This is a genomic window from Marinomonas shanghaiensis (assembly GCF_003259175.1).
Taxonomy (GTDB): domain Bacteria; phylum Pseudomonadota; class Gammaproteobacteria; order Pseudomonadales; family Marinomonadaceae; genus Marinomonas; species Marinomonas shanghaiensis.
Window position 1 is genome coordinate 1 of the sequence record NZ_QGOK01000026.1, and the last position, 57,529, is coordinate 57,529.

53 protein-coding genes and 1 pseudogene are annotated in these 57,529 nt (G+C 43.7%); 34 read left to right on the plus strand and 20 right to left on the minus strand.

From position 1 onward, the window contains the following. Nucleotides 1-603 precede the first annotated feature (603 nt). From DKT73_RS17560 to DKT73_RS17600, 9 genes are all read left to right on the plus strand, one after another. The gene (locus tag DKT73_RS17560) at nucleotides 604-1,269 is read left to right on the plus strand and encodes a response regulator (protein ID WP_111639877.1); all 666 of its coding nucleotides are present in this window, start codon (nucleotides 604-606) and stop codon (nucleotides 1,267-1,269) included. Further along, nucleotides 1,244-2,647 carry an ATP-binding protein gene (locus DKT73_RS17565; RefSeq protein ID WP_111639819.1) on the plus strand — a complete coding sequence of 468 codons (1,404 nt, stop codon included), beginning with the start codon at nucleotides 1,244-1,246 and terminating at the stop codon, nucleotides 2,645-2,647. The genes DKT73_RS17560 and DKT73_RS17565 overlap by 26 nt, the downstream gene beginning before the upstream one ends. Nucleotides 2,648-3,082: 435 nt before the next feature. Further along, nucleotides 3,083-3,931: an ectoine/hydroxyectoine ABC transporter substrate-binding protein EhuB gene (ehuB, locus tag DKT73_RS17570; RefSeq protein ID WP_111639820.1), complete on the plus strand. Its 849-nt coding sequence runs from the start codon at nucleotides 3,083-3,085 to the stop codon at nucleotides 3,929-3,931. 17 nt (nucleotides 3,932-3,948) lie between these two features. Then, entirely contained in the window at nucleotides 3,949-4,611 is a 663-nt protein-coding gene (gene ehuC, locus DKT73_RS17575; RefSeq protein WP_111639821.1) for an ectoine/hydroxyectoine ABC transporter permease subunit EhuC, read from the plus strand. Continuing rightward, nucleotides 4,608-5,285, plus strand: coding sequence for an ectoine/hydroxyectoine ABC transporter permease subunit EhuD (gene ehuD, locus DKT73_RS17580; protein WP_111639822.1), 678 nt, complete (start codon nucleotides 4,608-4,610; stop codon nucleotides 5,283-5,285). The genes ehuC and ehuD overlap by 4 nt, the downstream gene beginning before the upstream one ends. Beyond that, entirely contained in the window at nucleotides 5,282-6,061 is a 780-nt protein-coding gene (gene ehuA / locus DKT73_RS17585; protein ID WP_111639823.1) for an ectoine/hydroxyectoine ABC transporter ATP-binding protein EhuA, read from the plus strand. Before ehuD ends, ehuA begins: the two co-directional genes overlap by 4 nt. 120 nt (nucleotides 6,062-6,181) lie before the next feature. After that, nucleotides 6,182-6,895, plus strand: a complete 714-nt coding sequence (locus tag DKT73_RS17590) for a ZIP family metal transporter (RefSeq protein WP_111639824.1) — start codon at nucleotides 6,182-6,184, stop codon at nucleotides 6,893-6,895. An 82-nt stretch (nucleotides 6,896-6,977) separates the two neighbouring features. Continuing rightward, complete coding sequence (locus tag DKT73_RS17595; protein ID WP_111639825.1) at nucleotides 6,978-8,159, plus strand: benzoate/H(+) symporter BenE family transporter; 1,182 nt, start codon at nucleotides 6,978-6,980, stop codon at nucleotides 8,157-8,159. A gap of 4 nt (nucleotides 8,160-8,163) precedes the next feature. After that, on the plus strand, nucleotides 8,164-8,784 hold the full coding sequence (locus DKT73_RS17600; protein WP_111639826.1) for a GntR family transcriptional regulator: 621 nt from the start codon (nucleotides 8,164-8,166) through the stop codon (nucleotides 8,782-8,784). Here the strand turns inward: DKT73_RS17600 and DKT73_RS17605 are convergent. From DKT73_RS17605 to nadC, 13 genes and pseudogenes are all read right to left on the minus strand, one after another. After that, the gene (locus DKT73_RS17605; protein WP_111639827.1) at nucleotides 8,763-9,452 is read right to left on the minus strand and encodes a sensor histidine kinase; all 690 of its coding nucleotides are present in this window, start codon (nucleotides 9,450-9,452) and stop codon (nucleotides 8,763-8,765) included. The genes DKT73_RS17600 and DKT73_RS17605 overlap by 22 nt on opposite strands. A 2-nt stretch (nucleotides 9,453-9,454) precedes the next feature. After that, nucleotides 9,455-10,666, minus strand: a complete 1,212-nt coding sequence (locus tag DKT73_RS17610; protein WP_111639828.1) for a response regulator — start codon at nucleotides 10,664-10,666, stop codon at nucleotides 9,455-9,457. Nucleotides 10,667-10,692: 26 nt separating this feature from the next. Then, nucleotides 10,693-10,917, minus strand: a complete 225-nt coding sequence (locus DKT73_RS17615) for a DNA gyrase inhibitor YacG (protein ID WP_111639829.1) — start codon at nucleotides 10,915-10,917, stop codon at nucleotides 10,693-10,695. Beyond that, on the minus strand, nucleotides 10,911-11,522 hold the full coding sequence (gene coaE / locus DKT73_RS17620; protein WP_111639830.1) for a dephospho-CoA kinase: 612 nt from the start codon (nucleotides 11,520-11,522) through the stop codon (nucleotides 10,911-10,913). The genes DKT73_RS17615 and coaE overlap by 7 nt, the downstream gene beginning before the upstream one ends. Before the next feature lie 4 nt (nucleotides 11,523-11,526). Then, a complete protein-coding gene (locus DKT73_RS20350; RefSeq protein ID WP_232827920.1) occupies nucleotides 11,527-11,973 on the minus strand; it encodes a prepilin peptidase in 447 nt (148 codons plus the stop codon). A 3-nt stretch (nucleotides 11,974-11,976) separates the two neighbouring features. After that, nucleotides 11,977-12,312: pseudogene (locus DKT73_RS20515) on the minus strand (prepilin peptidase); the annotation flags it as partial. Then, nucleotides 12,312-13,376 (minus strand): type II secretion system F family protein, encoded by a 1,065-nt coding sequence (locus tag DKT73_RS17630; protein ID WP_111639832.1) that lies wholly within the window; start codon nucleotides 13,374-13,376, stop codon nucleotides 12,312-12,314. The gene DKT73_RS17630 and the pseudogene DKT73_RS20515, both read right to left, overlap by 1 nt. A gap of 1 nt (nucleotide 13,377) precedes the next feature. Then, the gene (locus DKT73_RS17635) at nucleotides 13,378-14,313 is read right to left on the minus strand and encodes a GspE/PulE family protein (RefSeq protein ID WP_111639833.1); all 936 of its coding nucleotides are present in this window, start codon (nucleotides 14,311-14,313) and stop codon (nucleotides 13,378-13,380) included. After that, a complete protein-coding gene (locus DKT73_RS17640) occupies nucleotides 14,310-14,762 on the minus strand; it encodes a pilin (RefSeq protein ID WP_111639834.1) in 453 nt (150 codons plus the stop codon). Before DKT73_RS17640 ends, DKT73_RS17635 begins: the two co-directional genes overlap by 4 nt. Before the next feature lie 70 nt (nucleotides 14,763-14,832). After that, nucleotides 14,833-15,207 (minus strand): hypothetical protein, encoded by a 375-nt coding sequence (locus DKT73_RS17645; protein WP_111639878.1) that lies wholly within the window; start codon nucleotides 15,205-15,207, stop codon nucleotides 14,833-14,835. A 166-nt stretch (nucleotides 15,208-15,373) separates the two neighbouring features. Continuing rightward, nucleotides 15,374-17,473, minus strand: a complete 2,100-nt coding sequence (gene pta / locus DKT73_RS17650; RefSeq protein ID WP_111639835.1) for a phosphate acetyltransferase — start codon at nucleotides 17,471-17,473, stop codon at nucleotides 15,374-15,376. 44 nt (nucleotides 17,474-17,517) lie between these two features. Then, nucleotides 17,518-18,708 (minus strand): acetate/propionate family kinase, encoded by a 1,191-nt coding sequence (locus tag DKT73_RS17655; RefSeq protein WP_111639836.1) that lies wholly within the window; start codon nucleotides 18,706-18,708, stop codon nucleotides 17,518-17,520. After that, on the minus strand, nucleotides 18,705-19,559 hold the full coding sequence (gene nadC / locus DKT73_RS17660) for a carboxylating nicotinate-nucleotide diphosphorylase (protein WP_111639837.1): 855 nt from the start codon (nucleotides 19,557-19,559) through the stop codon (nucleotides 18,705-18,707). Before nadC ends, DKT73_RS17655 begins: the two co-directional genes overlap by 4 nt. 977 nt (nucleotides 19,560-20,536) lie before the next feature. On the opposite strand from nadC, the gene aceE reads away from it, so the two are divergent. Together aceE and aceF are read left to right on the plus strand one after the other, a co-directional pair. Beyond that, on the plus strand, nucleotides 20,537-23,203 hold the full coding sequence (aceE, locus tag DKT73_RS17665; RefSeq protein ID WP_111639838.1) for a pyruvate dehydrogenase (acetyl-transferring), homodimeric type: 2,667 nt from the start codon (nucleotides 20,537-20,539) through the stop codon (nucleotides 23,201-23,203). Nucleotides 23,204-23,299: 96 nt separating this feature from the next. After that, on the plus strand, nucleotides 23,300-25,222 hold the full coding sequence (aceF, locus tag DKT73_RS17670; RefSeq protein ID WP_111639839.1) for a dihydrolipoyllysine-residue acetyltransferase: 1,923 nt from the start codon (nucleotides 23,300-23,302) through the stop codon (nucleotides 25,220-25,222). A gap of 374 nt (nucleotides 25,223-25,596) precedes the next feature. Here aceF and DKT73_RS17675 read toward each other — a convergent pair whose 3' ends face one another. Next, complete coding sequence (locus DKT73_RS17675; protein WP_232827921.1) at nucleotides 25,597-25,968, minus strand: methionine-R-sulfoxide reductase; 372 nt, start codon at nucleotides 25,966-25,968, stop codon at nucleotides 25,597-25,599. A gap of 421 nt (nucleotides 25,969-26,389) precedes the next feature. On the opposite strand from DKT73_RS17675, the gene DKT73_RS17680 reads away from it, so the two are divergent. Next, entirely contained in the window at nucleotides 26,390-26,527 is a 138-nt protein-coding gene (locus DKT73_RS17680; RefSeq protein ID WP_157959205.1) for a hypothetical protein, read from the plus strand. A gap of 68 nt (nucleotides 26,528-26,595) precedes the next feature. On the opposite strand, the gene DKT73_RS17685 is transcribed toward DKT73_RS17680, so the two are convergent. Both DKT73_RS17685 and DKT73_RS17690 read right to left on the minus strand, forming a co-directional pair. Further along, nucleotides 26,596-26,997 carry a GFA family protein gene (locus tag DKT73_RS17685; RefSeq protein ID WP_111639841.1) on the minus strand — a complete coding sequence of 134 codons (402 nt, stop codon included), beginning with the start codon at nucleotides 26,995-26,997 and terminating at the stop codon, nucleotides 26,596-26,598. A 41-nt stretch (nucleotides 26,998-27,038) separates the two neighbouring features. Further along, nucleotides 27,039-27,863 (minus strand): pyridoxamine 5'-phosphate oxidase family protein, encoded by an 825-nt coding sequence (locus DKT73_RS17690; protein WP_111639842.1) that lies wholly within the window; start codon nucleotides 27,861-27,863, stop codon nucleotides 27,039-27,041. Between the two features lie 161 nt (nucleotides 27,864-28,024). Between DKT73_RS17690 and DKT73_RS17695 the strand changes: the two genes are divergently transcribed. Continuing rightward, the gene (locus tag DKT73_RS17695; protein ID WP_111639843.1) at nucleotides 28,025-28,735 is read left to right on the plus strand and encodes a dienelactone hydrolase family protein; all 711 of its coding nucleotides are present in this window, start codon (nucleotides 28,025-28,027) and stop codon (nucleotides 28,733-28,735) included. 59 nt (nucleotides 28,736-28,794) lie between these two features. Here the strand turns inward: DKT73_RS17695 and DKT73_RS17700 are convergent, their stop codons facing one another. Next, nucleotides 28,795-29,898: an ABC transporter ATP-binding protein gene (locus DKT73_RS17700; protein ID WP_111639844.1), complete on the minus strand. Its 1,104-nt coding sequence runs from the start codon at nucleotides 29,896-29,898 to the stop codon at nucleotides 28,795-28,797. A 16-nt stretch (nucleotides 29,899-29,914) separates the two neighbouring features. Next, entirely contained in the window at nucleotides 29,915-30,697 is a 783-nt protein-coding gene (locus DKT73_RS17705) for an IclR family transcriptional regulator (RefSeq protein WP_111639845.1), read from the minus strand. A gap of 203 nt (nucleotides 30,698-30,900) precedes the next feature. On the opposite strand from DKT73_RS17705, the gene DKT73_RS17710 reads away from it, so the two are divergent. The 15 genes from DKT73_RS17710 to DKT73_RS17780 all read left to right on the plus strand — a co-directional run bounded on the left by DKT73_RS17710 (nucleotide 30,901) and on the right by DKT73_RS17780 (nucleotide 48,488). Next, a complete protein-coding gene (locus tag DKT73_RS17710; protein WP_111639846.1) occupies nucleotides 30,901-31,776 on the plus strand; it encodes a carbohydrate ABC transporter permease in 876 nt (291 codons plus the stop codon). Then, nucleotides 31,776-32,627 (plus strand): carbohydrate ABC transporter permease, encoded by an 852-nt coding sequence (locus tag DKT73_RS17715; protein WP_111639847.1) that lies wholly within the window; start codon nucleotides 31,776-31,778, stop codon nucleotides 32,625-32,627. Before DKT73_RS17710 ends, DKT73_RS17715 begins: the two co-directional genes overlap by 1 nt. A 6-nt stretch (nucleotides 32,628-32,633) precedes the next feature. Further along, nucleotides 32,634-34,778, plus strand: a complete 2,145-nt coding sequence (locus tag DKT73_RS17720; protein WP_111639848.1) for an alpha-galactosidase — start codon at nucleotides 32,634-32,636, stop codon at nucleotides 34,776-34,778. Next, nucleotides 34,779-36,515 (plus strand): IlvD/Edd family dehydratase, encoded by a 1,737-nt coding sequence (locus DKT73_RS17725; protein WP_111639849.1) that lies wholly within the window; start codon nucleotides 34,779-34,781, stop codon nucleotides 36,513-36,515. Next, a complete protein-coding gene (locus DKT73_RS17730; protein ID WP_111639850.1) occupies nucleotides 36,515-37,288 on the plus strand; it encodes an SDR family NAD(P)-dependent oxidoreductase in 774 nt (257 codons plus the stop codon). The genes DKT73_RS17725 and DKT73_RS17730 overlap by 1 nt, the downstream gene beginning before the upstream one ends. Next, nucleotides 37,288-38,274, plus strand: a complete 987-nt coding sequence (locus tag DKT73_RS17735; protein ID WP_111639851.1) for a 2-dehydro-3-deoxygalactonokinase — start codon at nucleotides 37,288-37,290, stop codon at nucleotides 38,272-38,274. Before DKT73_RS17730 ends, DKT73_RS17735 begins: the two co-directional genes overlap by 1 nt. Nucleotides 38,275-38,278: 4 nt before the next feature. Beyond that, a complete protein-coding gene (locus tag DKT73_RS17740) occupies nucleotides 38,279-38,914 on the plus strand; it encodes a 2-dehydro-3-deoxy-6-phosphogalactonate aldolase (protein ID WP_111639852.1) in 636 nt (211 codons plus the stop codon). A 40-nt stretch (nucleotides 38,915-38,954) separates the two neighbouring features. Beyond that, nucleotides 38,955-39,833, plus strand: coding sequence for an SMP-30/gluconolactonase/LRE family protein (locus DKT73_RS17745; RefSeq protein WP_111639853.1), 879 nt, complete (start codon nucleotides 38,955-38,957; stop codon nucleotides 39,831-39,833). Nucleotides 39,834-39,836: 3 nt separating this feature from the next. Then, nucleotides 39,837-41,807 carry a beta-galactosidase gene (locus DKT73_RS17750; protein ID WP_111639854.1) on the plus strand — a complete coding sequence of 657 codons (1,971 nt, stop codon included), beginning with the start codon at nucleotides 39,837-39,839 and terminating at the stop codon, nucleotides 41,805-41,807. 116 nt (nucleotides 41,808-41,923) lie between these two features. Next, entirely contained in the window at nucleotides 41,924-43,147 is a 1,224-nt protein-coding gene (locus DKT73_RS17755) for an ABC transporter substrate-binding protein (protein ID WP_111639855.1), read from the plus strand. Nucleotides 43,148-43,389: 242 nt separating this feature from the next. Continuing rightward, on the plus strand, nucleotides 43,390-44,937 hold the full coding sequence (locus DKT73_RS17760) for an ABC transporter substrate-binding protein (RefSeq protein ID WP_111639856.1): 1,548 nt from the start codon (nucleotides 43,390-43,392) through the stop codon (nucleotides 44,935-44,937). Then, nucleotides 44,934-45,869: an ABC transporter permease gene (locus tag DKT73_RS17765; protein ID WP_111639857.1), complete on the plus strand. Its 936-nt coding sequence runs from the start codon at nucleotides 44,934-44,936 to the stop codon at nucleotides 45,867-45,869. Before DKT73_RS17760 ends, DKT73_RS17765 begins: the two co-directional genes overlap by 4 nt. Further along, nucleotides 45,866-46,654 (plus strand): ABC transporter permease, encoded by a 789-nt coding sequence (locus DKT73_RS17770; RefSeq protein WP_111639858.1) that lies wholly within the window; start codon nucleotides 45,866-45,868, stop codon nucleotides 46,652-46,654. The genes DKT73_RS17765 and DKT73_RS17770 overlap by 4 nt, the downstream gene beginning before the upstream one ends. Continuing rightward, nucleotides 46,651-48,039 (plus strand): ABC transporter ATP-binding protein, encoded by a 1,389-nt coding sequence (locus tag DKT73_RS17775; RefSeq protein ID WP_111639859.1) that lies wholly within the window; start codon nucleotides 46,651-46,653, stop codon nucleotides 48,037-48,039. The genes DKT73_RS17770 and DKT73_RS17775 overlap by 4 nt, the downstream gene beginning before the upstream one ends. 197 nt (nucleotides 48,040-48,236) lie before the next feature. Further along, the gene (locus tag DKT73_RS17780) at nucleotides 48,237-48,488 is read left to right on the plus strand and encodes a hypothetical protein (protein WP_111639860.1); all 252 of its coding nucleotides are present in this window, start codon (nucleotides 48,237-48,239) and stop codon (nucleotides 48,486-48,488) included. Between the two features lie 93 nt (nucleotides 48,489-48,581). Here the strand turns inward: DKT73_RS17780 and leuA are convergent, their stop codons facing one another. Continuing rightward, nucleotides 48,582-50,255 carry a 2-isopropylmalate synthase gene (gene leuA, locus DKT73_RS17785; protein ID WP_111639861.1) on the minus strand — a complete coding sequence of 558 codons (1,674 nt, stop codon included), beginning with the start codon at nucleotides 50,253-50,255 and terminating at the stop codon, nucleotides 48,582-48,584. Between the two features lie 194 nt (nucleotides 50,256-50,449). Here leuA and DKT73_RS17790 point away from each other — a divergent pair, with 194 nt between their 5' ends. The 5 genes from DKT73_RS17790 (at nucleotide 50,450) to DKT73_RS20090 (ending at nucleotide 55,426) form a co-directional block, all read left to right on the plus strand. After that, nucleotides 50,450-50,923: an Lrp/AsnC family transcriptional regulator gene (locus DKT73_RS17790; RefSeq protein WP_111639862.1), complete on the plus strand. Its 474-nt coding sequence runs from the start codon at nucleotides 50,450-50,452 to the stop codon at nucleotides 50,921-50,923. A gap of 98 nt (nucleotides 50,924-51,021) precedes the next feature. Then, a complete protein-coding gene (gene ribA / locus DKT73_RS17795; RefSeq protein ID WP_111639863.1) occupies nucleotides 51,022-51,636 on the plus strand; it encodes a GTP cyclohydrolase II in 615 nt (204 codons plus the stop codon). A gap of 196 nt (nucleotides 51,637-51,832) precedes the next feature. Continuing rightward, nucleotides 51,833-52,645: an SEL1-like repeat protein gene (locus tag DKT73_RS17800; RefSeq protein ID WP_111639864.1), complete on the plus strand. Its 813-nt coding sequence runs from the start codon at nucleotides 51,833-51,835 to the stop codon at nucleotides 52,643-52,645. 4 nt (nucleotides 52,646-52,649) lie between these two features. Then, complete coding sequence (locus DKT73_RS17805; RefSeq protein WP_198666655.1) at nucleotides 52,650-54,293, plus strand: lipoprotein N-acyltransferase Lnb domain-containing protein; 1,644 nt, start codon at nucleotides 52,650-52,652, stop codon at nucleotides 54,291-54,293. After that, nucleotides 54,293-55,426: a hypothetical protein gene (locus DKT73_RS20090; RefSeq protein WP_157959206.1), complete on the plus strand. Its 1,134-nt coding sequence runs from the start codon at nucleotides 54,293-54,295 to the stop codon at nucleotides 55,424-55,426. The genes DKT73_RS17805 and DKT73_RS20090 overlap by 1 nt, the downstream gene beginning before the upstream one ends. A 73-nt stretch (nucleotides 55,427-55,499) precedes the next feature. Here DKT73_RS20090 and DKT73_RS17820 read toward each other — a convergent pair whose 3' ends face one another. Next, a complete protein-coding gene (locus DKT73_RS17820; protein ID WP_111639868.1) occupies nucleotides 55,500-56,708 on the minus strand; it encodes a DEAD/DEAH box helicase in 1,209 nt (402 codons plus the stop codon). A 232-nt stretch (nucleotides 56,709-56,940) separates the two neighbouring features. Between DKT73_RS17820 and DKT73_RS17825 the strand changes: the two genes are divergently transcribed. Continuing rightward, a complete protein-coding gene (locus tag DKT73_RS17825) occupies nucleotides 56,941-57,501 on the plus strand; it encodes a DUF1415 domain-containing protein (protein WP_111639869.1) in 561 nt (186 codons plus the stop codon). Nucleotides 57,502-57,529: the final 28 nt, after the last annotated feature.

The following is a 57,529-nucleotide window of genomic DNA, read 5'->3' on the forward strand; positions in this document are numbered from 1 at the left end:
CTTTTTTTCGTTCTCAAAAGGTGAGTTTTGAATACATAACTAGAGGCGTTGAACCACCTGATCCCATCCCGATACCAGAAGTGACTCTTTACATGCCACGGGCGTTCGCCATCGCTGATGGTAGTGTGGGCTTGGTTGAATTGTAGAGCCATGTGATAGTCCCACAAGGGGATAAGCATAGGTCGTTATCAAGATTTAATTAAGAAGGCCCTGATAGCTGAAGCTGTCAGGGTTTTTTTTGCTTAAAATTTACTGTCCCATATGCTCCGCTCAAAGTGTGCGTTTGGTGCTAGTGTTTTTTCTAAGCAATTATTAAGACGCTTAAGTACCAGTGATAATTTTTCCTTAAGGTTCTGTATTTATAGTACTGGAATATAGATATCTTAAGGGGTATTAAATGATGACGGTATTTGAGTTTTGTTGCTGTAGCATCTATTTGTTTATGCGATATCGTGTGTTTTTGTTGAAGTGTTGTGTCATTGCTGCGGCAATTCTACTATTCTTTTCTAATTACGCTCATTTGATCCGTGTCCGTCAAGACGGGGCGCAGTTAAACGGTGTGTATGAGTCTGTCTTGGTCTTTATATGAAGGAAGGTTTAGGTTTGCGAATACTTGTAGTGGAAGATGATGCGTCTTTGGCTGATGGCTTGGTAACCGCATTGAAGCGTGAAGCGTACACAGTAGATTTGCTTCATGATGGTATTCATGCCCTAGAAGCCTTAGTAAATGAAGTGTTTGATTTGGTGATATTGGATTTGGGCTTACCAAGGCTAGATGGATTAGCCGTATTAAAACAAATACGAGCAAATGAAAATGCTGTCCCTGTCTTAATTCTAACAGCTAGAGATGCGTTGGACGACAGAGTGGCTGGATTGGATTTGGGAGCAGATGATTATTTAGTAAAGCCTTTTGATGTAACGGAACTCAAGGCTCGAGCTAGGGCATTATTACGTCGAAGTTATGGACGAGCAATCAGTGAAATTCACTATAAGGGCCTTGTTCTTTATCCTGCTAGTCATAAAGTGAGTTATCAAAATCAGGACATCAACCTTACTCGGCGAGAATATTCTTTGCTGCATGAGCTTGTTAGTCAGCCAGGTCATGTGTTTACACGTGATGTTTTGCAGCAGTTGATGTACGGCTGGGGGGATGATGTGGAAAGTAATGCTTTAGAAGTGCACATTCACCATTTACGAAAGAAATTATTCCCCGATTTAATCCGTACTATACGGGGGATCGGTTATGTTGTTGATCAAGAAGTGGCTTAATAAAAAGATTCTGAGTTCTATCAGAAGAAGAACCTTGTTTTTTGTTATGTGTCTTTTTAGCGTAACCAGTGTGACTATCATGCTGATCGGCTTGTTCTTTGCGAATCATGAAGTAGAAGAATTATTTGATGCTAGGTTGGCCCAACAAGCTCGGCTGTTACTCACTTTGTCGAGCAACATAGAAAAACTTGATTCGAATGTTAGTGCCATATCACCCCTCTTAATTGATGAGGCTAATACTGACTTATCTGTTGGTCATAAGTACGAAAGTAAAATTTTTTATCAAATCTGGCACGCTGACAAGCTAAAAATAGCCTCTGATTCGATGCTTTTATTACAGCAAAAAAACGATATTTATGGTTATGGTAATGCTGTGGCAGATCACTATCAGTGGCGAACCTTCACTTTAAATCAGGTGAAAGGCAATCTTAAGGTGGTGGTTGCTGAGCGGTCTGATGTGAGAGATGAGATAGTGGAGCAGATTGTTTTTCAAACTTTGTTTCCGGAAATATTAGCGTGGCCAATTCTTGCTTTGCTGGTGTGGGCAGCCATTGGTTTTGGTCTTCAGCCGCTCCAGCAACTTGCGCAACGAATTCAAACGATGACACCGAGTAGATTGCAGCCAATTGAATTGTCTTACGCAACAGAAGAGCTGCTTCCCGTTAAAAATGCTTTAAATGGATTGCTGGTAGAGATTGACTCCTTAATGGACAGGGAGAAACGTTGGATAGCAGATGCTGCCCATGAATTACGTACACCATTAAGTATTTTAAGAGTTCATGCTGAGAATGCTGCATCAGCAGAAACTGATGAAGAACGCAATCAGTCTCTAGTACAGTTGACTTTAGGGGTGGATAGATCCACTAGGATTGTCTCTCAGCTACTTGCTTTAGCTCGTCTTGAACACCAAAAAACAGTGATTAAAACAGAAGCAGATGTCTTAGCTGTTAGTCGATCAATGATCGCAGGAATTCTTCCTCTGGCGTGGAAAAAAAATATTGAAATTAGTTTAGAGGTTGATGATAGGAAATCGTGGAATTGTTACGTAGAGCCTAATCATATAGAGATACTATTACAAAATCTTATTAGCAATGCGATAAAATTTTCACCTGAAAAATCGCTGATTCGTGTTGTCTGGAGTCAGTCTGTTAATCAACTTGAATTGACCGTCATCGATATAGGAAAAGGGGTAAACAAAGAAGAAAAACAGAGGCTCAGTGAACGGTTTTTTCGTTCAGGAGAAGTGGATGGAGCTGGTCTTGGCCTATCGATTGTTAAAAATATTGTCGACAAGTACGAGGGCTTTTTGTCCTTTGAAGATACCCTACCTCATGGTTTAACTGTACGTGTAGCATTACCCGTGTTGGTTATAAATTAACGAGATTGGCTAAATAATATATTGATTGACTTACCTAGCCAATTGGACCAATTTCAATTGGCTGAGAACTGTTTTTGCCATTCGCCTGTAAGAGAGGTGGTAATGGCTGGTAAGAGTAACCCCCCAATATTGGCAAAACACTCCCGTGGAAAGCCATCATTGTTTGTTGTGACCTTCTAGCTAGATCGTTCAAATATCCGATATTTTACATTCAAACTCACGTCCTGAGTGTCACTTTTGATGAGGTGTATAGCATAACTTTTACTCTGAGTTTTTATCAGGGTTGCACCCGTTTTTCGTTGAAATAACGCTATTAGATGTGCGATCTAATAATTACAGATCTAAATAATGCTTGATCATTTGCTGCATTTTATTTAGTGTAAAAGGACTTATTGCTATTTTTTAAGCATTTTCTTAAGGAACATGAGGTTTATTATGAAAAAATTATCACAAAAATACGTTATATCTCTAATTAATATTGCGGCGGCTCTCTTCTCTACTGCTGCTGTGGCAAACACGTTAGATAAGATACGCGACGAAGGTACTGTTACGATTGGTGTCGCAAATGAAGTGCCTTATGGCTATACCACCTCGGATGGAAAGCCGGCGGGTGAAGCGCCTAGCATTGCCGTTCATGTTTTGAATAAATTAGGTGTTAATGACGTAAACGTTGTGGTGACAGAATTTGGTTCTTTGATACCTGGTTTACGTGCAGGCCGTTTTGATGTCATCGCGGCTGGTATGTACATTACGCCAAAGCGTTGTGAGCAAATTCTTTTTTCAAACCCAACATACAGTATTGGTGAGGGCTTTTTGGTTCAAAATGGTAATCCAGAAAGCTTAAATGGCTATGATGATATAAAAAATAAGTCAGTCAAATTAGGGGTTATGTCTGGTGCGGTAGAGTACGGTTATGCTCGAGATTTTGGTATAGAAATGAGCAAAATTGTGACATTACCTGATTACCCTTCTGGTGTAGCAGCATTGAAGTCTGGTCGAATTGATGCGCTTGCAGGGACAAGTTTAACTATGGCGTCTTTAGGTCAAAAAGATGATCGTGTTGAGTTGGCTCAGCCATTCAAAACCTTAGTGATTAATGGTGAGACAATTAAGGGGTATGGTGGTTTTGGTTTCCGTCCAGCAGATACGGCTTTGCGCGATGCGTTTAATGATGAAATCGCAAATTTTGTTGATACAGAAGAGCATATTGCCATGGTTGAGCCTTATGGTTTTGGTAAACACACCTCACCTGATGGCATGACAGCAAAAGAATTGTGTCAATAATACTGGGGAAATAACCTATGGAATTTGGAGAAATTGTCTCCGTATTACTCCAGGGAGCCATTGTCACCATTGAAATTGTGGCGATGGCTCTACCTCTAGCGGTCATGATGGCTTTTAGTTTCGGATTGATTCGTCTGTATGCACCAGCTCCTTTTAAACAAATTGCTATTTTTTATATTGAGTTTTTTCGTGGAACTTCGGCACTAATTCAGTTGTATTGGATCTATTTTGTATTGCCTTTTTTTGGTATCACAATTGATGCAATGACAGCCGCAGTAATGGCTTTAGGGTTGAATATTGGTTCTTATGGAACAGAAGTCGTGCGAGGCGCTATTCAAGCCGTTCCAAAAGGGCAGTATGAAGCTTCAATAGCACTTAATTTTACGGCCTCACAACGGCTGTGGCGCATAATTATGCCTCAGGCCCTCGTTAATATGATCCCGCCTTTTGGCAATTTGGCCATTGAGTTAGTAAAAGCCACCTCATTGGTATCCCTCATTACGATTGGCGATTTAACTTTTAAGGCCAAATCTTTGGCAGATACCACCCTACAGGTTGGTGAAATATTTGGTGTTGTCTTGTTGTTTTACTTCGTAATTGCTCAGTGCTTAGTGTTTTTCATCCGACGATTAGAAACACATTTGAGTAAGGGGCTGGGTCGAGGAGGTATTCATTCATGAATGGATTTCAATGGGATTGGGCATTTACTTGGGAAGTGTTGCCGATGATTTTATCGGCAGCAAAAGTCACTTTATTAGCCACATTGTTAGGCAGTATTTTTGCCATTTTCATGGGGTTAGTATTTGCTTTACTGCGTCGTAGCAACAGTCGTGTACTGAGAACCAGTGTTTACTGGATCGTTGAGTTCATTCGGAGTACGCCGTTATTAGTACAAATTTTCTTTTTGTATTACGTAATGCCTGAATTCGGGATCAGTTTATCACCTCTTGCCACAGGCGTGTTTGCCTTGGGGCTTCATTATGGCGCTTACTTATCAGAAGTGTTCCGAAGTGGGATTGATGGTATTGAAAAAGGGCAGTGGGAAGCCGCAAGAGCGTTAAATTTGTCCTTGATAGACACCTATAAAGACATTGTCTTACCTCAGGCTATTCGCCCCATGATTCCCGCCACAGGGAATTATATCATTGCGATGTTTAAAGAAACTCCTCAGCTGTCAGCTATTACGCTCTTGGAGATGCTGCAGATCGCAAAAATTATTGGTTCTGAAAATTTTCGATATTTAGAGCCGTTCACGTTAGTGGGAATTTTGTATCTTGTGTTTAGCGTAGCAGCAGCTTACGGCATCCATCAAGTTGAAAGACGCTTTCCAAAAGAAGGATTTAGTTTGAAATGAATGCGCCAATTATTGAGTTTAAGAATGTTAAAAAGTGCTTTGGCGATACCGTTATTTTCCGTGATTTTAATTTTAAAGTAGAAGAGAACGAAATCGTTTCGATCATTGGGCCAAGTGGTTCTGGTAAAAGTACATTGTTGCGCATCTTGATGACTTTAGAAGGCATTGATGGTGGCTATATTAATGTGGCGGGAGAGTCACTTTGGCATATGCCTTGGCAGGGGCAGTATGTTCCAGCCAATAGTAAGCATTTGCATAAAATGCGACATCATCTTGGTATGGTATTTCAGCATTTTAACTTGTTTCCGCACATGACAGTGAAGCGAAATATCACCGAGGCACCAATGCGTGTCAAAGGTATTTCACGAGAAGAGGCTGAGGCATCGGCTGAAAAACTGCTTAAACTGGTAGGCTTGTCAGATAAGGCGAACAATTATCCGAATGATTTGTCGGGAGGGCAAAAGCAGAGGGTGGGCATTGCTCGTGCTTTAGCTATGAAGCCATCTATACTGTTACTGGATGAGATTACGTCAGCATTGGACCCTGAGCTAGTGGATGAGGTTTTGGACGTTATTCGAAATCTCGTCAAAGAAGATAATTTCACCATGCTACTCGTTACTCATGAGATGTACTTCGCACGTGAAATCAGTGATAGAGTTTGCTTTTTTGATAACGGTGCCATTGTTGAGGAAGGGCCACCAGAAATGATATTTACTCAACCTAAAGAAGAGCGAACGAAAGCGTTTCTAAACGCCTATCTTGGTAACAACAGTTAGCACGCTCTATACGTTGAAAACTCCTCAATAAGGCGCTCATAGGGCGCCTTATTTTATAGCGGTGACAAATGCCCCATTCTCCATTGATAATGGCGTGATATTTTATGGAGTACTCGAGCTATGGCGCCTTTGTATTGCTTACTTTTGTTGACATTATTTGCTGGATTGGCGATGCCTTTTGGGGCTTTAATCGCTTATTTTGAACGTATAACACCCGAATGGCTAGAAACAGAGCTAATGCATGGTATTACCGCTTTTGGTGGTGGTGCGTTGTTATCCGCGATTGCTCTGGTCCTTGTGCCAGAGGGGAGTGCACATTTTTCTACTTGGTGTGCTGCTGTGCTGTTTCTTCTTGGTGGCTTGATGTTTATGTGGTTGGATATTTTTTTATCTCATAAAAAGACGTCAATGAGTCAGCTAGTCGCCATGTTGTCCGATTTTATTCCTGAATCATTGGCTTTAGGAGCTGCATTTGCTTTAGGCGGTACCAATGTGGTGCTACTTGCTGTGTTGATTGCGATGCAAAATTTACCCGAAGGCTTTAATGCGTTTCGAGAGTTAAGGTCATCTTCTGATTATCGTCCTTGGAGCATCATTTTGTGCTTTTTTGTCTTGGCACTGTGTGGTCCTGTGTCTGGAATGATCGCTTATTTTTGGTTGTCTGACTGGCCATCAATTGTGTCAGGGCTGATGTTATTTGCTTCTGGAGGAATTTTATATGCGGTGTTTCAAGATATTGCGCCTCAGGTTGCTTTAGAAAAGCATTGGGCTCCACCTATGGGAGCCGTAATGGGGTTTGCCGTGGGTTTAGTTGGTTACATGCTTACTCAATAATTAGATTTTCAAAAATGTATACAAAAATAGTCTTGATGAAATATAGTTAGCACTCTTTTAGTTTTTCCAAGGAAGTTGAGTTGTGCTTAGAATTTTAAACGACATGAGTTTAAGTGCATTAGTTGCGGGTTTTGTGGCGGTGTTAATTGGCTTTGCAAGCTCGGTTGCCATTGTCTTTCAAGCTGCTCAGGCGGCGGGTGCAGATTCAAGCACAATTATTTCTTGGATTATGGCATTGGGTTTCGGCATGGGGGCGACCTGTTTTTTTCTGTCTCTGTGGTACCGCTCTCCAGTGATAACCGCTTGGTCAACGCCCGGCGCGGCGTTACTTGCCACAAGTTTGGGTAATATTACTTATGCTGAAGCTATTGGCGTATTCGTTTTTGCGGGCGTACTAACATTATTAACGGGCGTATCTGGCTTATTTGATAAAGTAATGCGTTTAGTCCCTTTACCGATTGCATGCGCCATGTTGGCGGGCGTTCTTTTTAAGTTTGGGCTGTCAATTTTCGATGCCATGATGAGTGATGTTTTTCTTGTTGGTATTATGTTACTGACCTATTTGCTCAGTAAGCGTCTAGTTCCGCGTTATGCCGTCTTATTCGTTTTGGTCGCTGGTGTTGCGTTTGTTTTGGCAAGGTCTGATGGATCCCTTGTGTCTAATATTGCTTCTGAAGTGGGTGGTTTGGTTTGGGTGTGGCCGGAATGGAACCTAGGTGCTTTGCTCGGTATCGGTATACCTTTGTACATTGTGACGATGACTTCGCAGAATATTCCAGGTGTTGCTGTCATGCGTAGTAGTGGCTATCAAACCCCTGTGTCGTCTTTAATCAGTTGGACTGGTTTTACATCAATTATACTGGCTCCTTTAGGTGGCTTTGCTTTTAATCTCGCAGCCATTACCGCGGCAATATGCTCTGGTGAAGAGTGCCATAAAGACCCTAAACGTCGTTATATTGCGGGGCTATCTGCTGGTATTTTTTATGGGCTTGCAGGATTAGCGGGCGCATCGGTTGTTACTTTATTTTCAATTTTTCCGGCCACCATGGTGGCGGCTTTAGCAGGAATTGCGCTATTAGGAACCATTGGAATGAATTTGAAAAATGCGATGGCGGATGATGCTAATCGTGAAGCGGCGTTGGTGACTTTTTTGGTGACCGTGTCAGGTGTGTCATTTGGGGGGATTGCATCTGCTTTTTGGGGGATCTTGTTTGGGGCAATCTGTCTTGTAATCGGCAATGTTAAAGTGAAAGCAAAAGGTTGATTGCGTGGATATTAGTGAAAAAATCAAAGATGATATCTTAAACAGCCGATTACCCAAAGGGCAGCCATTGCGCCAAAAAGATTTATCCGTTCGCTATAGTGTTAGCCGAATTCCAGTCAGAGATGCTTTACTGTCATTAAAGGCAGAGGGGTGGCTGGTACCAAATGGTAAGGCTGGCGTGATGATTCCTGACTTAAATTGGCAGGAAGCCGAAGATCTTTCTTTCATGCGGGCCGAGTTAGAATGTCAGTTGTTAAAGTTAGCATTTGATCACATCACACAAAGAGACATTGCCGCGGCAAGGGATTTCCTTGAAGCGCTTAATGAAAAGAATTTAACGCTTATTCATCGTGGTGAATTGAATTGGTGTTTCCACGATAGCCTTTATCGTGCGGCTGATAGGCCAACATTGCACCGTGAAGTAGAGCGTCTAAATCGGCAAGCTGTTCGCTATTTAGGTTTTCAATATGGACCATTGGCTTATCGACAAACGAGTCAACATCAACATGAGGCATTATTAGGATTTGTGGAGTCTAGAAATAAACATGCTGCGCTCGTTTTATTGAGGCAGCATATAGAGGAAGCAGGGGCGTTATTGGCAAATTATTTAAAGGAGATAGAGTGATCTGCAGAGGGTTGTGGTAAATACACACTTAAGTTGGCGCCACCAAGCGTCAAAGAAGACTCTTTTTTTATGAAGCCTTTTACCGTGTCGATCACATGAGCTGTTGCGGATAACTCGGCAAAATACAATCCCAATCCAGTGTTGCCTTCCAGAAAGACATCTTGCTGATCATCACTTTGATTAAAGCCCTTTCCATCGTCTTCAACAGAAATAACAAGAAAATCTGCGTTTTTCGTTGCACTGATACGAATTTTTGTTTTCGCAAATCGTAAAGCATTATAGACAGCTGTACTGACCACAGCCGTCATGAGGCGCTCATCAAATACGCCTGTTAAGGTTGGATCGCAGACATACTCTAATTCCAAGTTTTTGGCTTTTGCTGAAGGGAATAAAGCAAATACTTGGTCGTCAAGAAATTCATCGAGCAAAAAGGTATCAACATGTAGCTCATAGCCATCTGAGGCGAGTTTATAAAGGTATAAATATTCTACCCACTCATCGTTGAGTTTTTTTAGAGATTCTTCAATTGAGATGATTTTCTTTTGGTGAGCGTCATTATTATTAATAGCGTCTTTAAGGCTTTGTAACTGATACAGTAAAGTGCCTACTTGGTTTTTACTTTCATGTATTGCACTGGCTAAGATGGTACTGATGTCGATTTTTTTCATCTTTAGCTTCCAAAAGATTTTGTGAAAATAGCAGTTTGTTGTTTGTTTGGTGGTGTTGCGCTACCAGATTTTACTTCACTAAGCCAAGCCTCGAAAATTTGTTTGGCGGTTGACTTGTCGTTATCAGCGAGGTAAACATCAATTTCATAGCCATAGGTTTTTGCTTTGTTGTCTGGGTCATCAAAAAAAGACTCATGTACTTTTTTGAGAGTGTTTTCAAAATTGTCTTTTTGTCGAGGTAGTAGTGGTCCGCTGTCAGAAATTCTGGCAAGAGACTCTAGATGTTTTAGATAAACCTCAGCTGTGTTGTAACAAGAGTATTTTGCTAAAAAAACCGCTCGTCGATAAGCCATTTCTGCCGCTACATAGTCGTTCAACAAGAGACTGATTTTACCCAACTCCATTTGCCTAAGAATATTTTTCGGGGATTTGCCTACTGCCTCTATCAGCGTTGCTTGTGCCTCTTCGAGCTTGTCATTTTTGACTTGGATTTTTGCAAGCCAATCATAAGCACTGACAAAAAATCGATTATCAAGCATGAGCTGGCGAAAGTTTTGCTCGGCTTTTTCCAGTTCACCCATCAAAAAATAGGTTTTTGCTTTGCCAAACAGAGCCCAAGGCATTTTTCTATTTTTAAGTGTTTTGTTAAAAAGAGATAGGGCTTTTTTGTATTCTTTGATCTCTAAAAGGCTTTCACCTATGATTCTTTCACACTTACCAAGCAGTGAAGGGTGCTTTTTGCTAACGCGTTTCGCAGTGAGTATTGCTTTATCAAAGTCGTTTGCATCCAGCGCCATGTTGACTTCAAGTAATCTTTCTTTCGTTTCTAACAATTTACTTAGTCGTCTTTGTAAGACGGCCTGAGAAAAAGGCTTTGTGATATAGCCATCAGGCTGATATTCAATTGCACCCATGACCATCTCAATAGAGGTTTCGGCTGTTACCATTAAATAGGTTGCTGTGTGTGGTATCAGTTTTGAATGGCGTATTTCTTCTAAAAGTTGTTGGCCATCTTTACCATTGCCGAGATTGTAATCAGATAAAATGACATCAAAAGAATGATTTCGCAGAAGCTCGATTGCAGTTTCTGCTTTCATCGCAATGTCGATTGAGGTGAACCCGAAGTCTGTCAGCATTTTGCGCTGCATGATCCGAGCTTCTGCCATATCCTCAATTAGTAATGCTTTTTTCTTAGAAAAATCTTGTTGTGCCATAAATAATTACATTCCGTGTTTAGCAATTATAAAAAGGATTTATTGGGATCAATGACCAGATCTTCTGAGAAAATTTCATCCTCTTCTGAGGTTTGCTGAGGAATAGCATAAGATTCACTTGCCCATGCACCTAAGTCAATCAGTTTGCATCTAGGGCTGCAAAAAGGTCGATCAACATTCTCTTTAGACCAAGGCGTTTTTGTTTGGCACGTAGGACAGGCAACTAAGGTTGCTGTATTATTGTTTAGCATAGTAATGACTCTAAAATTTTTTGGTGCAATTTTAAGACTTTAGCATTCATATCAGCAATATTGCCAGCGTTTTCCAAGACGAAATCAGCTCTCTTAATGCGTTCGTTATTAGCCAATTGAGTGACAAGAATTTTTTCTGCACTGTCTTGGCTGACATTGTCTCGACTGATGATGCGTTGGATCTGTATTTCTCTTGGAACATCAATCGCAATCACCCATTTGCACAGTGTGTCTTGTTTTGTCTCAAATAATAGAGGATGAACAAGCAGGACGTACCTTGAGGTGGTGGCATTAAGTTGAGCCATTATTTCTTGTCGAATAACAGGATGGGTTAACGCTTCAAGCCATTCTCTTTCTTTGGGTTGATCAAAAATAATCTCCCGCAGTACTTTTCGATTGAGTGTCCCATCATTTAGTAATATGTCGTTGCCATAGCGCAGGTGAATTTTCTTTAAGCAATCGGAGTTTGGTTTCACTACCAGTCTTGCAACATCATCCGCATCAACGCTCTGAATTCCCAGCTCATTAAAATATTTTGTAACCGTGCTTTTGCCAGAACCAATACCGCCAGCAAGACCAATGATAGTAGGGGGACTGTTTGTCATAGGTTTATAAATAAAATACCAAGAGGGCTGAAAAAATTAAAAAAGGACCAAATGCCATCGGTTTAGATCCGTTTCGACTCAATAGCATAGTGTATAGGATTCCACTTAAACTTGCACAAAGTAACAGCGCTGACAGATTAGATAACCCAAGCCATGCGCCAAGGGCAGCGATGAGTTTTGCGTCACCTAACCCGATTCCTTCACATTTTTTTACGACCAGATAAAGTTGTCTTAAAGCATAAATAAGACTAAAACCAATTAGCATGCCTAATACACTGGTGTGTAGGGTGTTGGTTGATAAATGCCATAGAAGGGCGCAAGCGAGTACCAACACAGTGCATTCGTCTGGTAATAATTGGTGTTCGAGATCGATAGCGGCAGACGTGATTAAGCTGCTAATGACAATGGTTTGCAACACAAGCTGGTAGATATCATCAGTAAGCCAGAGCAAGGGAAGGCAGCATGCTAAATGAAGGCTCTCAATTACGGGATAACGGTAACAAATTCGCTTTTTACAAGCGCGACATCTTCCTTTTAGTAATAGGTAGCTCACTATTGGGATTAGGTCCTGCCATACAAGCAACTGATGGCAATGCATGCATTGGGAGCGACGCTTCAAAACGATTTCAGGCTCTTTTGTTGTAAAGGGTAATGAGAGTAAAGCGTGGGCTTCTTTTCTCCATAAGTAATGGTTTTTAACGGGCCATCTTATTGTGAAGGCGGCAGCATAACTACCGAGACTGGAAATCAATAAAACATACAAAAGGCATTCGATGGTGGTCATATTCATCAATGTATTTCAAGTAGTGGTTTGTATAGTGCAATGAGTGTGGAAGTAACAAACCCGCCAGCAATGAGAAGACAAACTGCCGGTATGAGTTTTTCAAGCAGGGTTATATTTTTTTGCCAGCGTTTCTCATGCTCATTTGTGGCAAGAATCAAGGCTCTTTCAATGTTGCCATCCTTTGTCGCAGAATGAAGAGCGATGGTTGATTCATGGGGAAACCAAGTGCTTGGAAAGCTGGATGCATAATTTTTTCCTAGGTGTAGGGTGTAATAAACCTGATAGATTTGCACTTTTGTTTCAGCATGTTGGAAATAATTTGGCATGTGTTTTAGCGCTTCTTGCAAGGTGACACCTGTTTGTCTTGCGCTATTGAGTAGCGAAAAAAGCTTGGTGAGCCGAAAGTTTTGGCTGTATTTTTCAAGCCAAGTACATGCATGGCCCTTGTTAAGGCTGTTGATGACGGTGAGTTGGGCAATGCTACAGACCACATAAATAGCGATGTCACTTACTATTCTCACATAATAATGCTCAACATTAGGTGACTGCATGGCGTGGTTAGCAATGAGTATAATCAGTGCTATTTGAATGATACAAAATGGATAGACAATAGCCTTTAATAGTCTATGTGACCAATCAAGTAGAGAGGTAAGCTGACGGATAGAAATACTTAGGCTTTTTTCGCAGTCTTCTCGACTTCCTTGGGTATTGAGTAATTGACAATAGGGCGCTGCGGCAGGCTTGGTGAGTTTACTCAGGGTATCGTTAAAAAGGCGGCCATTTTCTAGTTCATTCAATAGTGCTTGGCAGTTTGTAGAGAGAATAGTGTGGGAAGAAGAACGTGCAAAATGAGAGATGGCTTGATTCAGTTGTAAGCCTGAGTGCAGCGCATTCTGGAGCTCCTCATAAAAGGTTTTTAGGGATTGATAATCTAGCTTTTTAGGTTTCCATTCCTCGATCGATATTTGCCAAGTGCGACGTCTTATGAAATCAAAGGCGACTTCACACTCAGATAACTCATAGCAGTAATCAATTTTCCCATTTGTGTGCTTAACTTTATACCAAGGCATATTAAGCCTCACTACTTTGAGAAGGGAATGCTTTCCAGAGAGAAGGCGTTGATATTAGGGCATCGTAATCTTTTGGTAAGACCTCACCCCATAGTGGTTGTAAACCATTGAATATGGGGTGCTGAGACGACGATTTATACAGCATAGATTGATGAATGATCAGCTTTAACGAACTCACTAGCGAAAAAAAGTCTACCTGCCAACCGTGACAACGATGTATGGCGTCAAGGGCTGAATTGGTGTGTAGTGTGGCGAGTACCAGGTGCCCGGTGAGTGCTGCGTTAACGGCAAGGTTGGCTGTAATGGCATCACGTACCTCACCAACCATAATGACATCCGGATCCTGCCTTAGAAAGGATTTTAAAAGAGTGGCAGAGTCTAGGCCAATGGCGGAATTTGGTTCACATTGAAATAACCCAGAGATTTCATACTCGACTGGGTCTTCAATGGTAAAAATAGTTTTATTGCCGTTATTTAACGTATCGAGACAGGAATACAGCGAGGTGCTTTTGCCCGCTCCCGTTGCGCCACATACTAGTATCAAGCCGCTTGGGTAGCGAAGGGTCGCGTTTAGCGTGTTGAGAAGAGGCGTTTGTATGCCAATGTCGTTCAGTGCTAAGCGACTTTTCTCTGGTAGCAAGCGCATGGCCACTTTTTCGCCTTTAACGGTGGCGATGATACTGACTCGTACAAAAGTGCTGCGATGTTTTTCTTCGAATAAAAACTGCCCTTCTTGTGTTCGTCTCGTTTCAGATAGGTCTAAATTTGAACGCATTTTGATGCGGTTAATTAAGCTCGTATCCTGAGGTAAGTCGGCTATTTTACGCAGCATACCGTAGCTGCGTTGATAGATTTTTGTCGCAGACTGTGAGTGTTCGATGTGAAGGTCAGTAGCATGCTGGCTGACCGCGGTAGCAATCATTTCTTCTAGCGTCATTGTTCATCTCCCGCCAAACTTTTGCACGGTAAGGGAAGCACATTGGCGGCTAAATCTGAGGTGCAATGCCAGTTTCTATTTGTATCACGTGCGTATTTCAGATACTGATTTTCTGTAATACCTGTGCTGTCATTCAATGTGAGTTGAATGTTTCCCGTTCCTTTGCTTTGATCGTTGACAGTAATCGATTTCACAATCGAGTCTGCATCTAGCGCATGTTTTATTAAGTTAAAATCCGTTTCGCTAGGAAAGCTGCCATGTAGAAGAATAAACTCTTCAATCAATGACTGGTGTTGGGTTGCCAGATTTTGGACTTCGATCAGTTTTGCTTTGGTGATCTGACGTGTGAAAGTGGGAGCCGATAAACTGGCTAAAATAGAAATGATTGCAATGACAACCATTAATTCTAGTAATGTAAAACCACGTATTGTGAGGCGAGAGGGTAGCATTCTTCACTCCTTGAAGGTCATTAGATGTTGGCGTCCTGCCATAGGCTTCAATAATAAGCCGTTTTATAGGTTAAACGATTTGATCAAGAAAGTCTCCTGTCTGTTTTTTTTCTAGATAGCTTGCCATTTTACTGTCTTTATTCGTTGTATTGACGAAGGGGATTATATCGTCTTCGATAAATTCTTCCTCTGATTCTAGTTCAGAATCAGAGCGTCGATTGATTTCATCGTCGTCAATTTTCTTACGATTTCTCTGTGATAAAGCTTGTCCTTGTTCTGATATGGTAATGACAAGATCACTTGATGCCTTAGCGTTGCGGGCATTTAGAGCGGCCATATTGGTGTCTTCATCAGAGCGCAAATCAAACGTTGTGTAGCCAGGCGTGGCTGTACTGGTGACGGTATGGTTAGAAACTGCAATAACGTGAGGAAGGCTGCCAGACATAATGACCACCAAGTTTGTGACATGAATAAATACTAATAGCCATTTAATGGTATGTCTACTTTTTAACCATTTTTTCATTTAAATAATTTGGCTGTGTCGTAATCGCCAAATTAGATGTTAAATTAAAAAGTAGACACCACAAAAGTCGTAAATTTTTTAGTACGGGCTAATCATTTTTAATTTTGCCCGCCTGAATGGCTGTAATCGCGATGGTGTAGACAATGTCATCTACAAGCGCACCGCGTGACAAATCGTTAACGGGTTTGCGTATTCCTTGTAACATTGGTCCGATACTGACCACATCCGCGCTTCGTTGCACGGCTTTATAGGTCGTGTTACCCGTGTTTAAATCTGGAAAAATAAACACGGTTGCTTTGCCTGCCACCTTGCTGTTTGGCGCTTTTTGTTTTGCGACTTTTTCCATAATAGCGGCATCGTATTGCAGAGGGCCATCAATCAATAAATCAGGTCGAAGTTTTTGTGCAATTGCGGTGGCTTCTCTGACTTTGTCCACGTCATTGCCTGTTCCTGATCCGCCTGTACTGTAACTTATCATCGCGACTTTCGGTGTTATGCCAAAGGCCGCGGCAGAATCGGCACTTTGAATGGCGATTTCAGCGAGTTGTTCTGCGGTCGGATCTGGGTTAATGGCGCAGTCACCATACACCAATACTTGATCCGGTAAACACATAAAAAATACCGAAGAGACTAAGCTAGCATTGGGCGATGTTTTGATGATCTGAAGCGCGGGGCGAATGGTATTGGCAGTCGTGTGGACAGCACCAGACACTAGGCCATCTACATCGCCAACTTGCAACATCATAGTACCCAGTACCACGTTATCTTCCAGTTGCTCACGGGCGACAATGTCGGTCAATCCACGGTTCTTTCTGAGCTCAACCATGGGAGCCACATAGCGTTCACGAATACTGTTAGGATCGAGTATTTCTACGCCATGACTTAGTTCAATGCCATTATTTTGTGCAATGCGCAAAATTTCGGTTTCATTGCCCAACAAGGTGCAGCGAGCGATACCACGTTCCGCACAAATAGACGCGGCTTGGATGGTACGAACTTCTTCGCCTTCAGGAAGAATAATGCGTTTATTTAAAGAGCGTGCAAGCTCAATTAAACGGAAGCGAAAAGCGGGTGGGGAGAGCTTTCTTTCTTCTTGGTTCATTGCAAACGAGTTGATCCAGTCGTGATCTATGCATCGGGCGATGTGTTCTTTAACCATGAGCACGCGTTCTTTATCGTCCAATGGAATTTCTTGGTTGAACGATTGCATATTAATGACGGTTTCCCAGCTGTTGGATTCCACCGACAGTACGGGGAGTCCTTTGGCCATCGCTTTACCGCAAAGTGCCATTAGTGACTCGCTTGGTTGATAGCCGCCAGTTAAAACCAGAGCGGCAATTTTAATGTCATTTAAGGCTGCAATGGCGGTAGCCATGATGACGTCAGTACGATCTCCTGGCGTAAACACTAACACTCCAGGGCGTAACGCTTCTAGCATGTTTTCCACACCACGAGCACATAATGTGTAAGACTGAACTCGGCGAGATTCAATTTCGCCCGCATTGACAATACGAGCGCCTAAAAAGTCCGCAACGTCTTTAACTCGAGGATAGGTGAGTTCGTCGGCTTTTGGAATTTGCCCCAGTAAACTGAAATTACGTTTAAAAATCCCTCTCTGGGCAAACAAGTCGCCGTAGGATTTTACACCCAGCGAACCTGGAGTGGTTTTGTTCAAAATACAGCCAATAACGTCATTGGCTTTGATGCCGCCGTAGGAGCCTGCTGCGATTTCAACATGATGCTCTAGTTCATTTACCCGCATATTGTTTGGCGCTGTGACCAATACTAAGCCAGCGTCTAGGGTGCGAGCGATGGCTTTGTTCAGCCTTGTTGCATAAGGGTGGCCAGCAATCTGTGCAAGCCCTTCTACAATAACCGTTGAGTCCGGTTCGACACTTGCTTGAAATCGTCCAACGATTTCTTCCATGAGTTCATCAATATTGTCGTTGTACAGGTAACGTTCGGCTTCATGAAGTGGAATGGGTTCCGCAGGGGTGAGTGTTGAGCCCTGTGCCACCATAGCGGTTGACTTATCTGGCCCCTTATCACCGGGTTGAGGCTGTGCAATAGGTTTGAAAAAGCTGGCTTTTAAGCCTTGCTGTTCCAATGCGCGAACAAGCCCGACAGAGACAGACGTTAATCCAACGCCTGGGCCAGTAGGAACGGTCATTAATACATTTATTGACATTGTTGATGAATCCTAAATTAGTCCATTATGGGAGAACGTCTTGATCAGTGCGAAATCAAACTTATGGTATCCAAGGCAATCATTAGTTCCTCGTTCGTAGGGATAATCCACACCTTAGTTGCGCTCGTGGCCGAGTTAATACTGGTTGTTCCACCACGAGGGGCGTTTTCATTTAATGTGGAGTCTATACGGATATTAAGAGCTTTCAAATGATCACAAATAACGTGGCGTAAATAAGAGGAATTTTCTCCGATTCCCCCCGTAAAGACCAAGTGATCAATACTTTCCAAAGTGGTTGCCATACTGGCTAAGTGTTTAGCTGTTCGCACGGCAAACATATCTAAAGCCAGCTTCGCTCTTTGGTCTCCAGACGCCATCGCCTCTTCAAGCGTTCGACAGTCGTTAGATATTTCCGATACGCCGAGCAAACCACTTTTTTTATTCAATACATCAAGAGCGGCATCGGCTGAAATGTTTTCTGCTTGGCTGATAAAAGACAGCAGGCTAGGGTCTATGCTGCCTGACCGAGTGCCCATCATTAAGCCTTCTAAGGGGGTGATACCCATACTGGTGTCAACTGATAAACCTTTACTAATAGCACAAACACTGGCGCCATTGCCTAGGTGTGCTACGAGCACACCTTGCTGATCACTCCTTGCTACGAGTTGTGCCAAGCGTTGACTGATATAACGGTAGCTTGTGCCATGAAACCCGTATTTACGGAAATGATGTTGTCGATAAAAGTGCATTGGGATAGGGTACAAATACTGTTCAGCGGCCAGAGTCTGATGGAAAGCGGTATCAAAAACGGCAACTTGAGGTAAACCTGGGAAAAGCTCGAAGGCAATCTCTATGCCTTTTATATGCGCTGGATTATGAAGAGGGGCAAATTGAGCGCATTCTTTTATGCCATTGAGTACATTACTATCTATCAGGACGGATTGACTAAAGGTTTCTCCGCCATGCACAACGCGATGACCTATTCCGGCTAAGGCGCGAGCGATGGCTGGATGATCACTAAGCCAATCTTTAATATGAGCGACCGCACTTTTATGGCTGCCATCTTCGAGTAGCATGCTCTTTTTTTCGCCTTCAAATTTAAAGGTAATACTGCTTTCTTCAGTTCCCAATCTATCCGCAATCCCTTCAACTAAGGTATCTTGTCCAGCATTAGAAAGAATGGCAAATTTCAGGGAAGAGCTGCCGCAGTTAATGACTAAAATACTATCTTTCATAATGATTCCTGAGATACGCGCATAGAAAGGTCTATGGCTTGAACATGCTTTGTTAGAGCGCCAATGGACACAAAATCAACACCGGTAGCGGCCACTTGCAGGAGGCGTTGTTGGTCCATGTTTCCTGATGCTTCAAACTTTACTTGTCCTCTGTAGTTTTTGACAGCAACCGTCATATCTTCGTATGAAAAGTTATCTAGCATAATAATGTCTGCACCCGCTGACACTGCCATGGCAACTTCTTCAAGGTTTTCGGTTTCGACTTCAATGGTTTTGCCCGGTGCTATTTTTTGCGCCATGGAAACCGCATTGGCGATAGAACCCGCGGCCATAATATGATTCTCTTTTATTAAAAATGCATCATATAATCCCATGCGGTGATTTTTACCTCCCCCGACGGTAACCGCATATTTTTGTGCTTCTCTCATGCCTGGCAATGTCTTGCGAGTATCAAGGATAGTCAGTTGTGTGCCCTTAACAATGTCGCAATATTGACGAGTTACGCTGGCCGTATAAGACAGTGTTTGTAAAAAATTTAATGCCGTCCGTTCGCCTGTCAAAATGGTTCTTGCGTGGCCTTTTAGGGTTAGAAAAGGTTGGTTTGGTTTAATCAGATCGCCTTCTTTGTTATGCCAATCAAGGATCACCTTGTCACCTAACTGAAAAAAGACCTCATTTACCCAAGCTTGACCGCACAAAACGGCTTCTTCTCGGCTGATGACGGTTGCTATTATGTATTGATCATCTGGAATAAGTTGGGCTGTTATGTCACCTGTGCCCACATCTTCCTTTAATGCAAAAGCTACTTGCGATTGCATGTGTTCTACCAGTTGTGAAGTCGAAAGGGTCATGTCTTGTCCTAAATAAGCCACTCAAATAAAGCCATTATTGTAGCCTGATATCCTTGATGCGTCAGTGTTGTTTTTGATGTTCAGGGCGTTAGATTTCTTGATTTGTAACAAATTTTAACGGATAAAATGTTTTTAGCGTATCGTCGGCTGGCGGGTATTCTGTATGGTCTTTATTTTTTGTCGTGGTGTCTTACGTAATAAAGGCTCAGGATATGCTTAAGTAAAGACATCGCTTTGAGGTGTATTATTCTTGTCTTTAAGTGATATCGAATAACGTTTTTCTCTGACTTTGACGAAATCTGTTGTTAGTCAACAGCGAAAAGAATTCGAGATTCACAGTATTTATAGGCTTCATGATTTTTGTGAATTTTGGTGTGGTGTAGCGCTCTTTAGCACGATAACGTGGTCTTTTTGTCAGTTTTTAGATAGGATTCGGTCTGTAAAAAAGATTCAAAAGCCTTTCGGACGCCTCAATCTTTATGGAGGTGGCTAGGCGATCTCTTGAATAGGTGTTAATCTTACGCCCGAATTAGACTCTTTGTGCTTATGCAAAAGCTCGGTGCAAGGTAAAATTTTTGTAAAACACGGCCAATAAATGCTAGGTTGAAGCGGTGTTATACGTATGTACTGTACTAGTAGATAAACAGTTTTGAATTTTTATGTGCATCTAGTAAGGCTATCTTGCATGTGAAAACTTAATGTTGGGTTTGATGAACCAAACCCAAAATGGAAGCGAACCGACTAGATTTACTGGTGGTCGATGCAATGGAAATAATCTTAAAACAATAATAATTGCCATTGGAACGGATAAAAACGACGCTTTAAACGCAAAATAAATAGGGTGTCGTTTTATCCTAGGTCGGCTGGGGCTTACATATAAGCTCTGATGGTTCGTTTAAGTAGCCTCCAAGGCTTAAATACACATAATGTCCTTGGTGGGTTAAGTATCTGTTCTAATAGCGGGAGTTATTAACACGATGACTGAGCAGCATATTCTCGAAGACATCGATCCAATTGAAACCAAAGAGTGGGTCGATGCGCTTGAGTCTGTCCTTCGCGAAGAAGGTCCTGATCGCGCGCAATACATTTTAAATCGTTTGACAAATGAAGCTTCAAAAGCTGGTACGTCAATGCCGTCGTCTATTACGACGCCTTACCGAAACACAATTGCTCCTGAAAATCAGAAGCCATTGCCCGGTGATGTGTTCATGGAACGTCGTATTCGTTCTATTATTCGTTGGAACGCATTGGCTATGGTAATGAAGGCAAACCGTGTTGACTCAACACTTGGTGGCCACATTACGAGTTTTTCTTCAGCAGCAACGCTTTATGATATCGGCTTTAACCACTTTTTCCGTGGCACAAGCGAAAAACAAGAAGCGGATATGGTTTTTTTCCAAGGCCATATTTCACCTGGTATCTACGCACGCTCTTACATTGAAGGGCGCTTGACGGATGAGCAGCTTGATAACTTCCGCCGCGAAGTCGATGGCAAAGGTATTTCTTCTTACCCACACCCTTGGTTGATGCCTGACTACTGGCAGTTCCCAACAGTGTCTATGGGATTAGGGCCTCTTCAGGCAATTTACCAAGCACATGTTATGAAATACCAGCATAGCCGTGGTTTGATTGACCAAGGTGATCGCAAGGTATGGGCATTCTTAGGTGATGGCGAGTGTGATGAGCCAGAATCATTAGGTGCTATTGCTCTCGCTGGGCGCGAAAAACTGGATAACCTAATTTTTGTTATTAACTGTAACTTACAGCGCCTTGACGGTCCTGTTCGTGGCAATAGCAAAATTGTTCAAGAACTTGAAGGCGTATTCCGTGGCGCTGGTTGGAATGTCATCAAATGTTTGTGGGGCCGTCACTGGGACCCATTATTCGAAAAAGATGACAAGGGTTTGCTGATCAAACGTATGAATGAAGTATGCGATGGCGAGCTTCAGAACTACAAAGCTAATGGCGGCGCTTACACCCGCGAGCATTTCTTCGGTAAGTACCCAGAATTGCTTGAAATGGTTAAAGACATGACGGATGAAGAAATCATGAATCTTAACCGCGGTGGTCATGACCCTTATAAGGTTTATGCCGCTTACGCTGAGGCCACGTCTCATAAAGGCCAGCCGACTGTCATTCTTGCTCAAACCGTTAAAGGTTACGGCATGTTTAAAGCGGCTGAAGCGCAAAATACTGCGCACCAGACGAAAAAACTGGATGAAGAGTCATTGGCTCAATTCCGTGACAAGTTTGGTATTCCTATTAGTGACGAAGAGCTGAAAGATTTACCTTACTACCGTCCAGCGGAAGACAGTCCAGAAATGCAATATTTGCGTTCTCGTCGCAAAGAGTTGCATGGCGATTTCCCTGTACGTCGTCGTGATTGTGAAGCACTTGAAGTACCTTCTTTGGAGGCGTTTAAGTCTCAGATCGCAGGAACAAACGGTCGTGAAATATCGACTACTATGGCGTTTGTGCGTGCATTAAACGTCATGGTTAAAGATAAAAATATCGGTGAGCGCGTTGTACCGATTGTTGCGGATGAAGCGCGTACTTTCGGTATGGAAGGTATGTTCCGTCAGCTGGGTATTTATACTTCTGAAGGTCAGCGCTACACGCCGCATGACCATACTCAGATCATGTATTACAAAGAATCTGCAGACGGTCAAATTTTGCAAGAAGGCATTAACGAGCCAGGCGCATTTTCTGCGTGGTTGGCGTTAGCGACTTCTTACAGTAACAGCAATCTTCCAATGATTCCTGTGTACATTTACTACTCAATGTTTGGTTTCCAACGTGTTGGTGACTTGGCTTGGGCGGCAGGTGATTCCCAGGCACGTGGTTTCTTGATTGGTGCAACAGCGGGTCGTACCACACTTAATGGTGAAGGTTTGCAGCATGAAGATGGTCATTCACATATTCTTGCTGGCACTATTCCTAACTGTGTGTCATATGATCCAACTTATTCATACGAAGTCGCTGTTATCATGCAAGACGGTCTGCGCCGTATGTATAAAGAAAAAGAGAGCGTGTTCTATTACTTAACCGTAATGAATGAGAACTACACACACGAAGATATGCCTGAAGGTGTTGAAGAAGGCATTATCAAGGGTATGTATAAGCTTAAATCTCATGCTAAGAAAGCCAACAAGAAACAAGTTCAATTACTTGGTTCTGGTGTCATTCTTCGTGAAGTGGAAGCGGCTGCAGAAATTCTCTTCAATGATTACGGTGTTAACTCTGATGTATGGAGTGTCACGTCTTTCAACGAACTACGCCGTGAAGGTTTAGATGTGAGTCGTTGGAATATGCTTCACCCAGAGTCTGAGCCTCGCGTATCTCATGTTGAATCATGCTTGAATGGCAACGGTCCAGTTATTGCTTCTACCGATCATATTAAATTGTTCGCAGATCAAATTCGACCATTCGTAAAAGGCACATACAATGTGCTTGGTACAGATGGTTTTGGCCGCAGTGATACTCGTGCTCAATTGCGTCACTTCTTTGAAGTGAACCGTTATTGGGTAGTGGTTTCTGCCTTGAATGCACTGGCGAAAGACGGTGTGATTGATGCATCTGTAGTTAGTGGAGCAATTGCTAAGTTTGGTTTAGATCCTGAGAAGCCAAACCCTGTCACTTGCTAATTACCTGACAAGCTAGGTATCTGGCTTAGTGTATTTTTCTACCTAAGCCAGATAAGTTTTTAAGTTTGATGCGTCTATAAGACAAAGGAGATTTCTGTGAGTACTGAAATCATTCGAGTACCGGATATTGGTGGTGCGACTGATGTCGAGATTATCGAGATCAGTATTAAGGTTGGTGACATTATCGAAGTAGACCAATCTATTATTGTTTTAGAAACAGATAAGGCTTCCATGGATGTTCCATCTTCTATGGCTGGTAAAGTAAAAAGCATTTCTGTGAAAGAAGGCGATAAGGTTTCTGAAGGCGATGAACTTCTTGTTATAGAGGTTGAAGGGGCAGAAACGACAGCGCCTGAGCCAAAAGCAGAAGCATCTGCGCAGGTAAAATCTGCTGATAAGGCGACAACGGCATCTTCTTCTGCTGAAGAGAAAGTGTCCGTGCCTGATATTGGTGGTGCAACGGATGTAGAAGTGATTGAAGTTTGTGTGTCTGAAGGCGATATGGTCGAAGAGGGTGACTCTTTAATCGTATTGGAAACGGATAAGGCTTCTATGGATATCCCTTCTCCGTTTACGGGTAAGATAGGCAAAATTGCGATCAAAGTAGGTGATACTGTTTCTGAGGGTGCTGACATCCTTGTGATAACAACAGAATCATCCGCTCCTGTTGCGTCTGAAGAGAAATCGGAAGCACCAAAAGCGTCAGCTCCAGCCCCAGCTGCACCTGCTTCTGGTGGCGTTGAGTCTGTTAAAGTGCCTGATATTGGTGGTGCTGAAGGCGTTGAGGTTATCGAAGTTGCGGTAGCGGCTGGTGATAAGGTGAAAGAGGGCGACTCCATTATCGTTCTTGAAACTGACAAAGCGTCGATGGAAATACCAGCTCCGAAATCTGGAACAGTCAAGTCCGTTTCTATTAAGGTCGGTGACAAGGTTTCTGAAGGTGATCTAGTTCTTGAGCTTGAAGTAGAAGGCGGTTCTGCACCAGCTGCGCCAGTTGCTGAAAAAGCCGTTGAAAAAGCGACGCCAGCAGCGGCTGAAGAGCCTAAAGTAAGCTCAGCAAAAGCAGCGCCTGCAGCGGATCAATCTGCTGTATTATCTGAGCCTTCGAAAAAGGTTCATGCGGGTCCTGCTGTCCGTATGCTTGCTCGTGAGCTTGGTGTTGATCTATCTCTTGTTCGCCCTACAGGTCCTCGTGGTCGCATTATAAAAGAAGATTTGCATGCTTATGTGAAAGCGGCTGTTCAGAAGGCTGTATCGGCTCCTGCTGCTGTTGCAACAGGTTCTGGTCTTCCTACTGTGCCTGATCAAGACTTTAGCAAGTTCGGCGATGTCGAAATTGTTAAGATGAGCAAGATCCAGCGTCTAACGGCTCAGAACATGGTTCGCAATGCGCTTGTTGTGCCTCAAGTGACCCAGTTCGACAAAGCGGATATTTCTGATCTTGAAGAGTTCCGCAAAGGCTTGAAAGGCGAAATGGAAAAACAAGGTGTGAAATTGACACCACTTCCATTCCTTATTAAAGCAGTGGCTCAGGCTATGGTGGCTAATCCTAGCTTCAATGTGTCGTTGATGGCTGATGGCGAAACGTATGTCCAGAAGCATTATGTACATATTGGTATTGCGGTCGATTCACCTGCTGGCTTAGTTGTGCCTGTTCTGCGTGATGCAGATAAAAAATCTGTTGTGCAGATTGCCAAAGAAGCAAGCGAGTTGATCAAAAAAGCGCTTGATAAGCAGCTTAAACCTGCAGATATGCAAGGTGGCTGTTTTACTATTTCTAGTTTGGGTGCAATCGGCGGTACTGGCTTTACGCCTATCGTTAACTGCCCTGAAGTGGGTATTCTTGGTGTCTCTAAAGCGGATATCGAGCCACGCTGGAATGGTAAAGAATTCGAGCCTCGTACCATGTTGCCATTGTGCTTGTCTTATGACCACAGAGCGGTTAACGGTGGTGATGCGGGTCGATTCATGACCTTCTTGAACTCATTACTGAGCGATGTACGTCGTCTGTCTCTTTAAATGAGACAGTTTGGTCTGTACTAAGACAGGAAATCACCATCAGGAAGAGCGTCTCTCTGCTTACTGCTGGTGGTTACCTTCTAGTAAACAAAAAAAACTCATTACTATTAATTTAGTAATGAGGTTTTTTCGTTTTCATTGTCTTAGAGGCAATTATGCACAGGATCAGGCTAACGCCGTTTTAGTGTTTTAGATAAATGGTCGGAAAAGTTACAGCGATCAAAAATAAATTGATATCTTTTATCTTGAGTAATTGACCTAGGCAACATAGCGATAGGTCAATTGGTATCAGAGTTGAGTTATAAGCACTTGAACGATAGGTAAGAAATACAAGGATTGCGTTTGCCTATAACCTTTTACTTCCAAGTCAGTAATCAACCTTGGCTTACGAATTTCATTGAGATGGAGTTGACGCAGTGGCGAATGTTATTCTCTGTCAATCTTTCTCCTTCAAACACATGGCCTAGATGGCCGTCACAATTGGCGCAGACGATTTCAATACGACGGCCATCTGCGTCTGGCACACGTTTAACTGCATTGGGAATTTCGTCGTCGAAGCTAGGCCAACCACAGTGAGAAAGAAACTTGTGTTCAGACGTATAAAGTGGTGCATCACATTGACGACAAAGATATAGTCCGCCTTCCATTGTGTCGGTGTATTCGCCTGTAAATGGCCGTTCTGTGCCTTTATCAAGGATGACTCTTGCTTCTTCTGGCGTCAGTTTGTTGTAGGTTTTGTTCATCATAACATCACTCTCTTGCCGCTCACTAAAAGGGACTTGGTTTGCGTAAATTATGGCATGTCATATCTCAGTAGACTAAGACAATAATATGCACGATGAGTTCGAGTCTTTTCGTATGGGCAGTATAGAGAGAATATTGGACTTGTGAAACAGGGTGTTAGCACTTGATCTTAGTGTCTAAAACGGGCCGTTTGATGGGGGCAGAGAATGTTTTTGCTATAGGGTTATAATGTAAATTTAGCAAATAGCCACTATAGATGGTAAGAATATATAATCTATTTTATTTGCTTTTACCAAATCGGATATTCCCTGCTAAGCTTAACGTTCCTGTTTGATTGGCCTGAAAATGGAGGGCTGTCTGATGTATCTACACACTACACAAACTATAACACTACCAAGTACTTTCTTTATTTCGGAGTCAGTCATGGCTAGCCATTATTCTCTAAGTGATGAATATGATGAGAATGATGATTTCTATGATGAAGCAGACGACGATGAGTCATATTATGGCGATTCAGATGACAGTGATGATGACTTCTGGGATGACTCAAACGACGATTAATCGCAGCCAATGATCAAAAAAGGGAAGTTGAACTTATCGACTTCCCTTTTTTATTACAAGCGTACAAATTACAGAGAAGGGCGTTCTTGATATTGTGGGATGTCATCACAAATCTCATACCATTCCGCTTTAGAGCCGACAAAGATGTGTGATGAGGGCTTGCTCTCTATTTTTGTATCTAAGGTGCCGATACGAAGACGAAGTAGTTCTGGCATATTGGGGCGTCGGCTATAAAGTGGTGACGCACATAGCTTGCAAAAAACACGAAAAACACCAGGAGTCGATTCGTATTCAGCCAGAAGCTCTTTGCCTTTTAAAATCGTGAAGGCAGTGGTTGGAATAGCCGCATTGGCGGCAAACGCTGAGCCGTTGGCTTTACGACATTTTTGACAATGACACTGCATGATGTCGCCCAATTCGCCTTTTATTTCGTATTGCACGCCATTGCATAAACAGCTTCCAGATAACATGGTTTTCTCCTTGGTTGAGGGATGCTTTCCCCGTTTTCTAATTAATAGTTACGCTTTGGGCAAACGACTTTTGTCGCTTTAAGATGATACATTGTGACTTCTGGGTGGCTAAAAAAGCCCATTTCCCAAGGATTTTTCTGGATAAAGAGTTCTTGAATTTGTTGGAAAACTGGATTGCTTTTGGGGATTTCATAAACATCACTTTTGATGATGCTGTAGTTCCACTCGATGGCTTCTTCAAACGTAAAGGTGGCTCGGCCATCAATTGCAAAGTAGCACTGGTTATTACGACTTAACAGTTTCGCTTTAAACGTACTTGGGAAGGTAATAAAGAAAATATCGTCGTCAACAGAGGATAAGAATGCCATTACAGTAGAATGCGGTTGTTGTTTGGCGTAAGTCATTAAGACGCCAATTTTATTATCGTTATCTCTGTCGTCAATTTCGGGCGCAATAGTAAGCGGACTGTGTGGCAGATCAACAGCAGGCCTATTGTCGCTCGGATGTTCGTAGTCATCTGTCATGAAAGATTTAATGATGCTGGCACCGTAGTAAACTTCGTATTCAATGGCCGTTAGTTGTGCTTTTTTGCCCGATGTTGAGGCCACGATACCTTTGAAAGAGGAACGATACACTTTTAAATCAGCATCGTACTCAGATACGCCGGTACGATTGTCTAAATGTACGGTAACTTTTTGGTTGGCTTTGAGTTGATGTCCATTGGGAAAGAAAAGCGCCAAGGACGTGTCAGATAGAATGTGTACACCGCAAATATAAACATCCATTTCGTTCTCTAGAGCGCCATAAGTGCCTGCTACGCCGAGTACTTGCTTACCAATGAGATCACTTAAAGCCAGTTGCGTCATTACTTCATCCTTATCATGCTGTTTTGAGCTTATCAATGTTTGTAGTCGATTAGCAAAAAGTGTATCAGAAAGTGGTGAAAATAAGCATGGAGATTGATTTCATTGTATTTTGCTGGTTACACTGATTAGACATTATTCATGAAATCTTTAAGGGGTTGCCAGTGAGCCAGACATTTGAATCGATATTCAACGACAATGTGAAACGAGTGCATTACCAAGTAGATGGTTTGAGTTCGGAGAAAAGTCATATCCAGGTAGTGATTTGGCCAACCTTTTCTGGATTGACAGATTTTGAAAAAGGCATTGCTGACCGTATTGCATCATTAGGTTTTTCAGCAACCGCGCTGGATTTGTATGGTATCGATCAGAATCCAGTCGAGATGGATGAAAAAATGGCGAAGATGGGGGCGTTGCTTGCTGAAGCTGATCCTTTACATAGGCTTTTGAATGAGCTGACACAATCAGCTTGTGATGCTATTCATGGCAAAACCATTGTCCATGTTGGTTTTTGTTTAGGTGGTCGATTGGCGTTGGAAGCAGGTCTGCATCTTGAAAATAGTGCTGGAGCGGTGAGTTTTCATGGGTTGATGAGTTTTTTCCGTGCCCAGTCTGCCGAAAAAGCCAACACCAAAGCAAAAATATTAGTGTTGAATGGCTATGATGATCACTTAGTGACAAATGAAGATGCTCAGGAAGCGAAACGTTATTGGAAGAGTCTAGCGATGGATTTTCAGTTTATGGATTTCAGTAATACGGTTCATTCTTTTATGTTACCAAGTGCGAACAACCCAGAACATGGAAGCCAATATAACCCACAGACGGCGCAACGTGGTTATCGCTACTTAGCGAATTTCCTAGAAGAGTTTATTTAAATTGAAAGCCTTATTTACCAAAATCCCCGCATAAAGCGTTTTACGCGGGGATCATGACGTTAGCGTGCAGGTACTGGTCTATCAACCAATGCGTCGCCATCACGATTAAATAAGTAGCAATCTGCTTTTTTGAGCCCGATTTCTATGGTCTCACCATGGCGGGTTAGGTTGGCACCATTGACTTCAATGGTCAGTTTGTGTCCTTTGAATTGTCCGTACAAATAGGTTAGGCCGCCAAGATGTTCGGCGACGTCGATGTCGATTTTCAATACGATGTCTGCGTCTTGGGTGTTTTCTTTGACGTGTTCTGGGCGGATGCCGAGCTTAACACTCTCGTTAACGGATACTTTTGTGCCATCCACTTCTAGTTCGATCTTTTGGCCTGCAATGTCTATAACCGCAACGTCTTTGTTATCTATGCTGAGAATTTTGCCGTCTAAGAAATTCATTTTTGGCGAGCCAATAAACCCTGCTACAAATTCGTTGGCTGGATTGTGGTACAGCTCTAAAGGTGAGCCCACTTGTTCCACATTACCCGCACGTAAAACAACGATTTTGTCAGCTAACGTCATGGCTTCGACTTGATCGTGAGTCACATAAATCATGGTGGCTTTTAGACGGTTATGTAATTGAGCGATTTGAATGCGCATATCAACGCGAAGTTCGGCGTCCAAGTTGGAAAGCGGCTCATCAAAAAGAAATACTTCTGGTTGGCGCACGATAGCACGGCCGATAGCCACACGCTGACGCTGACCACCGGACAGTTGTTTAGGCTTTCGATCCAGTAATTCGTTTAGTTGCAGAATGTTGGCAGCATTACTAACTTGTGCTTTGATTTTGTCGGGTGCGACACCGTTCATACGCAAGCCAAAGCTCATGTTTTCTTCCACTGTCATGTGTGGATAAAGCGCGTAGGATTGAAATACCATGGCAACACCGCGATCGGCTGGCGCGACATTGTTCATATTGATGCCATTGATCTCTAATTTACCATCGGTGATATCTTCTAAGCCGGCAATTAAGCGCAGTAGTGTGGATTTACCGCAACCAGATGGGCCTACAAAGACTACAAACTCACCATCTTCTAGATCTAAATTGACGCCATGAATGGTTTCAATGTCTTGAAACCGTTTGATGACGTTTGTTAGTTTTATCGTCGCCATAATGGACTTTCCTTTGTTAGTTAGAGGCCATAGCCCCCATTCGGGTGGATACTTTCTTACAGGCGTCTTTGACCAATGTTTGAAAGTGTTGGAAGCGCGCGTCGTCTACACGGAATTTAGGTGCGGTAATACTTAGCGCGGCAATAGGTTCGTTTCTGTGGTTTAAAATCACCGAAGCGGCGCATTGAATGCCTTCTTCATGCTCTTCTAAATCGAGTGAGATTTTACTCTCACGAATCTTTATTAAGTCGTTTCGCAGCATCGCTTCGTTTATCAGAGTGGTGTCAGTGTGTTTTACGAAGCTTTGTTCTTGAATGGCAGCGGCTAATTGCTCTTCATTGAGAAACGCCATCATGGCTTTACCGACGCCAGTGCAATAGGCGGGTCCTTTTTTTCCGACGGCAGAAAATAAGCGCAAGCTTTTTTGACTTTCTAGTTTGTCGATGTAAATGACATCGCCACGATCCAGAACGGCAAGATGGATGGTTTCTCCGGTTTCATCCCAGAGCAATTTCATTTGATCCGCGGCAATGTCACGCACGTCAATTTTTGACCAAGCCTGATGGGCTAACTCAAGTAAGCCATAACCCGGATGGTAGAGTTGCGTTGCTTCATCGAAACGAATCAATCCCTTTTCAGAGAGGGATGTCAGAGTTCGATGGGCAGTCGCCTTGGGTAAATCGGTTTTATCAACCAATTCAGCAAAGCGAAGCGGTATTGGCGTCATGCAAACTTCTTGCAATAGGCTAAGTGCTTTGTCTAATGACGAGCCTCCGCTCTTATTGTCTTGCTCTGTCATGGTTAGGCTTCCTTAATGTCTATTTTTATAATTTTCTAAGGTCTATTTAGCCTCAAAAAAGAGGCCTGAAAAAATGTTCTAAATTGAGTATTGCAAAAAATGGAACTTTATTCCATTATTTTATTAGACGAGTTGCTTGAAGCTAAATTTAGGTAGCAAGTAGGGCGGTTTATAAATTAATAAAAATAAGAGGTATGTGCGCCATGCAGAAGTTGCATAGCAAGCAACAGCAATGGATGCCGGTTTTGTTCTTAGCGCCAGCAGTCATTTTGTTTGTGGTCTACGTTATTTTTCCTATTCTTCAAAGTATTTGGTTGAGTTTTTATGAATGGGATGGAATAGGTGAAAAAACCTTCGTCGGTTTTCGTAATTACATAGAACTCTTTGACGATTATCAGTTTTGGGTGGCGTTAAAAAACAATCTATATTGGATGGTTTTTTTCATGTTGGCGCCACCAATCGGATTGGGTATTGCGCTCTTTCTTAATCAAAAAATCATGGGCATACGTTTAGTTAAGTCTATGTTTTTCTTTCCTTTCGTTATTTCGCAAGTAGTTGTCGGCTTAGTTTTTTCTTGGTTTTATGATCCATCATTTGGGCTTTTTAATAAGGCGCTTGGCCTATTTGGAATGGAACCTGTGGCGGTGTTATCGGACGAAAATTGGGTGACATTCGGCATCATAGTAGCAGGGCTTTGGCCGCAAATTGCTTATTGTATGATCCTGTACCTTACAGGTTTGAATAATCTTAATCCCGACCAAATTGAAGCAGCGCGTTTAGACGGTGCTCATGGTTGGAAAATGCTGCGCCATGTGATTTTGCCGCAATTGCGTCCCGCTACCTTTATCGCTGTGGTGGTGACTGTGATTGGTGCGTTACGCAGTTTTGACTTGGTGGCAACCATGACCAGTGGCGGACCATTTGGCACGTCGAGCGTCCTTGCTTACTTCATGTACGAGCAATCTATCTTTAACTATCGTGCTGGTTATGGGGCGGCGATAGCGACTGTGTTGTTCTTGATTATGGATATTTATATCGCCTACTTCTTGTGGCGTATGCTGAAGAGTGAGAAAGCCTAATGTTTCCAACGCCTATTGAAAAAAGATCGTTGCCTTTTAATTTGAGCTACCGCGTAGCGGTATGGATCGCTTTGATACTGTGGTTGCTGCCATTGGTTGCGGTGATGTTAACGTCCGCCAGATCGACTGCGGACATAAATGCCGGTAATTACTGGGGGATCCCTTCTGAATGGATGCTGTTCGAAAACTATGCCCTAGTGTTTACAGAAACGCCTATGGTGCGGTATTTACTCAACTCTATTCTGATTACCTTACCGGCCGTTTTGGGTGCCGTAGCCCTCTCTACGCTTGCGGGTTATGCCTTAGCGAAGTTTAAATTTAGGGGCAACATCGCGCTGTTTGCTGCCTTTATCGCCGGTAATTTTGTGCCTTTTCAGATTCTAATGATTCCAGTACGTGATTTAACGATCGGTATGGGATTGTATGACACCGCGTCTGGCTTGATTCTTTTTCATATTGCTTTTCAAACCGGTTTTTGCACCTTGTTCATGCGTAACTTTATTGTCGGTTTGCCTGATGAGCTGATTGAAGCGGCGCGTGTCGAAGGTGTCAGTGAGTGGCAGATTTTTTGGCACATTGTGTTGCCATTGGTCCGTCCTGCGTTAGCGGCTTTGTCCGTATTGATCTTTACCTTTATATGGAACGATTACTTTTGGGCTTTGGTTTTGGTGCAAAGCGATGAAGTGCGTCCGATTACCGCGGGTATCAGTGCCTTAAAAGGTCAATGGATGGCATCTTGGCAGTTGATTGCGGCAGGTTCTGTTATTGCCGCTTTACCGCCGGTTATTTTGTTTTTTGCCATGCAGCGCCATTTTATTGCGGGCTTAACTTTGGGTGCAACAAAAGGGTAATTGATCATGTCTGATGTTAAAAATGTGTCTTTTTATCGCCAAGATCAGCATAACAAAACCTTGGTGATCGCTTGTCCTCAACAGGGCGCCCCTGAGTTGCTGTATTTTGGTGAAGCTTTACCAAAAGCGACCGATTTAAACCGTGTCTATTTATCGCAACAAGCGGGGATACCGCAAGGCATGATGGATAAACCCACCCCCATGTCGCTGATTCCTGAAGCGGGCCGCGGTTGGTTGCAAACGCCTGGCGTTGAAGCCTGTGCCGCAGACCGTCCAGCTTGGGCGATGTGCTGGACATTGCTGGCGGTGGACGAGCAGCGTGTCGGCTTTGTGATTCGTTTGGAAGACAAGGTCGCTCAATTATCCGTTATTTTGGACATTGGTTTACTGCCGTCTGGTGTGTTGCGCCAACAATTGACGCTGACTAATGAGGGTCAAGCTGATGTTATGGTGCAGCGCTTAGCCTGTACCTTGCCTGTGGCAGGCCATTTTACTGAACGAATGGGCTTCTACGGTCGTTGGTGTCAGGAGTTTCAACAAGAGCGTAGCGTTTGGCAATCGACTTGGTTACAAGAAAACCGTAATGGCCGCAATTCTCAAGCGAACTTTCCGGCCGTGATGGTGGGCGAGCAAGGCTTTGCTGAACAGCAAGGTGAGTTGCTCGGGGCGCATTTGGCTTGGAGTGGCAATCACCGATTAAAAGCCGACTATACCGCCGAAGGTCATCGCTATTTGCAAGCCGAAGTCTTGTATTTGCCGGGTGAGATTGTTCTGGCCAATAATGAATCGATCACGACGCCAGAATTCTTAGCCGCATACAGTGCGTCTGGTTTAAACGACATGAGTCAGCAATTTCATCAAGAAGCACGTCATCGTCTGAAGTTCACTAAGCCGCGTCCTGTGCATCTCAATACCTGGGAAGCGTTTTACTTTGATCATGATATGACCAAATTGAAGGCGCTGGCGAAAGCCGCCGCCGACGTGGGCGTCGAACGCTATATCCTAGATGATGGGTGGTTCCGTGGTCGTCATCATGACAAGGCGGCATTGGGTGATTGGTTTGTCGATGAAACCAAATACCCTGATGGTTTAATGCCCTTGATCCGTTATGTGAAAGACGATCTTGGAATGGAATTTGGCTTGTGGTTTGAACCTGAAATGGTCAATCCAGATTCTGATTTATTTCGTGCTCACCCTGATTGGGCGTTGCAATTGCCTCAATACACTCCCGCTTTGGCGCGTCATCAGTTGGTATTGAATTTAGCGAAACCAGACGCTTATCAATACATCCGCGAGCGTTTGTTTGCACTGTTTACCGAATATCCGATTGACTATGTGAAATGGGATATGAACCGTGATTACACTCAGCCAAGCGGGGACATTGCGCCACAAGCCCATGCTCAAGTAGACGCTTTGTATCGATTATTGAGCGAGCTCAATCAGGCTTTTCCAGCCATGGAAATCGAGAGTTGTTCGTCGGGTGGCGCGCGAGTGGATTTTGGTATCTTAAATTTCACCAAACGTTTCTGGGCGTCGGATTGCAACGATGCCTTGGAACGTCAGACGATCCAGCGAGGCTTTAGCTATTTCTTGCCACCTGAAGTAATGGGATCTCACATTGGCCCAGATAAAAGCCATACCACCAGCCGTACCCATGATGTGGCATTCCGAGCAGGTACCGCGATGCTGGGTCATTTAGGAATTGAATGGAACCTGTTAGAAGCCAATGAGGCGCAAAAGACAATCATTGCCAATTGGCTATCTCACTACAAACAGTATCGAGCGGTGTTGCATGAAGGTAATAACTGGCGTTTACCCAGTGCTGATGGTTGCGCCCAAACTCAATGGGCATTAAGCCAAGATCGCCTTCAAGGCTTGGCTGTTTACAGCCAACTAGCCATGCCAAGACAAGCGCAAACCTTGCCTGTTCGCCTACCTAATTTATTACCAGATCAGCTCTATCGAGTGGACATTCTGGAACACAGCCCATTGCCAGGTCATCTGATGAAAGCCTTGCCTGTGTGGTGGAAAAAAGACCTTATATTAAACGGTGCGAGTTTGAGTCAAGTTGGGCTGCAACTGCCTATTTTTGATCCTGAATCCCTTGTATTGATAGCGATTCAAGCTGTACCTGAAGCGGAGAAACATTGAATGAGCGACAGCAATAACAAAGATAAAAAACCATTACGCAGTCAGCAATGGTACGGCAAATTAGACAAAGACGGTTTTATACACCGCAGCTGGATGAAAAACCAAGGCTTGCCAGATCACAGTTTTGATGGCCGTCCTATCATTGGTATTTGTAACTCTTGGAGCGAATTAACCCCATGTAATTCGCATCTTCGTGAATTAGCCGAGTACGTAAAACGTGGCGTGTGGGAAGCGGGCGGTGTGCCGCTGGAGTTTCCTGTAATGTCGTTGGGTGAAACCCAAATGAAGCCGACGGCCATGTTGTTTCGTAATTTGATGAGCATGGACGTGGAAGAATCCATGCGTGCTTATGGTATGGATGGCGTTGTTTTACTCGGTGGCTGTGACAAAACCACACCAGCGCAATTAATGGGCGCTTGTTCCGTGGACTTGCCGACGATTGTTGTGTCTTCTGGGCCAATGCTCAATGGCAAATACCGTGGCAAGGATATTGGTTCTGGTACGGACGTATGGAAATTCAGTGAAGCCGTACGTGGCGGAAAAATGAGCTTGGATGCTTTTATGCGCGCGGAATCGGGTATGTCCCGTTCTCGTGGCACCTGTATGACCATGGGCACAGCGTCGACCATGTCCTGTTTAATTGAAGCCTTGGGGATGTCGTTACCAGAAAACGGCACTTTGCCAGCAGTCGATGCCCGTCGTCAGGCGTTGGCGCACATGACCGGCGCGCGCATTGTTGAGATGGTCAAAGAAGATCTAAAACCCTCGGATATTTTGACCAAGACAGCGTTTGAAAACGCCATTCGTGCCAATGCGGCTATTGGTGGATCTACAAATGCGGTCGTGCATTTGTTGGCGATTGCGGGTCGTGTTGGTGTGGATTTGACATTAGACGATTGGGATCGCATTGGCGCGGAAGTTCCTTGTTTGGTCGATTTGATGCCTTCGGGTCGCTTTTTAATGGAAGACTTCCACTACGCAGGTGGCTTTCCGGCCTTGATTCAACGTTTGAGTCATGTGTTTGATATGAATGCCAACACAGTGTGTGGCGCTACCTTGGGTGAGATTACTGAAGGCGCAGAGTGCTTCAACGAAGAAGTGATTCGTCCTCTTGATAAACCATTACGAGCCAAAGCCGGTATTGCGGTGTTGCGCGGTAACTTATCGCCACTTGGCGCGATTATCAAGCCGAGCGCGGCTACGCCAGCCCTGCTGCAACACACAGGTAAAGCTGTGGTGTTTGAAAACATCGAAGACTATAAAGCGCGCATTGATACACCTGAGCTAGAAGTCGACAAGGATTCTATTCTTGTGCTGAAAGGCTGTGGGCCAAAAGGTTATCCGGGCATGCCAGAAGTGGGCAACATGGCGTTGCCCAGTAAGTTGCTTGCACAAGGCATTACCGACATGGTTCGCATCAGTGATGCTCGAATGAGCGGTACGGCATTCGGTACTGTGGTTCTGCACGTTGCGCCGGAATCTACTGTCGGTGGGCCATTGGCTTTGGTGCAAAACGGCGATGAAATCACCCTCGATGTGGAAGGGCGAGGTTTGCATTTGCATGTTTCTGATGAAGAAATGGCGCGTCGTAAAGCCGCGTGGCAACCAGAAGAAAGCAATTATCACCGTGGCTATGCCAAATTGTATATTGATCATGTCATGCAAGCAGATCAGGGAGCCGATCTGGACTTCCTTGTTGGTAACAGTGGATCAAAAGTGAGCAGGGAGTCCCATTAATGACACATAATAAAAATAAGACGGTTTTTCCAAGTTTGGCTGGTCGTCACGCCTTGGTCAGTGGCGGAGCGTCGGGTATCGGCGAGGCCTTGGTTCGAGCGTTAGCGCAGCAAGGTTGTTTGGTCAGTTTTTTCGATATTGATCAAACAGCGGGTGATGGCCTTGCCAAAGAGCTGAATGAGCAAGGCTTGAAAGCGCATTTTAATCGGGTTGATTTGACGGAAATAGAGACGCTTCAAGCCATGATTAACGAGCGCATGGCGGATTGGGGGGCGATTCGTATTCTAGTGAACAACGCGGCTAACGATCATCGTCATACTTTACAAGACATGACGTCTGATGCGTTTGATCAATGCATGTCGGTGAATCTAAAACATCATTTTTTTGCCGCTCAAACCGTCGCACCCGCGATGGCTGCAGCGGGTGGCGGTAGCATTATTAATATGAGTTCTAACTCTTGGATGTTGGGACTGGCTGGTTATCCGGGTTACGTAACGGCAAAAGCGGGTATTTCAGGTCTAACAAAAGGTTTGGCTCGAGAGCTTGGCGGACAGAAAATTCGCGTCAATACCGTGTTACCGGGCTGGGTGATGACGGAAAAACAAAAACGTTTGTGGTTAACGCCAGAAGCGGAAGCTGAGCTAATGACGCAGCAAGCGCTGAAAGAAAAAATTGAACCAGAAGATGTGGCGGATTTGGTGTTGTTCTTAGGCGCTGATGATAGCCGCATGATCTCGGGGCAGAGTTTGGTGGTGGACGGAGGGCGTTTGTAATGACCTCATTCAATCCTGTTTCGCAACCTGCTGGTGGCCAAGCGAGCTTTATTGCTGTTGATTGGGGAACCACGAATTTACGTGCCTTTTTGATGAATCAGGATGGTCATATTCAAGCCCAGCGCGACAGTGACCGAGGCATGTTAAAGCTCGGTTCTGCTGAGTTTGAAAGTGTCTTATCGGATTTGTTGGGAGATTGGCTTACGCCGGATCTACCCATTTATATGGCGGGTATGGTGGGCAGTCGCGGTGGTTGGCAAGAAGTGCCTTATCTGCGATGCCCAATTCGCTTAGATGAGTTGTCAGAGCACCTTTTTTGGTTGTCCACAAACATGCCAAACAAGGTAGCAATAGTACCTGGCCTTAGGGGTGACGGTGTATCTGGGCTTATTGATGTCATGCGCGGCGAAGAAACGCAATTGCTGGGCGCGCTTGATTGGTTAGAAGAGCAAGGCCGCACCGATGAGTCGCCCATATTTTGCTTACCGGGAACCCATTGCAAATGGGCGCAAATCACTGAAGGCAAGGTAACGCAGTTTTCTACCTCAATTACGGGGGAGTTATTTGCTCGTTTGAATGACGAATCCAGTTTGGTAAAAGGCTTGCCTAAATCCGATCTGCTGAATGAAGACGCCTTTAAAAAAGGCGTCTTAGCGAGCCAACAAACAGGCGGGATTTTGCACCATCTATTCAGCGCACGCAGTCGTTTCGTATGTGGTGAGCTGGTAGCAGATGAGGTACGAGATTACTTATCTGGTGTGGTGATTGGTCATGATGTGAACGATATTTTATCGGCATTGACTATGCCAACGAGCCCTGTATTGATTATTGGTAGCCAAGCATTGAGTACACGCTATGGATTGGCTCTGTCTTCATTGAGCGTAAGTTCTGAATTCTTAGCCGCCAACGAAGCCAGTATTCGTGGTTTAAAACGCTTGGCGAATCGTCAAGCTAGGTCGGAAATGAATCCGACAACAGGAGCCTAATGACATGAAATATTCTTTTGATGCATTGATGCACGAGTTCCCTATGGTCGCTATCCTTCGAGGCATTAAGCCTGACGAGGTGGCTGAGCATGCTCAGGTTCTGATTGGTGCGGGTTTTCGCTTGATCGAAGTGCCGCTTAATTCCCCTGATGCCTTTACCAGTATTCGTACGTTACAAGAAAAATTTGGTGACCAAGTATTGATTGGTGCTGGCACGGTGTTGACCATGGGGCAATTGACGGAATTGGTTGATACCGGGGCGAAATTAATGGTTTGCCCACATACCGATGTCGAGCTGATTAAAGCCGCGAAAGTCGCGGGGTTATACGCTATGCCAGGCTTCTTTACTGCGAGTGAGGCATTCGCAGCACTGCATGCCGGCGCAGATGCAGTAAAACTGTTTCCAGCTGAAGCGCTGCCAACGATCAATGTGGTAAAAGCCTTAGGTGCTGTTATTCCTGCAGAGACTTGGCTGTGTCCCGTTGGTGGTGTAACGCCTGACAACGTGGCGGATTATTTAAATGTGGGTGCTCGTGGTTTTGGCCTAGGGTCTGCGTTGTATAAAAAAGGCCAGTCAGTCGAGACGACGAAAACCAATGCTGAAGCCTTTATGAACGCTTGGAAGGCTTACAAAAAATAGTTCTCTTTAAGCAAGCAAGAGACGAGGGAGAATAAAAATAATGAAACAAATTAGTACTCAACGCCATCAGTTGGCTGAAGGGCCTTTTTGGAGTCAATCTGAGCAAGCTTTGTATTGGGTCGATATTCCGGCTTGCCAAGTATGGTGTTGGCATCAAACCTCTAATGAATACCAGCACTGGACACTGCCCCAGAAAGTGTCTGCTGTATTCACCACGCAGAGCGACCGTTTATTAGTGACGTTAGCGGATTCTGTCGCTTATTTAAACAAAACGACGGGGGAATTAGAGCACCTGTGTGATTTGGATACCGACATTGCGGGCAATCGCAGTAACGATGCGAAGTGTGATCCCCATGGTAATTTATGGGTAGGGACAATGGACGATGCCGAAGAAAAGGCGTCAGGTCGTTTATGGAAGGTCACGCCAGAAGGCAAAAAGACCTTGATGCTGGAAGGGATTGGCATTTCCAATACTTTGGCATGGGATGAATCTCGTGGACGCTTTTATTTTGGTGACTCCATGACACGTAAAGTGCACGCCTTTCCTTATCCAGAGTTTTATGACGTGCGCAGCCAAAAACCGTTTTTTGAAGTGAAAGAAGGCATTGGTGCGGACGGTTCTTGTATCGACTCCGAAGACTGCATTTGGAACGCCAATTGGAATGGTGCTCGTGTTGTGCGTTACAACCCAGAAGGTGAAGTGCTGCAGACGATTGAATTGCCGTTCTCTAAGCCAACCAGCTGTGTGTTTGGTGGCCCAGACGGCAACACGCTATTTATTACTTCCGCCAGCGTGGATACCAGTGATGATGAGTTGATCGCTAAGCCTTTATCTGGACATGTGATTGCCATCGATTTAAAACAAGCATTAGGGCTGGATGTTACTGGTGCGCCAAGTCAGCCTTTTGCAGGAGCATAGAATATGAAATTAGGTGTATGTTATTACCCAGAACATTGGCCAAAAAGCCGTTGGGTGGACGATGCTCAGCATATGCAGCGTATTGGCATTGAATATGTCCGAATAGGAGAATTCAGCTGGAGTACGATTGAACCCACTCCGGGGGAATTGCATTGGGAATGGTTAGCAGAATCGTTGGATATTTTGCATGCCCATGGTTTGAAAGTCATTTTAGGAACGCCAACCGCCACGCCACCTAAGTGGTTGGTGGATCGTCATCCGTCTATGTTGGCAAAAGACGAGCAAGGCCGAGTGCGTCACTTTGGCTCGCGTCGCCATTATACCTTCGCTAGCCTTGAATATCGTGAAGAATGTCGTCGTATCGTTACCTTGATGGCAGAGCGTTTTGGACAGCACCCCGCCGTGGCGGCTTGGCAGACTGATAACGAATATGGCTGCCATAACACCATTTTAAGCTACGCCGAGGCGGATTTAGCGGCGTTTCGAATTTGGCTGACGGAAAAATACGGCACGATCGAGGTGTTGAATAAAGCCTGGGGGAACGTGTTTTGGAGCATGGATTACCGATCTTTTGATGAGATTGAATTGCCAAATTTGACCGTAACGGAAGCCAATCCATCTCATCGCTTAGATTTCCAGCGCTGTTGCTCAGACCAAGTAGTGGCTTTTAACAAGCTACAAGTGGATATCTTGCGTGAGCATTCTGCAGGGCGTGATTTGGTTCATAACTATATGGGCTTTTTTACGGCATTTGATCATCATAAAGTCGGTCAAGATTTGGATGTCGCCAGTTGGGACACTTATCCGCTGGGCTTTTTGGATCAAGAAGCGATTTATACGCCAGAAGAAAAGCATCAATATTTGCGTGTTGGGCACCCTGACTTTGGCGCTTTCCATCATGATTTATACCGTGGCTGCGGCAAAGGTAGATTATGGATTATGGAGCAACAGCCAGGGCCGGTAAATTGGGCGCCACACAATCCAACACCTGCAGACGGTGCTGTACGCTTGTGGACGTGGGAGGCTTTTTCTCATGGTGCAGAGTTAGTCTCTTATTTCCGATGGCGTCAGGCGCCGTTTGGACAAGAACAAATGCACGCGGGCTTGCTTCGTCCAGATGCTCAGGAAGCGGAAGCCGCAAAAGAAGCACAGCTGGTTGCAGAAGAGGTGAAACAGTTATCGGCTTCACTTGGCCTGGATGCCGATGAGCTAATGTCACTTCCTAGTGCTGGAAAAGTGGCTCTGATGTTTGACTACGATGCGTGTTGGTCATTGGATATTCAGCCTCAATCACGTGCCTATCATTATTTATTTTGGTGTTATCGCGTTTATGAAGCGCTACGTGAACTTGGTTTGTCCGTGGATATTATTCCTAGCAGTGGAGCATTAGATACCTATGATTTACTTGTGTTGCCCTCACAGGCGCATATATCCGCTGAATTACATGATCGACTGAGCGCATATCAAGGGGTATTGCTCGCAGGGCCAAGAACAGGCAGTAAAACAGAAACTTACCAAATTCCTGAGAATCTTGCGCCTGGCCCATTGGCCAGTCTCTTGCCGTTGACGGTTGAACGTGTTGATGCGTTACCTGAGCACATTCAGCCAGCCGTTTCTGGTCGTTGGGGGGCGGGGCATTTAAAACATTGGCATGAACAAATTAGCACGGTGTTACCTTGCCTGTTAAAAGATGCGGGTGGCAATCCTGTTTTAATGGGCGAAGGTCGTCATTACTATCTTGGCTCTTGTGTTGATAATGGGGTGTTAAAAAGCAGCCTAGGAAAATTGGCGGACATAGCGGGTTTGTCGACAGAGCATCTGCCAAAAGGGATACGCGTCCGAGAGCGAGGCAATGTGATTTTTGTCTTCAACTATGGAACGAATCCTGTGTTTTATGCACCCGAAAAGGCGCATTTATTGATCGGTCAGCAGATGATAGAAGCCGCTGGTGTCGCCATTTGGCAAAAAAAATAAAAATAAAATGGAACTAAGTTTCTTTTATTGTATTTTTTGCGGTTGAAAATCAATCAAACTTGATCAATACTGAAACCTAGTTCCAATTAATAAAAAGAAAAAGAGGGCCTGTTAAAATGAAAAAATTGCAATCCTTGTTAGTAGGGGCAATGGCACTGGGTGCTGTCTCTATGGTAAACGCGGGAACCTTGGTGATTAACTCCGACCAAGCTGATCCAGCACCTAAAAAAGCCTTTGCTGAGATTATTCAAAAATTTGAAAATGAAAATCCAGACGTCACCGTAAAATACAATTTATACGATAAAGAAGGCTACAAAACGGCCATTCGTAATTGGTTAGCGACGACGCCGCCAGATATAGTGTTTTGGTATGCTGGTAATCGTATGAAAGCCTTTGTTGATCGTGGCTTGTTTGAAGATGTGAGCGATATTTGGGACCAACAAGAATTAAAGAAAAACATGGCTTCTGCTGCACCAGCCATGACCATCAATAATAAACAGTGGGGGATTCCTTACACTTATTATCAATGGGGTATCTACTACCGTAAAGATATTTTCGACAAGCTAGGTTTGTCAGAACCAAAAACGTGGGATGAATTTCTAGCGGTTAACGAAACGCTCAAATCAAATGATATTGCACCGATTGCCATTGGTACTAAGTACTTATGGACGGCGGCAGGTTGGTTTGACTATATGAACCTGCGTACCAATGGTTTGGATTTTCATATTGACTTGATGGATGGCAAGATTCCATACACGGACCCTCGAGTACGCAAAACTTTTGAGAACTGGAAAGTATTGATTGATAAGGGCTACTTTTTAGAAAATCATGCCTCTTATTCTTGGCAAGAAGCACAACCATTTATGTACAACGGTAAGGCCGCTATGTATCTCATTGGGAATTTCATTGTGCCAAACTTCCCGAAAGAGCTTGATGGCAAAATGGGGTTCTTCCAATTTCCACAAATAGATCCTGCTGTTGGTATGGCAGAAGATGCACCTATGGATACGATCCACATTCCAGCGAAAGCGGCTAACAAAGAGGATGCCCGTAAATTCTTAGCGTTTATGGCACGTGCCGATAATCAAACCTTAGTTAATGAGGCACTATTGCAGATTCCTCCTCATGCTAAAGCCAAAGCGCCGGATGACTTTTTCTTAAATAAAGGCGTCGAAATGCTCAACAATGCATCCGGAACGGCACAGTTTTATGACCGTGATACCGATCCAAGCATGGCGCAAGAAGGCATGAAAGGTTTCCAAGAGTTCATGGTGAAGCCTGATCGTCTAGACGCTATTTTGCAACGACTAGAAGGCGTGAGAAAACGCGTTTTTAAATAATCTATGAGGCTGCTTACTTAAAAAGAGTAAGTAAAAAATTGCTTGTTAGAATCGAAAGCCAGTTCAATGATGTTGAGCTGGCTTTTTTTTACTTTGCTATCAAGAAGGAAAGGCTCTAATAACAATTAGTTAAATAAATTTTTTATTTTTAATGTTAGTTATTCTCAAATGATTGTCAGATCTATTTAATATGTTATATCATAACTTTTTATTTCTTTGTGGATAATATGGATATGATGGTAATGCCTTCTTTAAAGCGAATAATCTCTTGTGTGTTAGTTGCCAGTACTTTATCGGGTGTGGTTGCTTTTGCGCAACCAACTCAATCAAATACCTTGTCGATCAGCGCTGCGTTTGAATTTACCAGTTTGGATCCTTCTAAAAATGGCTTTGTTTTTAGTCGAATGCAGATTTTGGAAACCTTATTGGATGTGGATGCTGATGGATTATTGATTCCTGCGCTGGCCGATCGTTGGGAGGTGAGTCAGGACGCAAAAACTTGGACTTTTCATTTACGAGAGGGTGTGCATTTTCATGATGGCCCTTTAATGGATGCGGACGCTGTGGTGAATAGCCTTTCTTTTGCGCAAGCAAAACATGGCGCCTTAAGTAACGCTCCCATTGACAGCATTAAGGCGTTAGACAAAAACACGGTCGTTATTCAATTATCTCGACCTTACACCTTATTAGGTGCGGTATTGGCAAATTATGCTAATGGTATTTTTTCGCCAGCCGCTTATGGAAAAGATGGCGAAGTACTGGCTTTGTCTGCGACAGGGCCTTATCAGCTCTATCAGTTCGCCCCACCACATAAGTTAGTCGTAGAAAAATTTGACGATTACTGGGGAAAGAAAGCCAGCATTCCTTATGCTAGCTATTTAACAGGGCATCGTGCGGAAAGCCGTGTGTTGCAAGCACGCAGTGGTCAAGTGGATATTGTGTTTGGGTTGGATCCTGCTAGTTTGCCGTCTTTGAAGCGTTTACCCAGTTTGGATCTATATTCTAATGCGATTCCTCGCACTATAGTTTTAAAAGTAAACAGTGGTCATCCGTTCTTAAAAGAGATTAGTGCTCGCCAAGCTTTGAGCCTAGCGATTAATCGCAAAGGTATTGCGAACGGTATTTTACGTACGCCAAATTCAGAGGCCGAGCAGCTCATGCCAGCTTCTCTGTCTAATTGGCATCTTGATGGGGTTTCCATGCGTCGTGGTGCCCAGGAAGCCAGCGCAGAAGATTTATTAGCCTCGTTAGGTTGGAAGAAAAATGCCAAAGGCCAGCTTGAGCGAGATGGAAAAGTGTTTGAGCTGACGCTGATAACCTATGCTGATCGTCCAGAGTTGACCACAGTTGCAACGGCCATACAAGCTCAATGGCAAGCCATTGGCGTTACGACAAAGGTTGAAGTAACAAACTCCAGCGCCATTCCAATGGGCCATCAGGATGGTTCTTTAGAGGTGGCTCTGATTGCACGTAATTATGGTTTTATCGCAGATCCGCTTGGGGTGATGTTGTCAGACTTTGGCTCTAATGGCGGTGGTGATTGGGGCGCTATGAATTGGAATAATTCAGAAATAAGTCAGCTATTGATGTCTCTTGAAAGTGTGTCAGACCCTAAAGAATATAAAAACATTGCTCAGCGAAGTGCGCAGTTAATTTATGATGAGCGCCCGGTGATTCCCGTCACGTTTTATGTGCAACAAACGTCTGTTAATAAACGTGTGAAGGGATTTCGATTCGATCCTTTTGAGCGTAGCTTTCTCTTGAACGAAATGGAGTTTGTTAAACCATGAAGGCAATGCTGTTAAAAAGAGCGCTGCAGTTAGTGACAGTAGTTTGGGGGGTTGGCACCTTAACGTTTGTCCTAATGCGTTCTCTGCCTGGGGACATGGCTTATCGCATTGCGGCAAGCCGTTATGGCCAAGACAATGTGAATTCTGACGCTGCCGCGTTGGTGCGTCAGGAATTGAATCTAGACCAAAGTGCTTTTGTAGCGTATTGGCATTGGCTATTGGATTTGTTGCAATTCAATTTGGGTCATTCTTTGGTCAGTGGTTTGCCTGTTATTGATGCCATCCAGCATATGCTTGGGCATTCTTTATTGTTGGCTTTGTCCGGTTTATTGATCTCGATATTGATTGCGGTACCGATAGGGTTGTTCTGCGCATGGCGTGGCAACCCACTTGATTCTGTCTTTATGGGCTTGTCTAGCGTGATACGGGCCACGCCTGTGTTTGTGCTAGGTGTGTTGTTTATTCTGTTATTTGCTTTGCATTGGAATTGGTTTCCTGTAGCAGGTTTTGGCACGCCAGCACACTTGGTTTTGCCCGCATTGACATTGGCGTTAAGTTTGGCCGCTGTCTCGAACAGAGTGGTGAGAGATTCCGCTAAACAAACCTTTCAAGCGGCTTTTTACCAATTTTCTAAGGTAAAAGGCTTATCGGCATGGCAGACTTTTAAGCGCCATGGTGCGCGCAATATTGCTGTGCCTGTGGTGGCGTTTTTCGGTATTCAATTAGTAAGTATGATCGAAGGGATTGTCATGATTGAGTCGTTGTTTTCTTGGCCGGGTATTGGTCATGGTTTGGCTCATGCTATTTTTGCTCGTGATATTCCTGTGATTCAGGGGGCGGCATTGGTGATGGGGATGTTGTTTGTGGCTTTGAATACCTTGGTGGATATCTTGTGTCTATGGATTGATCCAAGAGGAGCGAGAGAAGCATGAAAAAGACATTGAGAGCATCTCAGTTGGTTGGCTTAGGATTATTGATCGGTTTGTTGGCTTTTTCTGTGCTTGGAATGGCATTTTCCCCCTACAGTATTTCTCAGCAAGATTTGAATGCGGTTCTTGACGCTCCTTCTTCTGCGCATTGGCTTGGTACGGATCATTTTGGTCGCAGTATGTTAACGCGTATGGCTTATGCGGTTGGTTTGTCTTTTGCTCTGGGAGTGTTATGTGTTGTGACATCGTCTTTACTTGGAACGGCGCTAGGGGTTTGGGCCGTTTGGGGTGGGAAGAGGGTCGATCATGTGCTTGGCATGATGGTGAATATTTTGTTGGCGTTGCCAGGGTTAGTCGTCGTATTGCTATTCGCAGCGATTGTGCCAGGCTCCTTTTGGATTTTGTATTTGGCAATTTCATTAGTGCAATGGGTAGAGTACTTCCGAGTGGTTCGTGCGATCACACAAAATGTCATTCAAAGTCCAGCTAGACAGTCTTCTGAGATGATGGGCTTTAGTCGTTGGTACCAATTTAAGCGTCATATTTGGCCGGCCATTGCGCCTTCGGTTTTTACCTTGGCTGCTTTTGGTGGTGCGAATGCCATTTTAACCATGGCGTCATTGGGTTTTGTGTATGTGGGTATTCAGCCACCGTTAGCCGAACTAGGGTTGATGACGGTTGAGTTGTTTCCATTTTACAGCGATGCCCCTTGGCTATTGGCTCAACCTTTAGTCGTTATTGCCTTGATGGTGTTTGGATTTCATTTGTTGGCAGGGAAACGAGTATGAGTGTATTGCTAAAACTAACCAATGTGGCGGTGTATGTTGGTGACACTTGTTTGCTGGAACCTATTTCGTTGGAGTTAAGACAAGGCCAACCTTTGACGATTCTCGGGCAGACTGGGTCAGGTAAAAGCTTGCTTGCTCAAGCCATTATGGGGTTATTGCCTGACACTTTATCCTTTCAAGGTGAGGTTGAGGTATTTGGTAATGTCTTATCTCTCGAAGAGCGTCAGGCTTTGTGGGGGCGAGACTTGGTGATGTTACCGCAAGAACCATGGCATGCTTTAGATCCCTTGATGAAAGGCATTTATCAGGTGTCAGAGGTATATCAGTATGTGCAGGGTAAACCTAATCATGAAGCCCTTGCCCGTGCAAAACAGGATCTTGATGATGTCGGTTTGGCTGATAGTGCCCACAAACGACCCGGTCAATTGTCGGGTGGCATGGCGCAACGCTTGGCCATTTCGGCGGCAACAGCAGGCGGGGCAAATGTCATTTTAGCGGATGAACCAACAAAAGGTTTAGATGTGTCTCGTCGTGACGGAATTGTGCGTTTATTGCAGTCTCGTTCCATAGCGGGCAGTTTACTGACCATTACGCATGATGTGGCTATTGCTCGCCAGTTAGGTGGCACGCTTTTGGTGATGAAACAGGGGCGATTGGTTGAGCAAGGTGATGCCCTAGAAGTGCTTGATAATCCGCAGGACAGTTATACTCGGGAATTGATCGCAGCGGAACCTAAGTCTTGGACGGAAAAGCCTCTTTCGTCCGTCGATACATCGGCAGAAACCGTGCTGCTGGCAGAGAATCTTGCTATTAAGCGTGGTGGGCGAACCTTGTTTGAGGATTTGTCTTTTTCAATCAAGAAGGGCGAAGTGGTTGGCGTTGTGGGTGATAGTGGCTGTGGTAAGTCCTCTTTGGGCGATGCCTTACTGTCAATGTTGCCCGTATCGGCTGGTAACATTACCCGTTTCAATAACACAGCGAAACCCTATCAGTGGTTAAAATTGTATCAAGATCCGCCGTCGGCTTTTACCGCTAGTGTGTCATTGGGTACCTTATTAGAGGATTTGGTGCGCTTACATAACATTCCGCGAGAACGAATTTCGCCTTTGATGACGCGTTTAAACCTACCAGATGCCATTTTACAGCGCAACTGCTTAAACGTGTCAGGGGGGGAGTTGCAGCGTTTTGCTATTTTACGAGCCTTGCTTTTGGATCCTGTGTTTTTATTTGCTGATGAGCCGACGTCACGCTTAGATCCAATCACCGCCAAAGACGTAACAAGCTTGTTAGTGACGCTGGCGAGGGAGACTGGGTGTGCGGTGTTGATGGTGAGCCATGATCCTGATCTGGTTCGTAAGACGTGCGATCAAGTGATTGCTCTTTAGTGTCTGCGCTTTAGATAAGGTGGGCAGTGGGCTTTTTGATGCAAACTATGCAAAAGCACAGCAGAAAACAGGCTTTCTGTTTTACTTTTGTATTCCCTGTGGTTTAATTTTCTTATATACACTTCTAAGAGATCTTTGCATGACGGCAGGCATTGTTGATGTCGCCTTGTAAAGGTCTCTCTTATTTAGGAAATATTATGTCTTTAAAAACGTCTCTTTCTGTTGCTTTTTTTAGTAGTGTCGTTGCTTTTGCATCGAGCAATGCTTTGGCGTTTGAAGATTATTGTACGCCCAAGTTAGATGCTTATCTGAGTAATGTGCAGAAAACCGTAGACTCTAAGTACGTCAGTCAACGCCAAAAAGACGTTGCACAAAAAATCCTAGACAGAGTGAAGGCGAATAGAAACGATACTGGAGATTGTGTGTTGGTCGATAAGCTTCTGCCTTGATGTCTTTTGTTGAACATAATGAAGCAAAAAAAACCGAAAATCTTGAGGATTTTCGGTTTTTTTTTTGCTTAGTACTTAAACGGTAATACGTAATTAAGCGACAGCGACATCTTTGTTTTCAGCAACTTTTTGGTTAACGGTCGCTAATAGTGCCTGAATCGACGCGGAAACAATGTCATTGTCAATCGCTACGCCGTTAAAACGATCACCGTCAATGTTTGCTTGAACATAAGCGATGGCTTGAGAATCGCTGCCAACGGTCAAGGCGTGCTCTTGATATTGAATGATATCGACTCGCATGTTGAAGTGCTTGCCTAATGCTTCACTAAAAGCAGACAAGGCGCCATTCCCATTTCCTGTAATTTTCACTTTAGCACTGTTGCTAATCAATTCTGCATTGACGGTATCAACATCGTCCTTGGTAAGATCGTATTTGCCCAATTTATAAGGCGCGCTGCCCGTCATAAAGCTTGTCTCAAACAAGTTTCTCATGGACTCAGCATCGACAACCCCGCCGTCTTTTTCAGCAAAACGTTGTACTACTGGGCTGAATTCAACTTGCAACCATCGAGGCAAAGCCAAGCCATATTCTTGCTCAAGAGTATAAGCCACGCCACCTTTACCTGATTGACTGTTGACGCGAATGACTTCTTGGTAACTGCGACCCACATCACGAGGGTCAATTGGCAAGTAGGCCACGTCCCAAGGTTTATCGTCGGTTTGATTTGCCAAACACTTCTTAATTGCGTCTTGATGAGAGCCAGAGAAGGCGGTGAACACCAATTCGCCTGCGTATGGATGACGCGGGTGAACTTGTAACAAGGTGCAGGCTTGAACCACACTTATGATGCGGTCCATGTCGCCCAACGCCAACTCTGGATCAATTCCTTGGCTGTACATGTTCATCGCCATGGTGACGATGTCCATGTTGCCTGTGCGCTCACCGTTACCAAGCAAGGTGCCTTCGATGCGGTCTGCGCCAGCCATAATGCCTAATTCTGCCGCTGCAACGCCACAACCACGGTCATTGTGTGTGTGCAAGCTAATAAACATGCAGTCGCGATTTTTTACATGGCGACAAAAATATTCAATTTGATCTGCATAACGGTTTGGTGTTGATACTTCAACAGTAGCAGGCAAATTGATGATAATTTTATTGTCTGGGGTGGGTTGCCAAACATCAGCAACAGCATCGACGACTTCAATGGCGTAATCGATTTCCGTGCCCGTAAAACTTTCAGGAGAATACTGGAACACCCATTCTGTTTCGGGGTGCTTTTCAGCATGTTCTTTGACACACTTTGCGCCGTTTACGGCAATTTGCTTGATGCCTTCCATGTCCATACGGAACACTTGTTCACGTTGTGTCGTAGACGTTGAATTATAAACGTGGACAATGGCCTTTTTGGCTCCTTTCAAAGACTCGTAAGTGCGAGCAATTAACTCAGGGCGCGCTTGGGTCAATACTTGGATGTAGACGTCGTCAGGTACTTGATCTTCTTCGATCAACCAACGGACAAAGTCAAAATCTAATTGAGAGGCAGCAGGGAAGCCAACTTCGATCTCTTTAAAGCCTACATCGACTAATAGAGCAAAGAACTGTTTCTTTTGTTCCACTGTCATGGGTTCAACCAATGCCTGGTTGCCATCACGAAGATCAACACTGGACCAAATTGGCGCTTTGGTAATCGTTTTGTCTGGCCAGGTGCGATTGGCGATGGCGACCGGTTTGAATGGCGTGTACTTAGTATGATCAAAAGATGTCATGATCTTTCCCTTCTATCTCTATTGGAGCTGGTAAGCTCTGGTTGTTATTGTCTTCACTTGGTTAAGTGACTCTCTATGGTTTCTATCATAACGAATTTTATTGAGTAAAAGATTGCGTTTTTTATAGATAAAATAAATTAAATGGCATTATATTGCGTAAATTAAATAGAAATGAGTGAATTGGAGCTTAGATAATGCGGTTTGATAAGATTGATCTGAATATTTTGCGAGAATTGCAGCAAGATTCTAGCTTAACGAATCAGGAACTTGCAGATAGAGTTGGGCTGTCAGCCTCTCCTTGTTTACGCCGAGTAAAGGCATTAGAAGACAGTGGTGTGATAGACCGCAGTGTGACGTTATTAAATCAAAATAAGCTGGGATTGAAACTAACGGCCTTTATTCAGATAAGTATGGATCGTCACACGCCAGATCGCTTTGAGGTTTTTGAGTCGACATTAGAGTCCTATCCAGAAGTAAAGTCCTGCAATCTGGTGACAGGGCAATCAGCAGACTATTTGATAGAAGTGGTGGTAGAAGACATGGACCGTTATCAAGAGTTTCTACTGGGCAGGTTAACGCGCATACCTGGCGTGACAGGTGTGCATTCAAGCTTTTTGCTGCGCAGAATCATAAATCGTACCTCATTACCGCTCGATCACTTGCTTTAGCAGGTTATTTCCTTATTTAGTATTGATATTTTTGCTTTTGACCAAATTAATGGGCGTTATACTGACAGTGTAAAAAAGTCCCTAATAGAGAAGTAGTTATGAGCGATTTGACAATTAAACGTCGAGTGATGATTCCCGTCAGGGCGGGCGACGTGATGGCCGAATTCATTTCCTTTAACGGTGATGATTCTGGCAAAGAACATATAGGGATATTTTTTGAAGGTAAGCCATCAGGCGACAGCGAATATGTTCCTCTGGTACGACTTCACTCTGAATGTTTGACGGGCGACGTGTTTGGATCGGGACGTTGTGATTGTGGTGAGCAGTTAGATGAAGCCATTGATCGTATCAATGAAGAGGGTGGCTATATCCTTTATTTGCGTCAAGAGGGCCGAGGTATTGGTTTGTATGCCAAGCTGGAAGCTTATGCTTTACAAGATCAGGGTTATGATACATATCAAGCGAATGAAATGTTGCATTTACCCGATGATGGACGTGATTTTGGCATTGCCGCAAAAATGCTACACGCTCTTGGTGTCACCAAAGTTCGATTGTTGACAAATAACCCAGACAAAGCTCAGCAACTCGTTGAACATGGTATTGACGTTGTTGAACTGGTGCCAACGAAAGTACATGTTAATCAACATAATCGATCTTATCTTGAAACCAAAGCCAAGCGAAAAATGCACACACTCAAGTTTGATCCTGAGTAGGCGTGAAAGATTGAAAATCACATTGACCATAAAAAAGGCGCAAATAAAGCGCCTTTTTTATGACTTAATGGTGGTTTTTTCTGTATTGTTTAATTTATTTTGACAATTTATTGACGAATCCTTTCGTTTGGTAAAAAATGACGTTATAAAGTTTATGCCCAAGATAGATATATCGACCTAATATAGAAGGTACGCTATGAAAAAGATGTTACGCATATTTTGTCTGATTTTACCTTCTACAGTATTTGCTGACGATGCATTGATTGGTGTGTATTGTCTTGAGAACACGAATGGAGCTAGGGTATATCTGAATAATGATCTTATATTTGAATGTGTAGATTTTAAACGTGAACCCATAGTTGTTGCAGAGGGAACTCACACTTTAAAGGCTGTATTGCCGATTAGTGAAGAGCAAGAAAAGGTATTCTCTGCAGTAGTTGATGCAAAAGCAAATCTTCCTACTCGAATTAGAATAAGTCTGCCTATCGCTACGTTAACTGCTTACGGTGTTGAAATGCAAAAGCAGAGAGCTCAAGCAGAGGAACAACGTTTGGCTCAATCTAAAGCACGACAGAAAGAGGCAGATGCTAAGTCTGACCTTCAAAAAGCAGAATCTGGTGATCTAGAAGCAATGAATCGTGTTGCTAAACGTTACACCTCGGGTGACGGTTTAGTACAAGATAATCTACAGGCTACTTTATGGGCTGATCGATATCAGGCTGCCGTTCAGCAAAAAAATAGACAAGCAAAGATTCAGTCTTTACAGCAACAATTAGATGTTAATCCTTATTTTTACTGGTTAAAAAATACACCTGATGCCCTTTCGGAATCTGGTTCTTTGTCGTCTCTTATTATTACTGCATTACCTAGTATTACCCTGTTTGACCTCGTTTCTTCTCCTTCTGTGTATTCCACTAGAAAAAATATTCAAGAACAAATTGACGCATTAGAAACCCATGCAGTGCGTTGGGCTAAACCAGATTCAATGATTGCAAAATCGTTTAAATGATATCATGAATCGCTTTGCTCTTCTTGTCGTGATGCTTGCAATGTTACAAGGATGTGCATATAAAACGGCGGAAAAAAAAGCGGTTTTGGTGAGTGATTGCGAGATTTTCCAGTCTCAATCTTTTATGAAAAAAGTACCTGTGCTTGTCCAATTAGCCGATAGTCATAGGGACTTATGTCATGCATTGCAGCAGTTTTCGTTATCTTCTGGTTTATCTGAGAGCGAGCTTGAATGGCTATCGGCGGATGAACGATTTACTGTGTTGCAAGCTTTGGTATCCAATAGTCATCAGCATCCTGAAAATCATTTTGCGGATTCTCTTTGGCATTATGTTAACGAAGATAATTTTGTGTGTCGTCAACCTGTTTATGCGGCATATTTTGCTGATCGATATGGTGCGCAGCTAAATTATGAATCTTGTCCCAAAATGGTTCCTTTCTATTTGCTCGATACGCATCTAGGTGGCCATTTGGTTCAAATTTCTCCAGACAATGTGCGTGAAATACATGTTACTTTCGCATCTGAAGGCGATTCTTTTGCATCATCTTTTGGTCATGTTTCTATTCGTTTAGTCGTCTGCCCAGATGCCTCTTCAACAATCGATGCGTGTCAAAAAAATCTTTTTAATCATATTTTTCTAGGCTACGTTGCTCGTATAGATGAGTTTTCCATGAATCCTTTAAAAGGTGTGTTTGGTGGCTATGATGCTCATTTAGCGGGCGCGACGTTTATGGAAACATATCGTTCTAATACTCTAGTATCCGATCGTAATGTTTTTTCTTTACCGCTTGTTTTATCCCAATCTCAGGTTGAGCAGATTGTTCGTGAACTGTCTGAGATACATTGGCGTTTTCGTGGTGAATATCGCTTTTTTACCAACAATTGTGCAACGCTTTTGCAAGATATGCTCAATTTAGTGTTCACTCCTGAGGGTTCAACAACGCCGGACTTTACTTTTATGCGTCCAGATCGTTTTTTTAATGCGTTAAAAAATAGCAGCATGGTAAGGGCTGAGGTGCTGAGTTCACTTGATGAAGCTGAATCAAACGGGTATTTTTTTTCAAGTAACGCAAATTATTATCAACAGGCTTTTTTGTCTCTCACCAAAAGTGTCCAAACATACCCATTTCCCTCATTAAACGCATATGCTCGAACACCAGCACCAAATCGTTTATTGGCTTTATTGTCCAATGACGATGTCTATTTTCAATTAACTCAGAACGATAATTTTGTAGAGGCTCAAGTTTTAATAGAAGAAAGGCAGCTGATTAAAACACAATATAATTTAATAAAGACAGTGGCCAAATTAATTGATGAAACGCAATTATTGACTCGCCTTAAAAATGCGATCCAGCTCTTAGATAAACCTGAAGATAGGCGCTTGTTGCAGAGGTGTTATGTATATCCTCTGATGCAGGTAGAGGCCGACATTCCAAGATTTGCAGGAATTCCGTATGGTTTAGAACTTGGTGAGTTTGATAATGATGATAAAGTTGAGTGTCAAAGTTTAGAAGCGCATAAAGTTATGTCTTTAGTTGTGCATAGGTTGTTGCCCAAAAATCACGCATTGTTAAATCAAGTTGCTGTTTTGGAGCAGGAGCTTGAGCAGACTTTTGATAACATTGAAACATTAAAGGAGCTTCTCTAATGAGTCGTTTAGTATGGGTGTTGATTTGTCTGTTTGTCAGTGTGTCGAGTATGCTGAAAGCGGAGTCTAATAACGAAGCAAAGTTAAAAATGTTAGATCAGCTAGAGAAGTTGGAACAACTGGATCAGATGGACTTCGAGGATGCGATTGATAATATTTACCAATGTTCACAAAGGAATGATTTTTTTTGCGCTGATCAACAGATAAATAGAGCAAAGTCATTGCTGTTTGATGAAATAGCTAAACAGCGTTTAGCGGATGCTGTTGGCTATCGTAAGCAGCAAGAAATTTTTTATGGAGAAGAAAAAAAATTAGCAGAACAACGTCAATTAGTTTCAGAATGTTCAAATAGTTGTGCGATACCAGGTGAGTATGAGCGTTGTGTGGCGGGTACGCTGAGACCGTTATACTGCAATGAGCCGAGGCGTGAAGAGCCTGTTTATACGCAGTCTGAATCACCTAGTACTATGCAACTGTTAGGGTCTGCTTTACAGCATTTTAATACGCAATTACAAACTGACATGACTCGCCAACAGGCCGAGCTTCAGCAGCAACTAAAGCTTGCCGAACAGCAAAGGCTCTATCGTGATGAGCAGCAAAAAAAACAGCAACAGCAGCAGCGTGAGCTCCAGCAAAAGCAGCAACAGGCACTTGCTCAACTTCAGCAACAAGAAGAGCGATTGCGTCGTCAGGCTGACATCAAGCGTCAGGAAGAAGTGGCTAGGAAACAACGTGAAGAAGAGCAAAGGCTAGCTCAACAAAAACGTACACAAGAAATTCAGGCACAGCGTCTGCTAAAAGAGCGTGAACAAGCTGAAAAAGTGCGTCAAGAAATGGTCTATTTAAACAGTCTTGCATCTGGTACACGATTAGGTGGTAAAGATTGCTTTGGTGAAAATCATGTATTAGGTAGCTTGCCTAATATCCAGCCTAAGATGGTGTCCTGTGTTGATGTGAAATTTACTATTCAGTGTCCTAGCAGTCCTGTAGTCGAGCACCAAGGGGTGATGAAAAATATGATAGGCACCATAGCGGGCTGTTTTGGAGATACTACAAGAGTTCCCGATACCATAAGTTGCCCTGCCGATAAATTTATTGTGCAAGTCACATCGGCAGAGCGATGTACATTTTAATGCTATGGCGAAAGTTAAGATAAAAAAGGCGCAAATAAAGCGCCTTTTTTATGACTATAGTGCTGAACCAGCTTTATTTTTTACTTGGCGCTGGTTTCTTCTTTTTACTTTTCTTGCTACTAGGTGAGCGTGCTTTGGTTTTAGGTTCTAGACCTTCGATGCGTCCAAATTTGATGTTGGCTTGCATGAATCGTTGAATTTTTTCGATCATAGGCAAGTCATTGATGTCGATTAAGGAAATGCAATCGCCCGGTTCGCCTTCTCGAGAAGCGCGTCCTGCTCGGTGGATATAAGAATCGGCTTTACGTGGTAAGCGAAGGTTAACAACGGTGTTGATTTCGGGTAGGTCGATCCCGCGTGATGCAACATCGGTTGCGACCAAGACTTGCAAGCGGCCACGTTTCATTTGTTTCATGTGCTCACTGCGGTCACCTTGTTTCATTTCACCGTGCAAACCATCACACATTAAGCCCATTTTGCGAATTCGTTGCACCCAAACATCGACATGCTCACGGTTAGATACAAACAGTACTGCTTGTTGAACACGATCTTGGGTGAGCAGATGTTTCAATACGGCTTCTTTGTGCTCTTCGCTGTCAACGCGATACGCGATTTGACGAATTTGGCTAGGAACAGTGCGAGATGACTCACCTAGGCGAATTTGTTGTGTTTCGCTGTTTAGCAATGCGCTGGCAAAACGCCCCATTTTTTCGCCTTCTAATGTGGCGGAAAACATCAGCGTTTGGTGTTCTTGTGGTAATTCTTTGGCAATATGATTGATAGCGCTAACAAACCCCATGTCTAGCATGCGGTCAGCTTCGTCGATAACAAAGTAAGTCACATCGGTGAGATCGAGCCAGCGTTTTTCATCCAACTCGACCAATCGACCTGGTGTGGCCACAAGGATGTCGCATGGTTCGCTTAATTGTTGTTGTTGCATGCCGTAGGGTGTGCCACCAATAATCAGGTGTGACTGGATGCGTGTGTGTTTGGTTAGTTGTTCAACGACATTAAAAATTTGACGTGCAAGCTCTCGGCTTGGGGCCAATATCAGTACCTTTGGTGCTGTGGTGGATTGTTCATCACGGTCAAGAATATGCTGAATAGCTGGTGCGCAGAAGGCAATGGTTTTGCCTGTGCCTGTAGGGGCGGTGGCAAGAAGGTCTGAACCATCTAGAGCAATTGGAATGGCTTGTTCTTGGATCTCTGTTGGGGTTTCGAAGCCAAGATCACTAATGGCTTGTTCTATGGTGGCATCCAAATCTAATTCAGCAAATGACATGTAAACTCTCTGTAGCGGGATAAATGGCAAGACCACTTATGAATTTCATAAATTACTTATGGTTATCATAATAAATATGGGCCTATAGCCACTATAATGGACTGTATTGTTTGTCATGATACCTTGTTTTTTGAGGTTTCGAAATCGAAACCTCAAAAGGTCTGTGGGATAAGTTAGACCCTTTGTGTGGTTTGTTCTAAAATACAAGCAAATATTGATAAGAAGACAGGTTATGTTGTTATCGGATGAGTTAGTCACCACTCAAACCATGAAGTGGGTTAAAGACTTTATTGTGGCGTTAAATGTTTGTCCTTTTGCTAAACGTGAAGTGGAGAAGCAAAGTGTTCGTTGTGTGGTGTTGCGTTCAAAGAAAATGGATGTGGCCTTAGAAGAGCTGATGGCTGAAGTGCAATGGTTAGATGAACATCCAGAGACCGAAACAACGCTGTTGATTTTTCCTACTCTATTTAAAGACTTTCACCGTTACCTAGATTTTGTGGAAACGGCAGAAAATCTCATGTTTGATCAAGGTTGTGAGGGTGTTTATCAGTTAGCGACTTTTCATCCTGATTATTGTTTTTCTGGCGCCGAACCCGATGATGTTTCCAACTATACTAATCGTTCACCTTACCCTATGTTGCACTTGCTGAGGGAGGCGAGTGTGGATAAAGCGATTGAGTTTTTCGGCGATACATCGGAAATACCAAATCGCAATATTGAAAAAATGGAAGAGATTGGGAAGTCTAAGTTAGACGATATATTTGCAACCTGTATGAAAGCAGATAACGACTGATTAGAGATTTAAAATTATCTGTATTGCG

What these genes read in the sequence shown, in the direction of transcription:
- DKT73_RS17805 (WP_198666655.1), top strand. Translation starts at nt 52,650, where the DNA reads ATGAATCGCTTTGCTCTTCTTGTCGTGATGCTTGCAATGTTACAAGGA.
- DKT73_RS17675 (WP_232827921.1), bottom strand. Translation starts at nt 25,968, where the DNA reads ATGATGAACAAAACCTACAACAAACTGACGCCAGAAGAAGCAAGAGTC.
- DKT73_RS17610 (WP_111639828.1), bottom strand. Translation starts at nt 10,666, where the DNA reads ATGGCACAACAAGATTTTTCTAAGAAAAAAGCATTACTAATTGAGGAT.
- ehuC (WP_111639821.1), top strand. Translation starts at nt 3,949, where the DNA reads ATGGAATTTGGAGAAATTGTCTCCGTATTACTCCAGGGAGCCATTGTC.
- DKT73_RS17725 (WP_111639849.1), top strand. Translation starts at nt 34,779, where the DNA reads ATGAGCGACAGCAATAACAAAGATAAAAAACCATTACGCAGTCAGCAA.
- DKT73_RS17645 (WP_111639878.1), bottom strand. Translation starts at nt 15,207, where the DNA reads ATGTCTGGCAGCCTTCCTCACGTTATTGCAGTTTCTAACCATACCGTC.
- DKT73_RS17765 (WP_111639857.1), top strand. Translation starts at nt 44,934, where the DNA reads ATGAAGGCAATGCTGTTAAAAAGAGCGCTGCAGTTAGTGACAGTAGTT.
- DKT73_RS17750 (WP_111639854.1), top strand. Translation starts at nt 39,837, where the DNA reads ATGAAATTAGGTGTATGTTATTACCCAGAACATTGGCCAAAAAGCCGT.
- DKT73_RS17605 (WP_111639827.1), bottom strand. Translation starts at nt 9,452, where the DNA reads ATGAAAAAAATCGACATCAGTACCATCTTAGCCAGTGCAATACATGAA.
- DKT73_RS17760 (WP_111639856.1), top strand. Translation starts at nt 43,390, where the DNA reads ATGCCTTCTTTAAAGCGAATAATCTCTTGTGTGTTAGTTGCCAGTACT.
- ribA (WP_111639863.1), top strand. Translation starts at nt 51,022, where the DNA reads ATGAGCGATTTGACAATTAAACGTCGAGTGATGATTCCCGTCAGGGCG.
- DKT73_RS17680 (WP_157959205.1), top strand. Translation starts at nt 26,390, where the DNA reads ATGGCTAGCCATTATTCTCTAAGTGATGAATATGATGAGAATGATGAT.
- DKT73_RS17630 (WP_111639832.1), bottom strand. Translation starts at nt 13,376, where the DNA reads ATGCCTTGGTATAAAGTTAAGCACACAAATGGGAAAATTGATTACTGC.
- DKT73_RS17685 (WP_111639841.1), bottom strand. Translation starts at nt 26,997, where the DNA reads ATGTTATCTGGAAGCTGTTTATGCAATGGCGTGCAATACGAAATAAAA.
- DKT73_RS17720 (WP_111639848.1), top strand. Translation starts at nt 32,634, where the DNA reads ATGTCTGATGTTAAAAATGTGTCTTTTTATCGCCAAGATCAGCATAAC.
- DKT73_RS17755 (WP_111639855.1), top strand. Translation starts at nt 41,924, where the DNA reads ATGAAAAAATTGCAATCCTTGTTAGTAGGGGCAATGGCACTGGGTGCT.
- ehuD (WP_111639822.1), top strand. Translation starts at nt 4,608, where the DNA reads ATGAATGGATTTCAATGGGATTGGGCATTTACTTGGGAAGTGTTGCCG.
- DKT73_RS17700 (WP_111639844.1), bottom strand. Translation starts at nt 29,898, where the DNA reads ATGGCGACGATAAAACTAACAAACGTCATCAAACGGTTTCAAGACATT.
- leuA (WP_111639861.1), bottom strand. Translation starts at nt 50,255, where the DNA reads ATGACATCTTTTGATCATACTAAGTACACGCCATTCAAACCGGTCGCC.
- coaE (WP_111639830.1), bottom strand. Translation starts at nt 11,522, where the DNA reads ATGACAAACAGTCCCCCTACTATCATTGGTCTTGCTGGCGGTATTGGT.
- aceE (WP_111639838.1), top strand. Translation starts at nt 20,537, where the DNA reads ATGACTGAGCAGCATATTCTCGAAGACATCGATCCAATTGAAACCAAA.
- DKT73_RS17565 (WP_111639819.1), top strand. Translation starts at nt 1,244, where the DNA reads ATGTTGTTGATCAAGAAGTGGCTTAATAAAAAGATTCTGAGTTCTATC.
- DKT73_RS17715 (WP_111639847.1), top strand. Translation starts at nt 31,776, where the DNA reads ATGTTTCCAACGCCTATTGAAAAAAGATCGTTGCCTTTTAATTTGAGC.
- DKT73_RS17780 (WP_111639860.1), top strand. Translation starts at nt 48,237, where the DNA reads ATGTCTTTAAAAACGTCTCTTTCTGTTGCTTTTTTTAGTAGTGTCGTT.
- DKT73_RS17735 (WP_111639851.1), top strand. Translation starts at nt 37,288, where the DNA reads ATGACCTCATTCAATCCTGTTTCGCAACCTGCTGGTGGCCAAGCGAGC.
- DKT73_RS17800 (WP_111639864.1), top strand. Translation starts at nt 51,833, where the DNA reads ATGAAAAAGATGTTACGCATATTTTGTCTGATTTTACCTTCTACAGTA.
- ehuA (WP_111639823.1), top strand. Translation starts at nt 5,282, where the DNA reads ATGAATGCGCCAATTATTGAGTTTAAGAATGTTAAAAAGTGCTTTGGC.
- DKT73_RS17730 (WP_111639850.1), top strand. Translation starts at nt 36,515, where the DNA reads ATGACACATAATAAAAATAAGACGGTTTTTCCAAGTTTGGCTGGTCGT.
- DKT73_RS17615 (WP_111639829.1), bottom strand. Translation starts at nt 10,917, where the DNA reads ATGCTAAACAATAATACAGCAACCTTAGTTGCCTGTCCTACGTGCCAA.
- DKT73_RS20090 (WP_157959206.1), top strand. Translation starts at nt 54,293, where the DNA reads ATGAGTCGTTTAGTATGGGTGTTGATTTGTCTGTTTGTCAGTGTGTCG.
- DKT73_RS17745 (WP_111639853.1), top strand. Translation starts at nt 38,955, where the DNA reads ATGAAACAAATTAGTACTCAACGCCATCAGTTGGCTGAAGGGCCTTTT.
- DKT73_RS17635 (WP_111639833.1), bottom strand. Translation starts at nt 14,313, where the DNA reads ATGACGCTAGAAGAAATGATTGCTACCGCGGTCAGCCAGCATGCTACT.
- DKT73_RS17690 (WP_111639842.1), bottom strand. Translation starts at nt 27,863, where the DNA reads ATGACGCAACTGGCTTTAAGTGATCTCATTGGTAAGCAAGTACTCGGC.
- DKT73_RS17740 (WP_111639852.1), top strand. Translation starts at nt 38,279, where the DNA reads ATGAAATATTCTTTTGATGCATTGATGCACGAGTTCCCTATGGTCGCT.
- ehuB (WP_111639820.1), top strand. Translation starts at nt 3,083, where the DNA reads ATGAAAAAATTATCACAAAAATACGTTATATCTCTAATTAATATTGCG.
- DKT73_RS17710 (WP_111639846.1), top strand. Translation starts at nt 30,901, where the DNA reads ATGCAGAAGTTGCATAGCAAGCAACAGCAATGGATGCCGGTTTTGTTC.
- DKT73_RS17640 (WP_111639834.1), bottom strand. Translation starts at nt 14,762, where the DNA reads ATGCTACCCTCTCGCCTCACAATACGTGGTTTTACATTACTAGAATTA.
- DKT73_RS17825 (WP_111639869.1), top strand. Translation starts at nt 56,941, where the DNA reads ATGTTGTTATCGGATGAGTTAGTCACCACTCAAACCATGAAGTGGGTT.
- DKT73_RS17705 (WP_111639845.1), bottom strand. Translation starts at nt 30,697, where the DNA reads ATGACAGAGCAAGACAATAAGAGCGGAGGCTCGTCATTAGACAAAGCA.
- DKT73_RS17590 (WP_111639824.1), top strand. Translation starts at nt 6,182, where the DNA reads ATGGCGCCTTTGTATTGCTTACTTTTGTTGACATTATTTGCTGGATTG.
- DKT73_RS17770 (WP_111639858.1), top strand. Translation starts at nt 45,866, where the DNA reads ATGAAAAAGACATTGAGAGCATCTCAGTTGGTTGGCTTAGGATTATTG.
- DKT73_RS17775 (WP_111639859.1), top strand. Translation starts at nt 46,651, where the DNA reads ATGAGTGTATTGCTAAAACTAACCAATGTGGCGGTGTATGTTGGTGAC.
- pta (WP_111639835.1), bottom strand. Translation starts at nt 17,473, where the DNA reads ATGTCAATAAATGTATTAATGACCGTTCCTACTGGCCCAGGCGTTGGA.
- DKT73_RS17655 (WP_111639836.1), bottom strand. Translation starts at nt 18,708, where the DNA reads ATGAAAGATAGTATTTTAGTCATTAACTGCGGCAGCTCTTCCCTGAAA.
- DKT73_RS17790 (WP_111639862.1), top strand. Translation starts at nt 50,450, where the DNA reads ATGCGGTTTGATAAGATTGATCTGAATATTTTGCGAGAATTGCAGCAA.
- DKT73_RS17820 (WP_111639868.1), bottom strand. Translation starts at nt 56,708, where the DNA reads ATGTCATTTGCTGAATTAGATTTGGATGCCACCATAGAACAAGCCATT.
- nadC (WP_111639837.1), bottom strand. Translation starts at nt 19,559, where the DNA reads ATGACCCTTTCGACTTCACAACTGGTAGAACACATGCAATCGCAAGTA.